The sequence below is a fragment of the Phytoactinopolyspora alkaliphila genome, from assembly GCF_010550695.1.
Lineage (GTDB): Bacteria > Actinomycetota > Actinomycetes > Jiangellales > Jiangellaceae > Phytoactinopolyspora > Phytoactinopolyspora alkaliphila.
Genome location: NZ_JAAGOB010000004.1, coordinates 230,687 through 287,090 on the forward strand (window position 1 = coordinate 230,687; position 56,404 = coordinate 287,090).

Below are 56,404 nucleotides of genomic sequence, written 5' to 3' on the forward strand. Positions count from 1 at the left end.
GTACTTCGGCATCTCCGCTGTCCGCGACGACTACCCTGCCGCGCGTGTGACGACACTGCGGCTCCCGGCACCGTACAGGTTGACTCATGGCCGGCGGAATCCAATTGCGAAGTGGCTTGATGAGCTCGAGCTGTTCGGCCTGAGATCCCACGAGAAATTCATTCCGGACGGCGTCTTCAGCCTTCCCAAGCGCCAAGTCAAGCTCTTTCTGCGGCATCTATGGGCCACGGACGGCTCCGTAACGGTAACCAAGAACGGTCGATCGGGCCAGATCTATTACTCTTCGACGAGCCGTGAACTGGTCGAGGGTGTGTCCAGGCTGCTATTACGGTGCGGCATTTCGACGCGGCTGGCGAAGCCACAAACCAAGGGTTCTTACCGCCCTCAGCACGTGCTCTACGTGTCGGGCCGTGACGAACAGCTGCGATTCCTGCGCGAGATCGGCTGCCACGGAGAGCGTGGACGTACGTGTGATCGGCTCGTGGCGATTCTCGAGAGAGGCACCTCGAACACGAACGTAGACACCGTTCCCCGTGAGGTTTGGCAACGGGTGCGGTCCCTCTTGGCTGAGCGGGGCATGCCTCATCGACAGTTCGTCAAGGAGATCGACATAAGGCTTTGCGGCAGCACACTGTGGAGGCACGGAGTGAGCCGGGAACGACTGGGCCGCGTCGCCGCCGTGCTTGATGACGCAGAGCTGGAGATGTACGCAACGAATGACATCTTCTGGGACAGAGTTGTGTCCATCGAGTCGCTCGGGGAGCAAGATGTGTTCGATGCGACTGTGCTGGGGACGCACAATTTTGTCGCGAACGGCATAACTTTGCACAACAGCCTTGAGCAAGATGCGGACATGGTGGTCCTGTTGCACCGCGAGGACGCCTATGAGAAGGAGTCACCGCGGGCCGGCGAGGCGGACTTCATCGTCGCCAAACACCGCAATGGCCCCACCGCAACCATCACGGTGGCCTTTCAGGGCCACTACAGCCGCTTTGTCGACATGGCCCAGTGAACCTCGGCTGCGACGTGGCGGGCAATGTCGATCGCACGGATGGCGAGCCACGGCAGGAACGCTGAGCCGAGGCCGGCTCGCACCATCGACAGAAGGGTGTCGTTGATCGCGCTACGAAACACGATCCGTGGCCGGGAGCCGGCATGGCTGAGCGCCTGCTCCATCTGAGGCTGGTCGCAGATCAGCGTTCAGGCCACCATCGGTGCGTCGTCTAGTTGCTTGAGATGGACCGGGCCGTCGGGCAACGGCCCGGCGGTGGCCACCAGGAGGTACGGATCATCTAGCAGCTTGACGTGTTCGACATCGCCGTCGGCCCGGCCGTCGTAGAACAGCAGGTCGAGGTCACCGATCTGCAGCTGGTCTGGTTCCTCCTCGGACAGCCTGATGTCGCAGCCGGGATGCTCGGCTCGCAATCGGCGTACGAGAGCCGGCAGGATCACGTTGGAGACGCGCTGAAACGTGCCGATGTCGACCCGGCCGTCGCCCGCCTTGAACCGGTCCACGGCGTCGGTCAGACTCGCTGCATTGGCCAGCAGTTCGCGGCCGTGTTCCAGTACGACCGCTCCGAGCGCCGTGATTCGCGCGGCGCGGCCTAGCGTGCCAGCAGACGATGGACGAGTCCGGAGGGGAGTCAACATGAGGGCGATACGCAGGCGCGCCGAGCAGGTCGTGACCCGGACCGTGGGACAGGTTCACCCATGAGCCGGCTGCGATCGGCACTCTGGCTGCCGCTGTTCGATGAGCTCGCTGACCCGAAGACGGTCGCGCGGCTCGCCGCCGATGCGGAGGAGGCGGGCTGGGACGGCTGCTTCGTGTGGGATCACCTGTGCTGGCAGGCGCCGGTCCGCGAGGTCGCGGACCCGTGGATTGTGTTGACGGCCATCGCTACCGTGACCGAACGGCTGCGGCTCGGCCCGATGGTGTCGCCGCTTCCCCGCCGTCGGCCGGCCAAGGTCGCTCGGGAGACTGCCACTCTGGATCGGCTCAGCAACGGTCGGCTCACCCTCGGCGTCGGCATCGGCAGTGATCGGTTCGGCGGCGAGCTATCCAAGACGGGCGAGCAGCCGGACGACCGGCACCGCGGCCAGATGCTCGACGAGTCCTTGACGGTCCTGGCCGCCGCCTGGTCCGGCGAACCGGTGCGGCACCGCGGTCAGCACTACACCGTTGAGGACATCGCGTTCCTGCCCCGACCGGTCCAGAAGCCCGGCGTTCCGGTGTGGGCCGCTGGATACCCGGGAAATAGCAAGCCGATCCGTCGCGCCGCCCGGCTCGACGGCTTCTTCCCGGCAAACCTCGAGCACCCGGACCAACTCGCCGAGACTGTCGCCGCCATCGCCAGCCTCCGAGCGGGAACGGCCGGTGCCTACGACATCGCCGTCGGCCTGCCCCTCGACGCCGACCCGCTGCCCTACGCCGCTGCGGGAGCCACCTGGTGGCTGCCGGAGTTCCCACCCGGGGTTCCGCTCGACACGGTGCGCGGCGTACTCCGCGACGGCCCAGCCAGCCCGGAAGGCGATTGACATGTTCGACTACGACGCCGAACTCAGCCGTTACAACGCGCGACTGCGTACGGCCGCCGACATCAGAACCGGCGACCGTGTCCTCGATATCGGCTGCGGCACGGGGCAGACCACACGCGAGGCGGGTCGAGCCGCGCCCACGGGGAGCGCACTCGGCGTCGATCTGTCTGCGCCCATGGTGGATCGCGCCCGCCAGCTGACCAAGGAAGAGGGCATCGGCAACGTCGCCTTCGAGCGAGCCGACGTCCAGGCCCACCCCTTCTCGCCGGGGCACTTCACCGTGGGTATCAGCCGGTTCGGCACGATGTTCTTCCCTGACCCGGCGGCGGCGTTCGCCAACATCAGCTCGGCGCTGCGACCAGGCGCGCGGTTCGTCCAGCTGGTCTGGCAGACCGGTGACCGCCAGGAGTGGTTCACCGAAGTCAGGCACGCCCTGGCCGGCGGACGGAAGCCGGCCGATGGACTCGGTCACGGGGCCTTCTCGCTGGCGGATCCAGCCCTCACGGCGGGGCTGCTGACCGACGCCGGCTTCACCGCCGTCGACATCACCGCCGTACGGGAGCCGGTCTACTACGGTCCGGACGCTGCCGGCGCGCGCGATGCCCTGTTCGAGCTGGGGATGATCCAGGACCTGGTCGCCGACCTCGACGCGACCGCGACCGCTCGTGCCCTCGACGGGCTGCTCGACATGCTCGCCGCCCATGACACCGGCAACGGCGTTTGGCTCGACTCCAGCGCCTGGCTGGTCACTGCGCGCCGGCGTTGACCATGGGCAATGGGTCCCGCCGTTCACCCAGATGCCGGGCGAGCGTCCGCGGGCGGGAGCGCGCCGTCGCTGGCCGGTTCAGCGGAACTCGTCGGCGTGCTTGACGGCCCATTCGGCGAACGTGGTGGCGGGCCGGCCAAGAATGTCCGCGACGGTAGTGGTTGCGGCCTGAGGTTCGTCGACCAGGCTGGCCGCTCCGTCCACGTACCACTCGGCATATTCGCCCATGTCGGCTACCAGCTGGGCGATGCCTTCCTCCCGCGTCAACGCCACATACGGGATGTCCCGGCCCAGTGCCGCCCCGATATGGCGGACCATCTCGCGGCGGGTGAGGGTGTGCGGCCCAGTCAGCTCATAAGACTGGCCGGCGTGGCCGTCCTCAAGTAGCGTCTTTGCGGCGACGGCCGCGACGTCATCGATGTCGATGGGGGCATTGGCCGCGTCCGGATACGCGTCCCGGACGACGCGCGCGGTCCGGACCTGGTCTGCCCAGATCAGCGTGTTGCTCATGAACTCGCCCGGCCACAGGTGGGTCCATGCGGCTCCGGAGCTCTCGACGGCTTGCGCGACGCCGTACCACCACGTCCCTTCCGGCCCGGAGAGGTCGACGATGTGTTCGACGCCTGCCTTCCGGGCCAGTCGCACCGCGTCCGCCACCGTCTCGGGGACCGGAGCGAGATACATCCGGTCTACGCCATCGAGGGCCTCAGGCAGAGTGGCGGGCCGGCCGACGTAGCCGACGGCGACCTCGACGTCGGCCGGAAGGGCGGCCTTCGCCGGATTGATGGTGAGAGCCCGCACGTCCTCCGCTCCCTGGGTGAGCAGATGATCGACGACGAGCCGTCCAATGTTCCCGGTAGCGCCGGTGACGAGGATCCTCATCTGCCAAGCGTACGACGTACGCATAACCGCGTACAAGTTACGCAGTAGGCGGAAACGGAACTGCCCTCCGCAGTGAGGGCCACGCCCGCCACGGACAAGCTCACCTCGGGAAGCCCGGGATCGCCCCTCGAGAGCGCGAGTTCACACCGTACAGACCACGCGATCCACGAAGTCGTTGCGGAACATACCTTGCGGGTCCAAGGTGCGCGCCAGCTCGCGGAAGTCGCCGATCCGGGGAAAGCCGGCGCGGACCTCGTCGGCGGGCATCGTGGTGAGCTTTCCCCAGTGCGGGACCGCGCGGTACGGGGCCAGTGTCTTCTCGACCAGCGGCAGCGCCGCCAGGACTCGCGTTTGGTCCTTGACCCAGGTGAAATGCACGGCGACCACGTCTCGCTGGTAGTAGGGGCTCATCCAATGAGTGTCTGCGGCCACAGTCCTGATCTCCGTGGCTTGCACCAGGTGGGAGAACCCGCTGCTCACCTCGTGCAGGGCCTGGACCGCCGCGAGGCCATGCTCACGAGGCACGAAAAACTCGGACTGCACCTCTTCGCCGTTGCTCGGTGTGAAGTCGAGCCGGAAATGCGGCAATCGCTCCTGCCACGGGCCGGCTACCCCCAGCTGCTCGGTACAGCTGACCGGCGATATTCCAGGCAGGGGGTGGCGCGGGCCATCGGCGAGCCGGGCACGGTGCCACGTCTCTCCCCCCTGCCAGACGCCGTGCCGGTCGGGACGGTGTTTCACCCAGACCTGCCGGATCAGTGGATCCTGCCACTGGGTGAACAGGCTGACACTGTATGCAGCGGACATGATGGCGTCGAAGTGGTCGTCCAGCTCGGACCGGGGAAGGTCTTCGTAGACGTACTGCTCGACGTTGTACGTAGGCTCGGTTGTCAATGTCAGGTCGAGCACGACCCCGACGGTTCCCAGGCCTACCACGACGCCGGCAAACACGTCCTCGCCGGCATGGAACGTCCGGACGGTGCCGTCGGCACTCATGACGGTCATGGACGTGACAGCGGTGGCAAGTCCACCATTGCCGACACCAGAACCGTGCGTCGCTGTAGCGCATGATCCCGCGACGGAGATATGCGGAAGCGAGCCGAGATTGTGCAATGCGCGGCCATGGCGGTGCAAGTACTCGCTGAGCTCGCCATACCGCACAGCCCCGGCCACCGTGACCGAGGTGCCGTCCGGATCCATGGCGATACTCTGCGGCAGGCCGGCGAGCGACACGAGGTTTCCGGTGGTGTCGGCGATGGCGCTGAACGAGTGGCCGGTGCCGAGGACCCGCAGCCGGTGGCTGCGAGTCACCAATTCCCGAAGTTCATCGAGTGAGGCGGGCCGGTGCACGTGTTCCACGTGGAACGTCAGATTTCCGGCCCAGTTCGTGGGTCGCTGAGCCATCTCGTCCTCCACGTCTCGGTGCGCGATGCATCGTTGTGAGCGTGAACAGTATGGCCGACGGCCCGGACGGAAGCTGTCACCAGGCCGTCGGCCAGCCCGTCACCAGGCCGAGCTCAGGGTGAGCCAGCTCTGGAAGTCCAGGTCGTCCAGGTCGTTCACCTGGAGGCCGTCGTGCCAGAGCGTGTACAGCGCGTCGCCGATGACGAGCGAGCGCATGATCGAGGACCAGTAATAGTCCTCTCGCTCACTCTCTGGCCGGCCGTTGGTGATGAGGCCCTGCTCCGACAGCGACGTCTCGCCCACACCGAGAACCAGTGCGCCGCCGGACTCGTCGGCCATCGCCTGGTCGTCGGCGACCGCGTCGTCGTTGGTCTCGTCCGGACCGGCTTCGAGCGGTTCGGCCAGGCCGAAACCGTGAATCGGGACCACGAGCTGCCGGGTCTCCGGCCAGTAGAGGAACGCGTGCGGGTTACTCTCGGCCTCGCTCCACGCGTCTTCCTTGACGACGCCGTCCAGTTTGCCTGGCGACGCCGGATCGCTCACGTCGAACAGCGACACCTGGGTGCCGACCGTCCGCCCCGATTCGGTCGCCTCTTGGCCGATCCCGATCAGGCGATCCTCGCCGATCGGATGCAGGTACGACGAGTACCCGGTGATCTTCAGTTCGCCTTCCACCGACGGGTTCGCCGGATCCGCGAGATCGAGCACGTAGAGCGGGTCGACCTGGCGGAACGTCACGACGTAGGCCGTGTCGCCGAAGTAGCGGACGGCGTAGATGCGTTCACTCTTGCCGAGGCCGCTGACCCGCCCGAGCTCGGCCAGCTCGCTGCCTTGCTCGGTGAGGGTGAATAGGTGACTCTCGCTCTTCGACTCGTCCCAGGCGTCCGTGGTGGTGGCCACACGCAGGACACTGTCGTGTTCGGACATCGCGTACTGGCCGATGAGTTCGCCGTCGACGTCGCCGGATGCGAGGTAGCGTGCGGGGCCGTCTCCGCGGATGTCGAAGGCGTGGATTCCCGTCTTGTCGATGCGTGGCCACCACGGGCCCATCCAGTCGACGGCGGCGCCGACAGCCTCGCTCGGTTCGCCCCACTTGGCCGTCGCCACGTAGAGCTGGTCCGCGCTCGCGTACACCGTGTCGCCGTCGGTGAGTACGCCAACAGCGTCACCGGCCGTGAGCTGGTCGAAGCCGACGGTGAGAACGCTCAGCGTGGTGAATCCCGCGAAGTCGGACGGGCGGTTGAGCTGATCGCATTCCACCAGACGGCCGGTTGACTCCTCGCCACCGGCTTCCAGGCGGTATGACGGCAACCAGTCGTCGATGCCGGAGTCGTCGATCGCTTCGCGGTTGAGTTTGACCAGCTCCTCTTCGTCGGGCTCACGTACGTAGTGGCGTTCCAACGCCGGGAAGCGCACGCGGGGCGCGGAGCTGATCACCAGCCGTGCCGTGCCGTCCACCAGCCGCGCGTCAATGTAGTTGCCGTCCACCTCGAGAGAGGAGATCACTGTGGGATTCGCCGGGCTGGAAAGATCGACGAGCAAGACGCTAGTGGTGGGTTGTTCCCAGAAGTAGTCGGGTTCCACGGCTTCGTCCTCGCCCGCGACCTCCGCATACCCGCGCACGAAAACGAGCGCCCGATCCCCGGACAACAGCAGATTGCCCTCGGCATACTCCTGGCCGAGGGATAGTTCGCCGATCTTGGCCGGAGCGCCATCGGTGGTGTCGATCACCTGAAGGTTCGAGCCCATGGTGGTGACGATCAGCCGGCCGTCGGTCTTCACGATGTCCGGCTCGTCTACCCCGGCTTCCTGGACGTTGGTACTCGAGTACGAGCCGTCCGTCCCGCCGGCAGAGTCGGCGCCTGCGCCGTCTGCGGCCACGGCGTCGTCAGTGGTTTCCATCTCGAACGGCATCATCGGCCCGCCGGTCATGAGGCCCCACGGTCCGACCCGCTCCCGCCCTTCGTCTTTGAGGTGGTCGACGACATCGGAACAGGCGCCGAACGACACCAGCCCGGTAGCCACGGCCTCGCCGGCCGGGATCACGTTGATGGCGACCAGTGTGCCGGCCGCAAGCCCGCATCCGAGGAGGATGCCCAGTCGCGTTCGCATGCCACTTCGACGCCGGAGAATCGGATTCGGTTCCGTGCACACCGCTGTGCCCTGCGGACTTGGGAGATCGCGCGGTCCGCAGGGCACAGAAGAGCGACGACGGGGCATCTCATTCCGAGTCAGTCAGCTGGAGCGTCGCATCGCCCTGATTCCGGTGAACAGTCCGACCGCGGCGACTGCGGCGGCCGCGGCAAGGCCCTGCACTACGGTGACTGAGGCGATCTCGCCGCTGAAGAGCACGCGGGTTGCATCGACCACATAGCTCAAGGGGTTGGCCTGCGCCAGCGCCCGCAGCCACCCGGGTCCGTCGTCCACCGGAAGCAGGATTCCAGCCAGGAGCAGTGCGGGGAAGAGCAGTGTCTGCTGCACCGTCCAGAACAGCCAGTCCTGGTTCTTCGAGGCGAGCGCCAGCGTGTAGGACAGCGAGCCGATCCCGATCGCCAGGACCGCGAGGATCACCAGGGCGACGAGCACCCCGGCTACGTGGAGTTCGAACCCGAAGGGGACGCATACCGCGACGATGATCACCGCTTGCATGATCATGGGTACGATCTCCTTGAGCGCCCGGCCGATGAGCAGAGCCGAGCGCCGCAACGGCGTGACCAGCATCCGCTCGTGGGAGCCCGTCTGAAGTTCGAACAGCAGGTTCGAGCCGGTGAAGGAGCCGCTGAACAAGCACGACATGACGATGATTCCGGGAACGAACCACTGCAGCGCGGACCCCGTACCGGTGCCCGGGAAGCCGGAGAGCAGGGGGCCGAACAGACCGAGGAACACCAGCGGCTGGATCATGCTGAACACGACCGAGAACGGGTCGCGCAGAACGGGCCGCAGCTCGCGGCTGAACACCGTGAACACGTCGCTGAGCATGCTGGTCGACTGCGTGAGGGCCGGCGCCGCCACGGCGTTTCGCGAGCCGGTGGTCGGAGTGGTGAGTGCGGTGCTCATGCGGTGATCTCCTGGTTCTGCCGGGTGGTGGCTGCGGTGGATGTGGCGGGCGGCTCCGGCTCGGCCGGTTCCGCGCCGCCCTCGCGGAGGCTGCGGCCGGTGAGGTTGAGGAACACGTCGTCGAGGGTTGGCCTGGCCAGCTCGGCCCTGATCACCCGGATGCCGTCGGCGTCGAGGCGACGCAGCAGCTCCGGCAGGAGCTCCGGCCCGTTGACCGCCCGCACGTGGACCCGATCGCGGCCGTGCTCGGCGTCCACCCCGTCGAACGCACCGATCCGCGCGCTGGCGCGGCGGGCATCGTCGTCGGAACCGCACGCGAGCGAGATCCGGTCTCCCGCATGCTCGGCCTTCAGCCGGGCCGGAGTGTCGTCGGCGATCACCCGGCCGTGGTCGACCACGATCACTCGTTCGGCCATGGAGTCCGCCTCGTCGAGGTAGTGCGTGGTGAGGACGATGGTGGTGCCGTACTCGGCGCGTAGTTTGACGATCTGGTCCTGCAGGTTGGCTCGGTTCTGCGGATCCAGGCCCGTGGACGGTTCGTCGAGGAAAAGCAGCGCGGGGGCATGGATCAGGCCCATCGCGATGTCGAGCCGGCGGCGCTGTCCGCCGGACAGGGTGGCGACCTTGCGGTCGGCCACGCCCGCGAGATCAAGCGCGCTGATGAGTTCGTCCGCGCGGGCGCGAGCGGCTTTGCGTCCCATGCCGTAGGCCCGGCCTTGGCTGGTCAGTTCGTCGCGGCCCACCTGCTGGTGTCCCGCTCCGTTGCCCTGGCCGATGTAGCCGATCCGGCGCCGGACCTCGCCCTGGTTCCTGACAACGTCGAAGCCGGCGACGTGCGCGGATCCAGCCGTGGGCGGGATCAGGGTGGTCAGCATCCTCACAGTGGTTGACTTGCCGGCTCCGTTGGGTCCGAGCAAGGCCACCAGCTCTCCCCGCTGTACCGCCAGATCTAGGCCTCGTACGGCTTCGACCGTCTCCTTCTTGACCACGAAATGCCTGGTCAAACCCTGGGTGCGAATCATCGTGGTGTCCATGGGAACCACGGTAGAATTCATTCCGGTCATTTTCTGACCTCAATGTGAAGGAACCTGAATTCATGGCGAACACCAGCTCGCGGATGCTCCGGTTGCTCTCACTGCTGCAGACTCACCGCTACTGGCCGGGCGGCGAGCTCGCCCAGCGCTTGGAGGTAAGCGAGCGGACACTCCGACGTGACATCGAACGGCTCCGCGAGCTGGGCTATCCGGTTGACGCCAGCAGGGGCGTCGCGGGCGGGTATCAACTCCAGGCCGGCGCCGCTCTGCCCCCGTTGCTACTCGACGACGAGGAAGCGGTGGCTATCGCGGTGGGACTGCGCACCGCCAGCGGTGGAGCCGTCGAGGGCATCGAGGAGACATCGGTGCGGGCGCTCACCAAGGTGGTGCAGGTGATGCCGCCGCGGCTGCGCCGTCGGGTCGATGCCTTACAGGCGTTCACGGTGCCCGCCGTATGGGGTGGCGGTCCCACCGTGAACGCGGAGACCCTGACCGTGATCGCGCAGGCTTGCCGGGACGACGAGCGGCTCCGCTTCCGATACACGACACGCTCCGGAGACCATGCCGTGCGTGAAGTGGAGCCACACCGGATGGTCTCCCTCGCCCGTCGCTGGTACCTGGTGGCGTGGGACGTGGAGCGGCACGACTGGCGGACCTTCCGCGTGGACCGCCTCGGCGAGCCGACCGTCACAGGCGCCCGGTTCCGGCCCCGCGAACTGCCCGCCTCCGATGCCGCCGAGTTCGTCCGGTCGCAGCTGAGCTCGATGTCGAGCCGCTACGCCGTCGACGTGGTCCTCCGCGCCGCGGCAGACGAGGTGCAGAAGATTACGGGCCGCTGGGCGCAGATCGAACCGATCGACGAGGGCTCATGTCGGCTCCGGATGACCGTCGACGACCTGGGCTGGCCCGCGATGGTGCTCGGCGCCGTCCAGGCGGAGTTCGACGTGGTCGGCCCTCCGGAACTCGTCGATCGCCTGAAAACCATAGGTGAGCTCTTCGTTAGATCCACGGCAGGAGAGTCATGACCAGCCGTGTGGGTGTGGCCGTGTGCGGCGTATTGCTGAACTTGCCGTACCGGCTGCCGGATCCGGTGTGAATCTGATCATGAATGGAATCCCCAACGCCGGGTACTGGTAGCGATTGTCCGGATTAGCCGGGTTATTTCGAAAGAGAAACGGAGGCGACGGCATGATCGTCCTAGGAATCGTGTTGCTGGTCATAGGTCTGTTGGCAGACTTGGGCCTGCTCGTGACGTTGGGCTCCATCGTGCTGGTCATCGGCGTGGTGTTCTTCATCCTCGGGGCGGTGGGCCGGCCGGTCGCTGGCCGGAGTTCTTGGTGGTAGTTGACGACGTCGACATCGGTACACGGCAGCCCGGGCCTTCTGGCCCGGGCTGCCGGCTTGTCGGCGGCCCACGTCTGCCCGAACGCGGCGGGGCCGTAGGGTCGGCTTATGGAGGCCAGAACAAGCAGAGACCCGGCTTGCGACCGCTGGTTCATACCACCGGTGCAGGCGCTGCGTCGGGAATCGAGATATCGGAGGATCTGTGGCTGACCGTGTGACACACGCCCGCGCGGTGCACGTTGGGCCGGGCGCGCCTGACGAGCTGGTATCCGCCGTGGAAGAAGCCGGTGGGAAGATCGTGCCGCCGGAAGACGCGTCGGCGCTCATCTGGTTCACCGGCGGCCCCGGCGAGGCCGCGCCGTATCTGCACGAAGGCATCCGATGGGTACAGCTGCCAGGGGCGGGTGTTGAAAGCTGGTTCGCGTCCGGCCTGCTCACACCGGGGCGGACGTACACCTCGGCCGTAGGCATCTACGCGCCCTCGGTGGCAGAGCACGCGCTGGCCCTGATGCTCGCTGGAGCTCGCCGCCTGCACGAACTCGCGTCGGTGCGGACCTGGACCAGGCCTGATCCGACCGGCTTGGGCGGCTCCACCGTCGCGGTGGTCGGCTCCGGCGGCATCGGCCAGGAGCTCATCCGGCTGCTCGAGCCCTTCCGCGTCAGAATCCTGGCGATCACCCGGTCAGGCAGGACCGTCCCGGGTGCTGCCGTCTCGACGACTCCGGATCGGCTCGTCGATGTGCTGAAAGAGGCTGACTTCGTCGTCGTCGCCGCGCCGTCCACCGACGAGACACGGGCGTTGATAGGCGAGCCGGAGCTGGCCGCGATGCGAGAGACCGCTTGGTTGATCAACATCGCCCGCGGAGCGCTGATCGATACCGACGCGCTGGTCGAAGCGCTCGTCGCACGTACCATCGGAGGTGCGGCCCTGGACGTCACCGACCCGGAGCCGCTCCCTGACGGGCATCCGCTCTGGGGTGCGCCGAACGCCCTCATCACGCCGCATTCGGCGAATCCGCTGAAGCTCAGATTGCCACGCTACGTGGAACGTGTACGGCGCAATGTCGAGAATTACATCGAAGGCAGGCCTCTGGAAGGAGTCGTCGACATCGACGCGGGGTACTGATCGCCAGGGGGAGAAACGCGTCCCGTCACACACACCCATAGCGAATCCGGAGTGGCATGGACATCGGTGACGTCGTCAAGGACTTCGAGCTGCCTGACCAGAACGGAACATTGCGCCGCCTCAGCTCGATGCTGGAGGAGGGCCCGGTGGTGCTGTTCTTCTATCCGGCCGCGATGAGTAAGGGATGCACGGTCGAGGTGTGCCACTTCCGGGACCTCGCCGGTGAGTTCCGCGCCACCGGCGCTCAGCCGGTCGGGATCAGCGCCGACGACGTGAGCAAGCAGCAGCAGTTCGCAGGCGCCAACGATGTGCCGTTTCCCCTGCTCAGCGATAAGGACAAGCTCGTCGCTGAGCAGTTCGGCGTACGCCGGCGGCTGGGCCTTCCCGTCAAGCGGCACACCTTCGTCATCAGCCCGGACTCGACAGTCCTCGAGGTGATCAGCAGTGAGTTGAGCATGGAGGCGCATGCCGACCGCGCTCTCGAGGTGCTCCGGCAGGGCTGACGTGGTGGCGCGCCGGGAGCACCGGTCAGTCGACGTCCAACTGTGCCTGCCAGCGTTCGAGGCTGGTCTGTCCGGCTGGCTCGCCATGAGCGTGACCGGCGCGACCTACCGGCTGATTCTCAGGCGAGGAAGGCGGCGATGACCAGGATGGGAATTCCGGACAGCAGGGTGGTCACGAAGATCGAGTCCCGTGCGAGGGCTACCCCGGTCTGATAGCGCACGGCGTAGACATAGATGTTCTGTGCGGTCGGGAGTGCCGCCGTGACCGTCACCGCCAGTAGCCAGTCGGCATCGAGATCGAGGAGGAAGCGCCCGGCTGTGTAGGCGAGAGCAGGCTGAATGATCAGTTTGAGCACGGCGATGAGCGTGACGTCCCGTGCTGAGCCGCCCGTTCCTGGCCGCGGTGACCCGTGCAGTGAGGCTCCGTAGACGAGCAGCGCCGCCGGTATCGCCAGGCCGGCTACGAGCTCGGCCGGACGCTGAACCGCGGTCGGGACGGCATAGCCGGTGGCGGCAACCGCGACGGCCACCAGGGACGCCAGGGTCACCGGGTTGGCCACCGGGCGGAGCAGGATAGTGCGCCAGGACGGCCGGCCGTCAGAACTCACGGTGTCGAGGACGGCGAAGGCGAGGGGGGCGAGGATGACCAGCTGGAAGAGCATGACCGGCGCGACATATGAACCGTCGCCCATCACGTAGACGGCGATCGGTATGCCGAGGTTGCCGGCGTTCACATAACTACTGGAGAGAGCGCCGATGGTGGACCACCCGACGGGGCGGCGCCATGCCAGCCGGGCGACCACCACGTAGGCGAAGGCGGCGATCAGGACGGCGCCGCCGATGGCGATCATGGCCGCGGAGAAAACTGTGGCGAGGTCCGCCGTCGACAAGGTCACGAAGAGCAGGGCCGGTATCCCGACCGTGAAGACCAGCCGTGACAGTGCTACTTGCGCCTCGCGATCCAGGATGCCGCGCCGCCCGATGACGTATCCGAGGGCGATGACCATCGCGATGACGCCAAATCCCTCGAATACTCCCTGCACCTGCGCTGACCGAACCCCTCGGCTGTACTGTCGACGGACCGTCCGAGCCCGGCCGCGCTACGCACCGTGCCCTGAGTCGGAGTGTACGGGTACCGGTTTCTCAGTCCCTGGCCGGCAGCCCGGGCCACGTCCAATCATGCACCTCTGGGAGGTCTTCGCCTGTTTCGCGGGTATGCTGCCTGGCCCTGAGTCTGCTGTCGACCATGTTCTGACGCACGCCGGCGGCGTGCCTCCCGAGCCGGCCCACGCGGTCGATCACATCGATCACCAGGTGGTATCGATCGAGGTCGTTGAGCATCAACATATCGAACGGCGTGGTGGTGGTGCCTTCCTCCTTGTAGCCGCGCACGTGAATGTTGCCATGGTTGGTGCGGCGATAGGTCAGGCGATGGATCAGCCATGGATAGCCGTGGTAGGCGAAGACCACCGGCCGGTCGGTCGTGAACAGGGCGTCGAACTCCGCGTCGGACAGTCCGTGGGGGTGTTCCTTGGCGTCCTGCAGGCGCATGAGGTCCACCACATTGACTACCCGGATGCTCAAGTCCGGGAAGTTCTGGGTGAGCAGGTCCACGGCCGCGAGCGTCTCAAGCGTGGGTACGTCTCCGGCGCAGGCGAGTACCACGTCCGGATCCACGTTTCCGCCGTCGGTGCTGGCCCAGTCCCAGATGCCGATTCCGCGGGTGCAGTGTGCGATGGCCTCGTCCATGGCGAGCCATTGCGCCTGTTCCTGTTTGCCGGCCACCACCACGTTCACGTAGTTGCTGGTTCGCAGGCAGTGATCGTAGGTGGAGAGCAATGTGTTGGCGTCCGGCGGCAGGTAAACGCGGATGATGTCGGCCTTCTTGTTCACCACGTGATCGATGAAGCCCGGGTCCTGGTGGGAGAAGCCGTTGTGATCCTGGCGCCAGACGTGGGACGAGAGGAGGTAGTTCAGCGACGCTATCGGTGCCCGCCACGGAATGTTCCTGGTCACCTTGAGCCATTTGGCATGCTGGTTGAACATCGAATCGACGATGTGGACGAACGCTTCGTAGCTGTTGAACAGGCCGTGCCTTCCGGTCAGCAGGTAGCCTTCCAGCCAGCCCTGGCACTGGTGCTCAGACAGCATCTCCACCACGCGTCCGTCGCGCGAGAGGTGCTCGTCCACGGGGAGGATCTCCGCGTTCCACGCTTTGCCGCCGACGTCCACGGTCGCAGCGAGGCGGTTCGACACCGTCTCGTCCGGGCCGAAGACGCGGAAATTGTCCGGGTTGGCTTCCATCACCTCACCGAGCCAGTTGCCGAGCACGCGGGTGGCCTCCGCGTTGACCGAGCCTGGCGGCGAGACTTCGACCGCGTGCGCACGGAAGTCGGGAAGACGCAGATCCTTGCTGATCAACCCGCCGTTGGCGTGGGGGTTCGCGCTCATCCGGCGCTGTCCCACCGGGTTGAGCTCGGCGATCTCCGCCCGGAGCCTGCCTTCCTCGTCGAACAGCCCTTCCGGGCGGTACGAGAGCATCCAATCCGCGAGCTTTCCCGTGTGCTCCTCATTGCCGCGTACGGCGCTCATCGGCACCTGATGGGAACGCCAGGTGTCCTCGACGGGACTGCCGTCCACCTCCACCGGGCCCGTCCATCCCTTGGGTGTCTTGAACACGATCATCGGCCACGCGGGCCGGGTGCTCGTCGTATCAGTGCGGGCCTCGTCCCGAATGGTGGCGATCTCGTCGAGGACGTCGTCGAGCAGGGCGGCGAAGCGCCGATGCGCGTCGGCCGGTTTCTCGCCGTTGAATCCGCCCTCGAACCAGTACGGCTTGTGTCCGTAGCCGGTCATCAGCGCTTCCAGCTCGCTTCGGGGGATACGGGCGAGCAGGGATGGATTGGCGATCTTGTAGCCGTTCAGGTGAAGGATGGGAAGCACTGTGCCGTCGGTCGTGGGGTTGAGGAACTTGTTGCTGTGCCAGGAGGTCGCCAGCGGTCCGGTCTCCGCCTCGCCATCGCCGATCACGGCCGCCACGATCAGGTCCGGATTGTCGAACGCCGCCCCGTAGGCGTGCGACAAGGCGTAGCCCAGTTCCCCACCTTCGTGGATGGATCCGGGAGTCTCCGGCGCAACGTGGCTCGGCACCCCGCCTGGGAAGGAGAACTGACGGAACAGCGCGCGCAGGCCGGACTCGTCGTCTCCGATGTGGGAATACACCTCGCTGTACGTGCCCTCGAGCCATGCCGCGGCCACCATGGCCGGGCCGCCGTGGCCCGGTCCGCAGACGTACATCATGTCCAGGTCGCGCTCGATGATGGTGCGGTTCAGGTGTGCATAAAGGAAGTTCAGGCCGGGGCAGGTACCCCAATGCCCGAGTAGCCGCGGCTTGATGTGCTCCGCGGCGAGTGATTCTCGTAGCAACGGATTGTCCAGGAGGTAGATCTGTCCGATGGAGAGGTAGTTCGCCGCACGCCACCATGCGTCGATCCGGTCGACAGTCGTGTCATCGAGTGGCTCCTGCTTGGTGGCCGGCTTGCGGAACATGAATCGTCACTCCTCGGATATCCGGACGACGTCGATAGCCAGTTGCGGGCACATCCTGAACACGGCCTACCCCCGAAGGCCCCGGTCGACACGTGTCCAAAGAGCCGGGCACCTGGCGAGTGCTCCTGAGGTTCGTTATCGCATTGTGCGCCAGCCGTTGCGTGGCCGGATAGAGGAATCCCGATTCCTATGACAAGCTTTGCGCCCATGAGGACAAGAAGAGTTGTGCAAGGGGTGGGCGCAGCGGGCTTGGCTCTGGCCTTGAGCGCGTGCATGAAGATGGATATGAACCTGGAGCTCAACACCGACGATACGATCGACGGCTCCGTGGTCATGGCCTTCAGCAAGGATTTCATGGACATGGCGGGCATGATGGGCGAAGACGCCGACATGGACGAGATGTTCGAGGGGTTCATGGACTTCGATCCCGAGGGCGAGGACGTTCCCGACTATGCCTCGGTGGAGCCCTATGATGACGGCGAGTTCGTAGGACAGCAGATCAACTTCGACGGTGCGCCGCTGGAAGACTTCAGCGAGGGCACGGACATGTCGGGGCTGTCCATCGTCCGCGAGGGTGATCAGTTCGTCGTCGAGGGTGACATGGACATGTCGGACGCAAGCACGGGCGAGATGGAGGACATCCCGCCGGGCATGCTCGAGAACATGGACTTCGACTTGAGGGTCGCCATCACCTTCCCGGGTGAGGTCCTCGAACACAACGGATCGCTCGACGGCACCACCGTCACGTGGGAGCCGGAGATCGGTGCGCAGAACGACATGTTCGCTCGCGCCATGGACTCGGGCGGTGCCGGGGGCGGAATGCCGGTCTGGCTGTGGATCGTGATCGGAGTGGTGATCGTCGCCGGACTCGCCGCACTGCTGTTCCTGATGTCCCGGAACAAGGGCGAGTCCGCACCGGTGATGAGCGAGGGCGGCGCGGTACCACCTCCGGCCGCGCCGGGAGCGCCGGTACCGCCGCCCGCGCCGGCCCAGCCGGATACGGATCCGGCCGGGCCCGAGGCCGCACCCGCAGCGCCGGGTGAGCCGGTTCCCGACGACGGGAAGCCGGCCGACGCCGCTCTCGACCCGCCGAACACCGAGAGCAGGGTCGACGTCCCGGACCCCGCCGCGCCCGAGGGTCCTGACGCCCCAGGGGAGCCGCGGTGACCAACCAAGGGTTCATCTGATACCCGCATAGATCCGTGTGAGGGGCTGCGCCGTTCCGGCGCAGCCCCTCTTGTCGTTGGCGACGGCAACGACCCGGGGGTCGATATCCCGTTGACAGTGAGGTTGACGGGAAATCCGTGATCAAAGTGACCAATTGTCGGAAAAATCTTCGTGAACGGTGCAGACAACTGGTCTAGATCCTGTCATGCTGTGGCCACGCCGGCTGGCCTTGGGGGCCGACGGTCAGCCACTCACCCGGGAGGTAGACCTGTGGAAAACGATCCGATCGTCAACCATCCGATCGACCGGCGCCGTATGCTCGGAGGCTTCGCGGCCGCCGTGGGTGTGGCCGCCGTCGGCACCGTTGTCACCGCCACCAATGCGCATGCCTACAACTGGACTCGGACCATGCGAAATGGAGACAGCGGCAACGACGTCCGGGAACTGCAGATCAGGGTGGCGGGATGGGCCGCGGGCAGCGCCTCGCGCACCTATGTCGCCGTGGACGGGCAGTTCGGCCCCGGGACGGAAGCGGCGGTCCGGCGCTTTCAGTCGGCGTACGGTCTCACGTCGGACGGCGTCGCTGGTCCGCAGACTCATAGTCAGCTGAACTGGCTGGAGTCGTCCGACGGATCCACCCGTCACTTCTCCTTCAGCGAGTTCCAGTCCAAGGACGGAAGCGGCTTCGGCGGCGGGAGAGTGGGGTCCAGCACAGTACGGGAGAACGTGCGCCGCCTGATGTACAAGCTCGAGGCCATGCGCCGCAAGGGCGGGAACAACCCCTGCTACATCAATTCCGCCTTCCGCAGTGTCAGCCACAACGCCAATGTGGGCGGCGCGTCCAACAGCCAGCACGTCTACGGCATCGCGGCGGACATCCGGATTGGCAACCGTTCCGTCTCCCAGGTCATCTCCTATGCTCAGATCAGCGGATTCAGCGGGATCATCCGGTATAGCACGCATACTCACGTGGACAGCAGAGTCGAGTACCCCTACGGGGCGCAGTCCTGGTACTGGGCCGTGTAGCCGATCTCCGGCGGTGACCGGCTGGCGGCCGGTCACCGCCCGCGGAGGCTCAGCCCTGAGCCAAGGTCAGCAGGAACTCGACCAGCCCGTCGTCCTCCACCCGGACAAACGCCAGGTTCGGCGGATCGACGTCGAAGTCTTCGAAGATGATCGGGATCGAGCCCACGACCTGGACGGTGCCATCCGACCGGCGCAGCTCCAGTTGCGCCTCGACAGGCCGGGTGACGTCGCGGATCGTCAGCTCGCCTGCCGCGGTCGTCTGTACGGTCTCGCCCTCGTCGGCGAGTCCGGTGAGATCGACAGGCTCGGTCAGCGTGAATGTGGACGTGGGGTACTGGTCGGTGTTCATGATCGAGCCCTGGAACTGTCCATCGCGGCTGCCGCTGTCCGTCGTGACGCTGGCCATGTCCACCGTGACCTCTGCACTGGTGGCGGTGCTGTCCGAGACGATGACCTGGCCGGTCACCTCGCTTGTGCGACCCACCACCGTGTTGTCCATGCCGTTGAGCACCTCGTCGACGCGATAGCCGGCCTCGGATCCTTCAGCGACGGTCCACGTGCCGTCGAGGGCCACCTCCCCGCTCGCCGGGGAGGCATCGTTCCCCGCGGGGCCGGGGTTGGCCGTGTCCAGGCTGAACGGCTCCGGAGCGTCCCCGCTCAGGACGTTGACGTAGAACCAGGTGCCTGCGAGGGCGAGGGCGACGACGCCCACGACCGCGCCCACGGCTAGGACAAGACGGCGGTTGGTCCGTTCCGAGGTCATCCTGAACTCCTTCGAATCGTCCAGCGTAGGCGGCGCATGGGCGCGATAGCACGGGCGGTCGAAGGACAACCCGCGCCGGTCGGCACGCCGGCGGCGTGAGGTGCTGTCCGGTAAGTACGGAGAAGAAGCCAGAGCGGATTGCGGCGTCTGCGGCAGCAGGGTGTGGCGTGGGCCACTAGAGGCGGGTCAGCAGCCAGCCGGCGAGCACGCTGAGGTAGCTGACGGCAAGCGCGACGATGGCTACGGCTGTCACCGTCTCGCGGCGTTGAGGCGGATGCCGGAACATGCTCACCACCGCCTTCGAACGAGTTCGGTCAACCGAACTTCTCACTTGGGATTCCATCATGCCACATGATGGCGGCGAAAACAGTGGGGCGTGTCCCGTGGACCGTACGTCCACCGAACACGCCCCTGAATCGAGCGCCGAAGCTACGACGGCGTGATGAGCCCGTTGGTCTTGGACTTGGCGGTGCTCAATCGGTCGGCCACGTCGGACCAGTTCACGATGTTCCAGAACGCGTTGACGTAGTCCGGCTTGACGTTCTTGTACTGCAGGTAGAACGCGTGCTCCCACATGTCGAGCATGAGAAGCGGGACCGTTCCCACGGCCAGGTTGCCCTGGTGGTCGTACAGCTGCTCGATCACCAGACGCTGGCCGATGCTCTCCCAAGCCAGGATCGACCAGCCAGAACCCTGAATGCCCAGCGCGGCCGCCGTGAAGTGGGCCCGAAAGCCGTCGAAGGACCCGAAGAACTCGTCGATCGCGGCGCCGAGCTCGCCGTCGGGCTTGTCGCCACCTTCCGGCGACAGGTTGTTCCAGAACACCGTGTGGTTGACATGTCCGGCGAGATTGAAGGCCAGGTTCTTCTGCAGCTGGTTGACAGTGTCCAGCTTGTTCGCGGCGCGTGCCTCCTCCAACTGCTCCAGAGCCGTATTGGTGCCGCTGACATACGTTTGGTGGTGCTTGGAGTGGTGCAGCTCCATGATTTGGCCGGCGATGTGCGGCTCGAGGGCACCGTAGTCGTAGGGAAGGTCAGGAAGGGAGTAGGTGGCCATGCGTGTGGTCCTCTCGTCGAGACGTACATGGTGCTCAGTGCCCAAACTACGCTTGCTTATTCCGCGGTGCGTCTTGAGGGGTGGATTCGATGACCTCGATTTCGACCGCCCTGAACATGTCCGCGGTGTCTCGCAGAACGCGGAGCTTGGGATCCGGCACCGCCAGGTGGGGAGGCACCACCATGGGGAGCAGCCCGGCCAGTCGCGGATCGGACAGCACCTGACTCACAGCTCGTCGGTCGCCTCCGCACACCACGGCCTCGAGTGTGTGCGTGTACGGAACGAGGACGCGCGCGGCCACATCGGCGGCCGCCGCGAACGCTTCTCGTGCCTGGTTGTCCCGGCGGCGGGAGAACCTCTGCTGAGACTGCCCGCCGGCGGCCGTGCGGCCCTGGACATGCCGTGAGCCCACTTTCGAAGCGACGAGCACGCGACCTTCGAACACGCCGGCCGCATAACCGCCACGACGCACCAGGATGACGCCGACGAGCCGGTCGCGCCGCGCGTGGTCGAGCAACCCGAGATAGGCGGACTCGGGATCGATCCGCAGCGGGCCGAAAGGCACCGAACAGCGCGCCTCGGAACCGTCGGCGGCACGCACTACGACATGCTCAGCCTCGGCGTGCGTGCTGGATGCACCGTGTCGCTCGGCGAACCCCTCCAGCCAGTGTTCAAGCCGTTCCGGAGTGATCGAGACATGCTTCGTCGGCATGTATCGAGCATGCCTCACCCGCAGTCAGCCCGGTGATGAGGCCCGCACCGCGGGACGTGATGAGCGGCTTGCCGGACGGTACGGATGTGGGGCCCTGTCCGCCTTAGAGGCGTGTGACCTTGGAGTTTGGAAGAGTGATTGTCTGCACTCCAGCCCCGAAGTCCACGTGCACCTTGTTGTCGGCGCCGAGACCGACGACCCGACCGACACCGTATCGGTCGTGGGTGAGAAGGTCATCGACGGAGAACTTCTCCACGGGAGCCTGGGAAACTTGCTGGAAGGGACTGGTGGGCAGGAATCGTCGGTTGGCCGTGCTAGAGGTCATGGTGCCAGTCTTACTCACCGGGGGCCCGTTGTGTAGTCCTCGTCACAAACTGTGCACCGGATCTTTACGTTCGGCCATGCGTCAAGGTCAGGGCCGTGTGGTCTCGGTGACGCGCCTCGAGACGTGGGGGCGGCAAGCGAACTGATGAGCGACGAGGACCGTGGCGAACACCGTGCCGGTGGTGGCGAGCACCCCGAACGCACTTCCGGTGTAGGCCCTGAGCAGGTCACCGCGTGCAGTCGCGGACCCTCCGTCGGCGACCAGGTCGGCCGTGGCCGCGAGCGCCGACGCCGACAGGAGGCCGGCGATGAACGAGGCGATACCTATCAGGCCGCCGACCAGAGTGGTCGGCACGATGGCGCGATCCGGCACGCTCGCCCGCTCGGGACTGGCCAGTGCGGTGACCATCACGGTCAGCCCCGACCACGCGAGCACTACAGTCATCGCGGCCACGACGTCGGACGGGCGGTGCCAGCCGCCGATCATGGTGGCGACACCTGTGGCCGCCGCGTAGCCCGCGGCGAGTAGCGCCACCATCGGCCGGGTCTGTCTCGGCACCACGAGAACCAGCGCGGCGGCGACGCTGGCGGCCACCGTGGTGTGCCCACTGGGCAAGGAGTTGTTCGCCGCGCCCATCGTCTCGGCGAGATCGGGCCGGTCCAGCACCACGTACTTGAGAACCTGCGTCGTCACGTTGGCGCCGCCGACGAGGACGGTCACCTGGAGCGCCAGCAGCCAACGCCGCCGGATTAGGGCGATCAATGCGGCCGCGCCGAGGACCACCACGATGAACGGGACCGACACGACATCGAGGACCGGCTCGGCCACCTTCCAGAGTGTGGAGTGGCCGATCTCCGATCCGCGGAAGGCGGCGTCGTCGACCCGCTGCCCAGTACTGGTAGTCACGAAATATCGCCAGGTCAGCCAAGTGCCGACCACGCCGGCGGCGAACATGACGAATCCGACGAGGGCGACGCCGATCCGGGGGGCTGACCTGTGCGGGCTAGGCACAAGTCCGCCGACGATGCTGGGGGACGGCGCTGCCTGCGGGCGTCCAGTTGAGGAGCTGGAGCTGATCCCTTGTGTACAGCCCACCGTCGAACGAGCCTGCGTGCATCCTTAGAGCGTAAGCAACTATTGCGGATTTGCGAGATGACGCGCGGCGTCGACATAGCGGCGAGTGGCGAACGACTGCAACGCTCGAGTCACCGGGCCGCCGATCTTCGCGTACCACGCCGCTGCGCGGCTGAAGACCGTGATGGTGAACCAGACGTCATCGTGATCGTCGATCTCCAGGATCAGCGACTCCTCGCCGCTCTCCGGGTGGCCCTGCAGGGTGCCATAGGCGAATCCGACGCGTCTGGGTTCCTCGACCGTCCAGACCACCCGGCAGGGAGCCCGGAGCCGGAGGGGGCCGATTCCCACCCCGTTGAGGAGTTCGACGCCTTCTCTGACCTCAGCTGAGGTGGAATCGACACGGATGCCGGCGCCCCGCTGGACGGCCCACGTCATCAGGCCGTGGCTCGCGGCGTCGAATGCCGCTCTGCCGTGCCCGATGCGTTCGCGGCGGCGAGCGTGGTGATAACCGGCCGGAAGGGGCTCGTGCCGGGTGGCGCCGACTTCGGCATAGGTGTACTCGCGCATACCCGTAGCTAAGCAGGTGCCGGACCGTCGCTGGCGGTCCGGCACCTGCTGACACGCTCATGTCGCGGTCAACCGGACTTGGTGGAGTCGAGCGTCAGCTCCTCCACGAGCGCCGGTGTGCCGTTCGACCCCGATGTTCCCGTGGGGCCTCGACGACCGCTCCGGTCTCGGAGAAGCGGCTGGAGGGTGACGGCAAGGCCGGCCAGGGCGATGACAGTCACCAGGATCAGGCCCGGGCGGAACTCGTCGAGCATCTGCGCTGCGGGCAGGCTTGCCTCTGTGTCGCCGGTGGCGACCACAGCCGTGGTCACGGCAAGAACCAGTGCGGCACCCACCTGCATTGACGTCTGCACCAGCCCGGCCGCCAACCCTTGCTCGGAGTCCTTCACGCCGGATGTGGCCTGGACGTTGATGGCGGGGAAGCCTAGAGCAAAGCCGGCACCGAGGAGTAGGACGCTCGGGAGAATGGCCGTGACGTACGAGGGATCGGCGTCGATCCGGAGGAACAGCACGTACCCGAGGCTCATGGCGACGAGCCCAGCGATGATCAGCCGCGGAGTGCCCCAGCGGTCGATCATCCGGCCCGCGTGCGGGGCGGTGAGCACCACCAGGACGCCTGCGGGGAGTAGTGCGAGCGCCATCTTCAACGGCGACCAGTCGAGGACATTCTGCAAATACAACGTGACGATGAACTGGAAGCTGAGGTACGAGCCGAAGAGCGCGATGATCGCGATGTTGGCGCGCACGAGCGAGCCCGCCCGGAGGATGCTCAATCTCACCAGCGGATGCGCCACCCGCCGCTCGACCAGGATGAACGCCGTGAGCAGCGCGACAGCCAGCGCGAATGGCGCCACCGTGGCCGGATGGGTCCAGCCCGTCTCCGGTGCGGAGACGACCGTGTAGACGAGCAGAAGCATGCCGCTCGTGAGGGTGGCCGCTCCGGTGAGATCGTAACCGCCGGTCTCGGCGGGCCGGTCCCGCGGAATCAGGATGATCCCCGCCACCAGTGCTGCGACCGCGATCGGGACGGGCGACAGGAACGTCCATCGCCACCCGAGCCCGGTCATCAGCCCGCCGACGATCAGGCCGGAGGAGAAGCCGCTGGCTCCGAAGACGGTGTAGATCGACAGCGCCTTGTTGCGAGCCTTGCCCTCGGCGAAGGTGGTGGTGATGATCGACAGTCCGGTAGGAGCGGTGAACGCCGCGCTGACGCCCTTGACGAAACGAGTGGCGATGAGCAGGGCTGGGTCGTTCACGATGCCACCAAGGAACGACGCCACAGCGAACACCGCCAGGGCGATCAGGAAGATCTTGCGCCTGCCGAGAAGATCCGCGGTGCGCCCGCCGAGGAGCAGGAAGCCACCGAAGCCGAGCACGTAGCCGCTGACGATCCATTGCAGGGAGGCCGTGCTCAAGCCGAGTTCAGTGCCGATGGACGGCAGGGCGACGCCGACCATGGACACGTCGAGGCCGTCGAGAAACAGCACCGTGCAGAGTACGGCCAGGATCCCCCACAGCCGTGGAGTCCATTGCTGGGCGCTCGGAGACGCAGATGGAGGGGAGGTAGTTGCAGTCACGCCGGAGACGTTACATGCAGGCGCATGAAATGCGCAAGCATTAAATGTTTGTGCATTGTTTGTCGGTTCATGTTAAAGTGCGAACCATGGCCGTGGCACCGGAACGTGAGCTGGTGAACCAGTGGCGTGACCTTGCCACCTGCTACAACAAGACCGCGGCCGCGCTGGACCGGGAGCTGCAGGAACAGCACGGCATGGGTCTGAGCGAGTTCGAAGCCCTGGACCGTCTCGTCGAATCGGGCGAGGAGAAGGTCAGGATGCATCAGCTGGCCTCGGACATGTACCTCAGCCAGAGTGCGTTGTCGCGCACGGTCGCCCGGCTGGAGAGGTCGGGCCTGGTCGAACGGGCAATCTGCTATGACGATCGGCGCAGCGTCTTCGTCCGGCTCACGGAGACAGGCAGCGTACGCCACGGGCAGGCCCGGGACACCCACCGGCACGTCCTGGCCGACCACCTCGACCGGTGACGCGGCGCCCGGCGGTCGCGCCTACGCGGTCTTCACCAGTTCTGTCTCAGCGGGGGAGTCATCGCCCTCGCGCAGACCGAATCGAGCATGAACCCGACGTAGGGGTGCCGGGGCCCACCAGGTGACGCGGCCGCCGAGCCTCATCGTCGCGGGCAGGAGTGCGCCGCGGATCAAGGTAGCGTCGAGCAGCACCGCCAGCGGCAGGCCAACGCCGAAGGCCTTCATCAAGGTGATCTCCGAGAACAGGAAGGCCAAAAAGACGATGGAGATCAGCACGGCCGCGGCCGTGACGATGCGCCCGATCCGCTCCAGGCCGGTCGCCACCGCGGTCACATTGTCGCCGGTTCGCTCGTACTCTTCGCGGATTCGGGAAAGCATGAACACCTGGTAGTCCATGGCAAGTCCGAACGCGATCGCGAAGAGCATGACCGGGATGGTGCCCGCAAGACTCCCGGTCGCCACGAAATCGCCGAACCACCCGGAGAGGTTTCCGTCCTGGAAGATCCACACCAGCGCTCCGAACGTGGCGGTCAGGCTCAGGCCGCTGAGGAACAGCGCCAGGAAAGGCAACAGCACACTGCCGGTGAGCAGGAACAGCAGGATCACCATGGAGATCCCCAGCGCTCCGAGGCTGTAGGGCAGCCATCGCAGGAGGGAGTCGTTGCCGTCGACGGTGACTGCCGCGAGACCGCCCACCAGCACGTCGAACGGAGCCGGCGTCGCTCGGAGGTCACGCACGAGCTGCTGGGCGTCCTCCGCGGCGCCGGCTGCCGGAACCACCGAGAGGTACAGGGCGCCATCCCGGGCGAACCGGGTGTGCTGCGGCCCCGCCGGCATCACCTCCACCCCCTTGGCGTAGGTGCCCGTGATGGTGTCGACATGTGACACATGCGGCAATGCCGACAGCTCGGCCGCGTACTCGGCCACCGTCTCCGGGGCGCCCGAGCGGGGCGCCACCACCTGCAGAGGGTTCTGTTCGCCGGACTCGAATTCGGTGCGTACGGTATCGGCGACCTGCCGTGACTGCGCGGACGCGGGCATGGTCCGCTCGTCGACCTCGCCGAGCTTCAGGTTGAGAAACGGGCTACCCAGGAGAAGCAAGAAGAGGACGACGACCGTGGCGACGGGGACCGGCCGCCTCATGACGAGAACTGCCAGCCGGTGCCAGAAGCCTTCCTCCGTGGCGCCGTCGGCGCCGTCCGGCCGACGACGCCCCAGCCGCGCCCGGCCGACCCGCCGGCCGAAGACCGAGAGTAGGGCGGGCAGAAGGGTGAGGGAGGCGGCACCGGCGACCAGTGCGGTGGCGATTCCGGCGTAGCTGACCGAGCGCAGCGCACCCAGCGGGAACCAGATGAGCGCGGAGAGCGCGATGGCCACCGTCACGGCGGAGAACACGATGGTGCGCCCGGCCGTCCGCATGGTCGCCGCGATGGCGTCTGATGTGCTCTTCCCGGCTCGCAGCTCCTCCCGGAAGCGGTTGACCATGAGGAGGCTGTAGTCGATGGCCAACCCCATGCCGAGGAGTGTGACCACGTTCGTGGCCAGAACCGACAGATCCGTCAGATCGGCCAGTACCCACATCACCCCCATGCCCGTCAGGACCGTGACCAGCGCCACCGCCAGCGGCAGAAGCGCCGCGACCACACTTCCGAAGATCAGCACCAGGGCGATGAGGGTGATCGGAAAGACGATCATCTCGGCCGCGATGATGTCGCGCTCACTCTGTTCGGTCAACTCGTGCTCGAACATCGCATAGCCGCCGATGCGTACGTCCAGTTCCCCCTGATCTCCCTCGTAGACCGGGATCAGTTTGCTCAGGCGCTGGTCCACCTCGGTCGGATCGCCCTCGATCGTGGCGAGCACCAGTGCCTTGCCTGCATCGGTACTGCGCAGCTGGTCCGGTTGGCCAGCTGACCAATAGGAGGTCACATCCGACAACCCTGGCTCGGCGGCCAGCCGCTCGGTCAACGCGGTGCCGGCCCGCACCGCGCCAGGCTCGTCGACCGTGTCCGGGGCGGTGATCATGAGCACCAGATTGGGAGGTCGGTGCCCGAGCTTGTCCTGAAGGAGATCCGCGGCTGCTCCCGACTCCGCGCCCGGATCGTCCCAGCCGCCTGCCGAGAGCTTGCTGAATAGCGTCGACCCGGCCGAACCGCCGAGAAGAGCGATGATGACAGCGGTGACCAGCACCGCGCGCCGACGGTGCACCACAAGACGTGTCAGTTTCTTGACCATGCATCCAAGAGCCGGCCGGCGCCGGGAATGTGACATCGACGTCGTTGTCTGCGGCCCATGTCACATTCGGGCCGTTCCAGGCGTCGTGGGAGCGTGGGGCACAGAAGGACCCGGTGCCCATTGGCAGGCAAGGAGATCTGGGATGGACGAGATGCCACCGAAGGACGACGACGCGCTCGACGCGGCCACGCGCGACCTCGCCGAGCACCGTGAACTCCTCTTCTCGATCGGATACAACATCCTCGGAACGGTCGCCGACACTGAGGACGTCCTCCAGGAAACCTGGCTGTCCTGGGCGGGAGCGGACCGGGCCTCCGTGGACAATGTGCGGGCCTACCTGGTGCGGATAACGGTCAACGAGGCGATGTCGCGGTTACGCCGGATGCGGCGCATGCGCGAGACGTATGTGGGGCCGTGGCTACCGGAGCCGCTGATCTCGGCCGGCGACGCCTCCGACGAGGCGGTACGGACGGAGTCGGTCTCGATCGCCCTGATGGTCGTGCTCGAGACGCTGACTCCGCTGGAGCGGGCGGTCTTCGTACTGCGGGAGGCGTTCGGATATGGGCATCCTGAGATCGCGGAGATCCTGGGCCGCTCACCGGCGGCCGTGCGACAGCTCGCCCACCGCGCCCGCGAACACGTGCACGCCAGACGGCCGAGAACAGAGGTCGACGAGGGCTCGCGCCGAGCGGTCACGGAGCGGTTCCTCGCCGCTGCCGCCGGTGGTGACCTGACCGCGTTGATGGACGTGCTTGCTCCGGACGTGGAGCTGCGCACAGACACCGGAGGCAAGGTTCGCGCGGCTCGTCAGGTGATGGTGGGGCGGGACAAGGTCGCCAGGCTGTTCGCCTCGGACAGGGTGTTCGGAGAGCTGTCCGAGCTCACCGTGGGTCACGTCGTGGTCAACGGGGAGCCGGCCGTCGCGCTGTTGCATCCGGACGGAAGCCTGCATTCGGTGGGGGTCATCGAGGTCAGTGAAGACGGCCGGCACGTGTGCGGAATCTATGGGGTGATCAACCCGGACAAGCTACGCCGGATCGCCGGCCGCGTGTGGTCCACCAGCGGCGGTGCTGTTTGACGCCGTTTCCGCGGGGAATGTGTCCTACATGACTGATGCCGTCACCGGCTACGGCGGCGCGCTGATCGTCGCCGTGGTCTTGGGCGTGGGATTGGCGTTCGCCACGAACACCACGGTGGGAGGGGTAGCTGGCCTGGCCGGAGGGCTCAGCTGGCTGGGGCTTCACCTGCTGGCCCGCCACCGGAGGTGAGGCAGGCAGATAGGACGCTGAGGAACGATGCCAACGTGGATCGGTCGCGCAGCGCGATCCGGAACCAGTCCTGGCCGAGGCCCGGGAACGTGTCGCCACGCCGCACAGCCCAGCCGGCGTCCCGCAACCGATGCCGCAGACCGTCGTCGTCGGGGAACCTGACCAGGACGAACGGCGCCCGCGGAGCCGACACCACCTCGCCCCCGAACTGCCGGAGTTCGGCAGCGAGCCACGCCCTCACCGGCTCGTCCGCGCGGGCCGTCCGCTCGGCCTCGGCGAGTGCCGAGGGCTCCAGGCATGCTTGGATCGCCTCCACCGCCAGGCTCGACACCGACCACGGTGGCTGAACGTCCCGGAACCTCTCGATGGCGTCAGCCGGCCCCAGTATGTAACCCGCGCGAATCCCGGCGAGGCCCCACGTCTTGGTCAGGCTGCGCAGCACGACGAGCCCTGGCAGGTCGCGCCGGTCCGCCACGGACTCGGCCTCCCCGGGCACAGCGTCCATGAAAGCCTCATCGACCACGACGATCCGGCCCGGGCGGGTCAGGCGCTCGATGGATCGTGCCGGGTGTAGTACAGATGTCGGATTGGTGGGGTTACCGACGACGACCAGGTCCGCGTCGCCTGGGACGATGCTGGGGTCCAGCACGAAGCCGTCAGCCGCCGATAGGACCACGCGTTCGACGGTGTGCCGCGCTGTTGTGAGCGCCACCTCAGGTTCGGTGAACTGCGGATGTACGACGACGGCCCGCTGGACATCGGCGCCCGGGCGGAAGGCGCGGGCGATCAGGGTGAACGCCTCGGCCCCGCCGGCCGCCGGCAGTACCTCGTCGGCTGGACGGCCGTGCCGTACCGCGATCGCCTCGGCGGCGGGCTTCGCGTCGGGATATGCCGCGACGTCGTCGACCGTGGCGCGCAGGCGGTCGCGCAGCCACGGCGGTGGCATGCCGGCGCGGACGTTGACCGCGAGGTCGATCAGGCCGGCGGCCGCGTCCCGGTCCCCATGGTGCCGCAGGTCCGGCCCCGGCGCCGCCCTCGTTGTGTCCTGCGAACTGTGGCTCATGGCGCTCGGGTCGCAGGACACAACGGTGCGTACAGCCGGCGTGTCACCACTCGATGCCACGCTGGCCCTTCTGCCCGGCGTCCATCGGGTGCTTCACCTTGGCGGTCTCCATCACCAGGTCAGCCGCCTCGATCAACGCCGGGTGCGCGTGCCGTCCGGTAATGACGACGTGCTGGTGCCCCGGCCGGTTGGTGAGCACCTCCACCACCTCCGTGACGTCGACCCACCCCCAATGGATCGGGTAGGTGAACTCGTCGAGGACGTACAGCCCATGCCGCTGGTCGGCGATGCGGGCGGCGATCTCCCGCCATCCTTCGGCGGCTGCGGCGGCGTGGTCGTCCTCGCTGCCCTTCTTCCGGCTCCAGGACCAGCCTTCGCCCATCTTGTGCCATTCGACCGGGCCACCCTCACCCGTCTGCTCGTGCAACCGGCCGAGAGCCTTGAACGCACCTTCCTCCCCGACGCGCCACTTCGCGGACTTGACGAACTGGAACACGCCGATGTTCCAGCCCTGGTTCCAGCCGCGCAGCGCCAGGCCGAACGCGGCGGTGGACTTTCCCTTCATGTCGCCGGTATGCACGATCACCAATGGACGGTTGCGCCGCTGGCGGGTGGTGAGCCCGTCCTGCGGGACTGCCGTGGGTTGACCTTGGGGCATGGTTATGCGGCCCTCCGTTGGGTTGAGCGTTCGCGGACCGTGGAGGTCAACGTCGTCGCCGTCGCACCGGCCGCGACGCCGTCGAGGACGAGGTGCTCGGCACCGAGGCCTGTGGCAAGCGAGGCCGCCAAGCCGAGGCGGACAGGGCCGGACTCACAGTCGACCACCACTGCCGTGCCACGGGTGCGATGCAGTTCCCGCGCGAGCACGGCCCCGGCATGGTGGGACCGAGCGACGGCGTTCTTGCCTGCGGTCGCCCGGCCATCGGTCACGACGACGACGAGCGGGCGGCGACGGGAATCGCGCACGCTCTCCAGGGCGACCACTCGGGCGGTCTCGGCCAGCCCTTCGGCCAGCGGGGTCCGCCCGCCCGTGGGCATCGACTCGAGCCGGGACGCGGCCGCGTCCACGCTGGTGGTCGGGGGCAGCGCGAGCGTCGCGTCGTAGCCCCGGAACGTGACCAGGCCGACCTTGTCCCGCCGCTGATACGCGTCAAGCAGCAGGGACAGGATGGCCGTCTTCACCTCCCGCATCCGGGCCTTCGCACCCATCGACCCGGACGCGTCCACGCTGAACAGCACCAGGTTGCCCTCCCGGCCCTCACGGACCGCCAGCCGAACATCCTCCCGGCGCAGCCGCACCACCGTCCCGGCCCGCGTCCGAGCTCTCTCGGCCGCCGCCTCGGCAGCCACGGCCCGGCGGCGAGCCTGGTGTGGAGCCGCGGCCATCAACGTGGCCATCAGGTGCGGACTTCCGGTCTCGCCCTCCTTGGGGCGGCGGGCGCCGATAGTGCGCCCACTGCTGGTGATGGCGCGCGAACGACGACCCTGCGCGCCCGCGCCCTGACCGGACACGGTCAGCAGCCGGGCCCGGTAAGGCGTCGCCGCCGTCTGGACGTCGTCACCGGGTGGTCTCCGGCCGGGAGCGTCGTCGCCGGAAGCCGGGGCGGTCTCCCCGGCACGGGGCGCCACGGAGGGCGATGGCTGGGATGCCGATGGCGCCTCGCCGGCGGACGTGCCGGCCGATTCGGGTGACGCCGAGTCCGCCGCGCCGGGATCAGCCCCGGCGAGCGAGCTGTCCCGGTCCGAGCCCGGGCCGGAATCGTCCGGGCCGCTGCCGGGATCGTCTCCCGGGCCGTCCCCGCCGGTGCCGTCGGGCCCTGGGCCGGGGTCGGGGTCGTCAGGAGAGAAATCCTCGAGGACCTGCTCCAGTTGCTCGTCGTCCAGGCCGGGCGAGTCGAACGGGTTGCGCCGGCGGCGGTGCGGAAGCGCCAGCCGGGCAGCCGCACGCACGTCCTCCGTCTCGACGACTGTCCGCCCCGACCAGGCGGCGTGGGCAATCGCCGTCTGGGCCGTGACCAGGTCGGCACGCATCCCGTCCACCTCGAACGCCGCGCACACCTCGGTGATCTGGCGCAACGCCGCGTCGGTGAGGACGACGTCGCCCAACCGCTCCCGGGCGGCCGCGATCCGTTCGGCGAGGCGTCGCTCGTCGTCGGCGAAGCGCGCCGCGAAACCGGCGGCGTCGGCCTCGTAGGCCAGCCGGGATCGGACGACGTCGGCCCGGACGCCCGGATCGCGACTGGCCGCGACCTCGACCGTCAAGCCGAAGCGGTCCAGCAGCTGGGGACGGAGTTCGCCCTCCTCGGGGTTCATGGTGCCGACCATGACGAACCGCGCCGCGTGGGAGACCGAGACGTTCTCCCGCTCCACCTTGGCCCGGCCCATCGCAGCCGCGTCCAGGAGGACGTCGACGAGGTGGTCATGCAGCAGATTGACCTCGTCGACGTAGAGAATGCCCCGGTGCGCGGCGGCGAGAAGCCCGGGCTCAAAGGCGGTGACACCTTCGGTAAGCGCCCGCTCCAGGTGGATCGAGCCGAGCACCCGGTCCTCCGATGCGCCCACCGGCAGTTCCACCAGCCGGGCCGGGCGCGCGAGCGAATCGTCGCCGTCGTCGTGTGGCCCGTCCGGGCACTCCGGGTCCGGGCTCTTCGGCGCGCATGAGAATCGGCAGCCCGCCACTACGTCGACGGCGGGCAGTAGACCGGCCAGCGCCCGGACCATGGTGGACTTCGCGGTGCCCTTCTCGCCACGGACCAGCACACCGCCAGTCGCGGGCGACACCGCCGACAGCACCAGGGCAAGGCGCAGGTCCTCCATGCCGACGACGGCCGTGAACGGGTAACCAGAACTCATATGTCCTCCGGGGTCGTGTAAGAGATGGCAGGCGACGGGTCCAGGGCGCCCGACGACGTGGTACCGCGGGTCGTCCGCAGCTCGCGGACGACGACGCCACGGTGCAGATGTTCGTCGACGATTCGGTCCACTCCGCCGGAATCCACCGACGTGTACCAGACGTCGTCGGGCTGCACCACGACGATCGGGCCGAGATTGCACGGAACCAGGCAGCCCGTGTTGGTGACCAGCACCTCCTCGTAGCTCACCGGACCGGCCTGCAGCTTCGCTGCCAGCGCCTGGGCGACGAGCGCGCTGCCGTGCGCCGAACACCTCGGACCCCGGCAGATCAGCACATGATGGCGGTGCCCGCCGATGGTCGACCAGTTCGGGCTCCGGAAGGAGGCCGGTGAATCGGTGACCGGTTGGCTAGGCGTCGTCATGGCGGCGACCAGCGCGTCAAGCATCGGCTCGGTCTCGCTCACCCCGACGCCGATACGCACCTCCGGCAGGAAGGACACGCATCGCCGCTCAGGTCTGTTGGTCGCGCTCGGTTTCTCGCTTGCTTCGCGGGCGATGCTCGTTCCTCGCGTCGACCGCTGCGCTCGCTCGTCGCCTCGCCGCTGAGGTCTGTTGGTCGCGCTCGGTTTCTCGCTTGCTTCGCGGGCGATGCTCGTTCCTCGCGTCGACCGCTGCGCTCGCTCGTCGCCTCGCCGCTCAGGTCTGTTGGTCGCGCTCGGCTTCTCGCTTGCTTCGCGGGCGATGCTCGTTCCTCGCGTCGACCGCTGCGCTCGCTCGTCGCCTCGCCGCTCAGTCCAATGCGCGGCCGCTTTGCCGACCCACGTCTCCAAGTAGCGGTCGCGAGGTACCTGAACGGGCAGGACGAGAACCTCGGTGGCGCCGTCGGCGTGGCACTCGTCCAGCGCGTCGTGCAAGGATTCCTCGCCGTGGTCGAGCAGCGCGGACCGCACGATGTCGCCGGTGCGCTCGCGCAGCCGCACCGCCAGCCGGCTCAGCGCACGTTCCGCGGCCGGAGCGCCAAGGGCTCGACCCACCAGCACGATCTGTCTCGTCATGACGGCACCACCACGCCCGGCGGATGGAACGTCAGCAGCGGCCGTCCCGTCTCGGGATGCCTCCCGACGTCGGCCCGGACGTCGAACACGTCCATGAGCAGCTCCGGCGTCAGGACGTCGTGCGGTGCACCGCCGGCCACGACCCGGCCTTCCCGGAGGACCACCAGATGGTCGCAGTACATGGCCGCCAGGTTCAGGTCGTGCAGCGCGGCGAACGTGGTCAGGCCGGCCCGTTGCACCAGTGCCAGCAGGGACAGCGCGTGCGCGATGTCCAGATGGTTGGTCGGCTCGTCCAGCACCAGCAGCGCCGGCCGCTGGGTCAGTGCCCTGGCCAGATGAACCCGCTGCTTCTCTCCGCCGGACAGGGTGTTCCAGCGCCGGCTGGCGAACTCGGCCATATTGACCTGCGCCAGCGCCTCGAACGCGAGTCGCCGGTCCTGTTCGGAGTCGCTTTGCAGGGCGGAGCGGTACGGGGTGCGGCCGAGGAGGACCACGTCCAGCACGCTCACGTCGAGATCCGTCCCAGCGTGCTGCTCCACCACCGCCAGTCTTCTCGCCAGGTCACGGCGTCGCAGCCGGGCGAGGTCGCTGCCGTCGAGATGGACGGCGCCGCGGTCGGCCCGGGCGAGCCGTGCGACCGCCCGCAGCAGAGTCGTCTTCCCGGAGCCGTTCGGGCCGAGAAGGCCGGTGATCTTGCCGTGCGGCGCGTGCAGCACGATGCCGTCGATGATCACGGTGCCCTTGATGGACCAGCTCAGCTCGTGCACCTTCAAGCCGGCGCGGTCGTGTCCGTCGTCGCGATCCGACGCCGCTCCCGGGACCGGGCCCGTGTGGCGGACTGCCCGGGTAATCACGCTCTCACCTGCCGCTTACGCAGAATCCAGATGAAGGCCGGCACCCCGATGATCGCGGTGACCACGCCGACCGGGAGTTCACGAGGTTCGAACGCCGTGCGTGCCACCGTGTCGACCCACAAGAGAAACACCCCGCCCAGAACGGTGGAAAGGGGCAGGACGAGGCGGTGGTCCGGCCCGACCAGGAACCGCACCGCATGGGGAAGGAGCAGCCCGACGAAGCCGATAGCGCCGCTGACCGCCACGAGCACGCCGGTGAGCAGCGCGCATGCAATGAGCAACGTCCACCGGATCCGGTTGACGTCGACGCCCAGCGAGGCGGCCGCGTCGTCGCCGAACGTAAACGCGTTGAGGGCGCGGGCGTTCCACAGCCACAGAAGCAGCGCGACGACGAGAACGACGGCGGCGATGCGCATGGACGACCATCGGGACGCCGCCAGCGACCCGGACAACCAGAACTGCGCGTCCTGGGTGGCGTGCGGGTCCGCCACCCAGAGGATCACGAACGAGGTGACGGCGCCGCAAAGCTGCCCGATGGCCACCCCGGCGAGGATCATCCGGACCGGTGTCAGCGTCCCGGAACGCTGGCCGATGGTGAGCACCAGAACGAACGCGATCAGGGCCCCGGCGAACGCACCGGCCGAGACGCCGAACAGGCCGGAGCCGAGCCCGGCGACGATCACCAGGACCGCGCCGAGCGAGGCGCCGGACGAGATGCCGAGCAGATACGGGTCAGCCATCGGATTGCGGGTCAGGGTCTGCATGATCGCGCCGACGACGGCCAGCCCGGCACCCACCACCACGGCGCCGAGTGCCCGCGGGAAGCGCATCTCCCAGATCACATCGGCACGGATGGGGCTGGGGGGCTGCCCCCCGAGTCCGATCACATCGACCTGCAGGAAGGACAGTCCCAAGCGGTCGCTGACCACTGTCCACACTTCCCGGACCGAGATGTCCGCCTGTCCGATCGTGACTGCGACCAGGACTGATCCCACGAGCAGCGCCACCGCGGCGACGATGATCCCGACGGTGCGGACAACGTGCCGACCCGCCGGCGCGTCGGAGGCCACCGATCCGATGCTGGACGTTCCCACAGGTTTCGCCGCCGGATCGAGTACAGCGTCGGGCGACCCGACCGTCATTCGTCAGCCAGTTCGCGGGCCGCGTCGGCGAGCACGCCAACGGTGGTGACCGTCTGGATCCCTGGAACGGTGCTGTGGAAGGGCAGCGGCACGATCGCGCCCTCGCGCACGGCCCGTAGCTGGCTCAGCGTGGGGTCCGAGTTGATGAAGTCCAGCTTTGTGTCGAGATCGCCGTCACCGAAGTCCGCGATGACGATCAGGTCCGGATCCCTTTCCACCACCTGTTCCCAGCTGGCGTCCGCCCAATGACCGGGCAGGTCGGCGAAGGCGTTCTCGAAGCCGACGGCATCGATGATCATCCCGGGCGCGCCGCAGCATCCACCGACGAAGGGGGTGTCGGTCTTCATATCCCACCAGAACACCGACATCGGGGGCAGGTTCTCCAGCGACGCGAGGGTCTGTGCCAGCTGTTCACGCTGGCCCTCGACGAACTCGGCAGCCCGGTCCTGGACGCCGAAGACCTCACCCATCTGCTCGATCTCGGACCAGATCTCCTCGATCGTCAACGGCTGGCTCTCGTCGCGGTTCTCGCAGCGGCCATGGGAGAGGAACGTCGGGATTCCCAACTCGTGGAACGTCTCCCGGCTGCCGATTCCGGTGTCGCGAAAAGCACTCGGATACGCGGAGTAGAGAAAGTCGGGCTCGGTGTTCAGCAGCGCCTCAGCGCTGGGATAGTCCTTCTCGACCAGGACGTCGAGCGCGTGGAAGTCGTCCGTCACCGAGGGGTCCGCGGACTCATCGGGTGCGCCGGCAACGGCCGTGATGCGGTCCCGCAGTCCGAGTGCGAGCAGGATTTCGGTCGCGGGCCGGTTCAGCGTCACCACGCGTTCCGGGGGAGCGTCGAACGTGAGCTGCGTGCCACAGTTCTCGACTGTCACCGGCCACTCGGCGCTCGCCTGAGCCGCGTCGTCGGCGCTCGTATCTGAGCTGTCGCCTGCCGCCCTGACGGCGCCGGCTGCCGGGTCTCCGTCTGATCCGCAGCCGGCGACGGCGAGCGCGGCACTGACGAGTAAAGGTAAGGCACGGATTCGCCCGGATCGGGCATCGGCACGTGCAGATACGGCCATTGAAGGACCGCCTTCCATCACCTCGTGGAATCGGGCTATCTCGTGCCGTGGCCGGTCTCCTGGCTGACGGGGTGACGTCGTCCGGCCTGCCTTCCCAGGCAGCGTGTGCTGCCCAGTGGCTTCCCTTCCAGTGGAAGGGGGACGGCCGGGGACTACCCGATCACAGTGGCGAGGGCCGCTCCGGTACTACACCGGATTCCCGAACACCACGGCAGCCAACACTGTACCGGGTGCGGTCGGGCGCCTCCGCGTTGCGTCCTGCAAGGCGAGCATTCTGAGCCTCAGAATGCAGGACGTTGCGGCGCGGGCGAGCGGCGGGCGGCGTCGGCGAAACGCTGCGCCATGTGGGGATGGCCGGCCCAGTGTATGTGCAGGTAAGACGCGAGCAGACCCGGGCCGGCGAATCCCTCGGCGCCCGCGTCCATCTCCCACGCGGGGACCTCACCGTGCCGCGGCGTCACCTCGGTGCGGTGGAACTCGTGCCCGGTGACCTGTTCACCGCTGTGTGCGAGGACGTGGTCGCCGGCGGCGGTCGCGGTGCGATAGCCGAGGATGCGCCGCTCGGTCATGGCCGCGGTGGCGTCCAGCACCCCGGTCATAGCCAGGCCGTCGAGCTGGCGGCACAGGTAGGTCAGCCCCGCGCACTCTGCCACCACCGGCATGGTCCGGGCTGCTTCGGCTACCTGTGTGCGCAACGCCGCGTTGGCGGACAACGCTTCCGCATGTACCTCCGGGAACCCACCGCCGAAGTACAGTCCGGCGCACTCGTCCGGCAGAGCCTCGTCGGAGAGCGGATCGACGTCGACGACGTCTGCCCCCGCGGCGGCCAGCAGTTCGACGTTCTCCGTGTAGCGGAAGGTGAACGCCTGACCGGCGGCAGCCGCGATCACCGTCCTCGGGCCTTCCCGGTACCTGCCGCCCAGGGCCGCGGCTGGGTTCCAGGGTTTTCCCGTCACCGGCGGCGCGGCGGCGGCCACCCGCACCACGGCCTCCAGATCCACGCCGTCGGCGATCCAGCTTCGCAGCCGGGCGAGCATCTCGTCCGCGGCCGCACGGCGTTCACCGGCGGGGACCAGACCCAGATGCCGGCTGGGAACCTGAAGCTCAGCCGACCTGCGCAATGCGCCCAGCACAGGTACGCCGGTGCCCTCGACGGCGGAGCGCAGCTCGGTCTCGTGCCGGTCCGAGCCGACCTTGTTGAGGATCACCCCCGCGATGGAGACCCCCGGATCGAACGTGGCGAATCCGTGCACCACGGCGGCGACACTGCGGCCGGCCGCACTCGCGTCGACGACAAGGATCACCGGCGATCCGGTGAGCTGGGCCACGTGCGCCGTCGATGCGAACCCATCTGTGCCGAGTGCTCCGTCGAACAGCCCCAGCACGCCCTCGATGACGGCGATGTCGGCCGGCCGGAAGGCGAGCGCGCCATGGAGCAGCAGCGGAACGATGCGCTCCTCACCCTGCAGGTGCGGGTCGAGGTTGCGCGGCGCGCGGCCGGTGGCCAGTGCGTGGTAGCTCGGGTCGATGTAGTCAGGCCCGACCTTGTGCCCGGACACTTCGACGCCGCGCTCCCGCAGTGCCGTCATCAGGCCCATGGCCACGGTGGTCTTGCCGTGACCGGAAGCGGGCGCGGCGACTACCAGGCGGGGAAGGCGGAAGTTTCGTGGGGCGAGGGCCATGTCGACCAGTGTGCCGGACGGGCTACGGTGTGGCCGTGAGCAGCCCGTCCGATCCCGTTCGAGAGACGCCGCCTGCCGGGCGCGAGATGATCACGGTGGTCGGTATCGGCGCAGATGGGTGGGACGGCCTGCCCGAACGTGTGCGTTCCGTCGTCGCCGCGGCGGACGTCGTCGTCGGTGGCGCGCGCCACCTCGGCATGATCCCGAGCGTCGATGTGAGGAAGGTCTCGTGGCCCAAGCCGTTCCGGGACGGCCTGAGTGAGCTGTTCGAGCGACTGCGGGGTAGGCGTGTCGTGGTTCTCGCCAGTGGCGACCCGCTGGTCAGCGGCGTGGGAACCACCCTGGTCGATCTCCTCGGGAGCGACGGGGTGCGTGTTCTCCCGGCCGTCTCGTCGGTGGCGCTCGCCCGGGCGCGGCTCGGATGGGCGGCGGAGCGATGTGAGACGGTCAGCGTGGTTGGCCGCAATGTGCACCGGGTCAGCCGGGCATTGGCGCCTGGTCGCCGCCTGCTGGTGCTCAGTTCCGACGCCGGCACTCCCACTGCGCTCGCGGTCGTGCTCGCGGAGCGCGGCTACGGCCGGAGCCGGATGATCGTCCTGGAGAATCTCGGCGGGAAGGAGGAGCGTCGCGTGGACGGAATCGCCGGCCGCTGGGCGGAGCCTCCGGGTGCGGCCCTCAACGTGGTGGCGATCGACTGCCGGCTCGACCCCAGCGCGCGTTCGCTCGCGGCCTCGCCGGGCCTTCCCGACGACGCCTTTGACCACGACGGCCAGCTCACCAAGCGTGATCTTCGGGCGAGCGCCCTTGGCAGGCTTGCGCCGATGCCCGGCCAGCTGCTGTGGGACGTCGGCGCCGGCTCAGGCAGCGTGGCGATCGAGTGGATGCGCGTTCATCCGGCCAATCGCGCCGTGGCGATCGAGGCGGATCCGGCGCGCGCGGCTCGGATCGGCCGCAATGCGGAGCGTCTCGGTGTCCCCGATCTGCGTGTTGTGACGGGCACAGCGCCGGACGCCCTCGGCGGACTGGAGCCGGACGTGACCAAGCCGGATGCGATCTTCGTGGGCGGCGGTGTGAGCCGAGAGGGTGTTCTGCCGGCTTGCGTGGCTGCACTGGCGACGGGTGGGCGGCTGGTGGCACACGCCGTCACACTCGAGGCCGAGATGGCGCTGGCCCGGGCATACGAGTCACACGGCGGTGAGCTCACCCGGCACTCGGTCGAGCGTGCGTCTCCGCTGGGCGGCTTCACCGGGTGGCAGCCGGCGCGCACGCTGACGCAATGGAACCTGATCAAGGAGAGCACGTGACCGTCTATTTCATCGGAGCCGGGCCGGGTGCGGCTGACCTCATCACGGTGCGGGGCCGCGACCTCCTCGCCAGCTGCCGGGTCTGCCTCTATCCGGGCAGCCTGACACCGGTCGAACTGCTGGAACACTGCCCCGACGGAGCCCGGCTGGTGGACACGGCGGATCTCACGCTCGACCAGATCATCGACGAACAGGTGGCCGCTCATGCCCGCGGCGACGACGTGGCGCGGCTCACGTCCGGCGACCCGTCGGTTTACAGCGTCATGGCGGAACAGATGCGCCGGCTCGACGCGGCGGGCGTCCCGTACGACGTCGTCCCCGGTGTCCCCGCGTTCGCCGCTGCCGCCGCAGTGCTGAAACGGGAGCTGACGGTGCCGACCGTGGGACAGAGCGTGGTCCTGACGCGCGCCCAGGCTCGCTCCACCTCGATGCCGGCGGGGGAGAAGCTGGCGAACTTTGCCGCCACCGGCACGACGCTCGCGCTGCACCTGGCCGTCAACCGGATCGAGCAGGTGGTGGAGGAGTTGTTGCCGCACTACGGGCCGCACTGCCCGGTGGCGGTGGTGGCACAGGCCAGCCAGCCTTCTGAGCACGTGGTGCGTACGACGCTCGCGGAGGTCGTGGACCAGGTGCGGGCGGCCGGTATCACTCGGGCGGCGGTGATCTTCGTCGGCCCGGTGCTGGCGGCCGAGGGCTTTCCGGACAGTTTCCTGTACTCCTCGGACCGTGACCGGTCCACGCAGCCCGCGTCGCTGTGATCTGGTTCGACGCCGGGGACGGTGTCGGCGTGCGCGGTCGTTCAGGCCTGGCCGACCACCGTGCCGGCCCGATCCACGACCACCACATCGACGGCTACCTCGGACCCGCGCAGAACCTGAGCGGCGGTCTGAAGCGCCCGGGCGGCGATCAAGGTCCCCAGGTCGACGTCTTCGCGGCGCGCGATTTCCAGGGCATGGATGGCCGTGTTCGCCTCCGCGATGCGGGCGGCCAGCTCGGGACGGCTGCCGTCGTCGACGAGATCGGCGAGCAGCTGGAAGTCGACCTGCGACCGTTTGGAATGCAGATCGAGGTGCCCGGCGGCCAGCTTGGACAGCTTGGCGAAGCCGCCGGCAAGGGTCAGTCTCGGTATCGGATGCCGCCTCAGATACTTCAGCACGGCACCGGCGAAGTCGCCCATGTCGAGCAGCGCACTGTCGGGCAGGTGGTACATCTCCTGTGCAACCCGCTCAGAGGTGCTTCCGGTCGCTGCGGCCACGTGCGTGATGCCGGTGGCACGGGCCACGTCCACACCCCGGCGGATGCTGTCGATCCATGCCGAACACGAGTACGGCACCACCACGCCGGTGGTCCCCAGCACGGACAGCCCTCCCACGATCCCCAGTCTGGGGTTCCACGTCTGCCGGGCCATCTCTTCGCCGTGGGGAATGGAGATCTCGACGACGACGTCCCCAGTGCTGCCGTGTTCTGCGGCCACGCGCTTCACGGCATCCTGGATCAGCCGGCGCGGGACGGGATTGATCGCCGGTTCGCCGACCGGGACGGGAAGCCCGGGCTTGGTCACTGTGCCGACTCCCTCACCGGCCTGGAAGACGACGCCGCTCCCGGGTGCACCGGTGTGCACGGTGGAGACGACCAGCGCGCCGTGGGTGACGTCGGGGTCGTCGCCGGCATCCTTGACCACGCCAGCGCTGGCGTGGGTCCGGTCGGCGTGGAGCCGTTCCGTGGCCAGCGCGAACGACGGTCGCTTGCCTTTGGGCAGGACGACCTCGACCGGGTCGGGAAATTCACCGGTGAGCAGCGCCGTGTAGGCGGCCGTGGTGGCCGCTGTGGCGCAAGCACCCGTGGTCCAGCCGTACCGCAGGCCGGCACCGGTCGTCTCCGTCGTCATGGCCCCGCCATTGTCCCAGGTAGGGGCGGATGAATGTGAATGGTGGGCCGGAGCAAGGACCGATCGTGATCCTGGGTGGCACGGCGGAGGCACGCGCGCTCGCATCCACGCTGGTGGGCTCCGGCATGAGTGTGGTGTCGTCGCTCGCCGGCCGGGTGAGTGAACCGAAGCTGCCTGCGGGTGAGGTGCGCATCGGCGGATTCGGCGGCGCGGCCGGGTTGGCGACGTGGCTGGAGTCCGGGCGCGTCGCAGGCGTGGTGGATGCAACCCACCCGTTCGCCGAGCGGATCAGCGCGTCGGCGGTGACGGCGGCGGATGCGGCCGGCGTGCCGCTGCTGCGATTGGAGCGGCCCGGCTGGAAAGAGGCCGACGGCGAGGCGTGGACGTGGGCGGAATCCCTCGAAGATGCCGCACGCATGGTGGAGGGCCCCGGCCGGCGAGTGTTCCTGACCACGGGCCGGCAAGGGCTGGCGGCATTCGCCCGGGTGACCACGTCGTCGTTCCTGATCCGCTGCGTGGATCCACCAGAGCCACCGCTCCCGCCCCGGGCGGAGGTCCTGCTGGACCGGGGCCCGTACACGGTGGGCGGAGAGCTGGAGCTGATGCGTGCTCATCGCATCGACCTCCTGGTGACCAAGGACAGCGGAGGAACCATGACGGCGGCGAAGCTCGAAGCCGCCCGCCGGCTCGGCGTGCCGGTGATCGTGGTGCGCCGTCCGTCGCGTCCGGATGCGCCCACGGTGGAAACGGTCGACGACGCCGTGCGGTGGGTGCGGAGTCTGCGGCCCGCCGCGACTGAGCTGAACGAGCACGACGAGCAACAGGAGACGAGAACCCATGCCCAGCCTTGACCCCGCCCTGGACGCCTTCTACGACGTGGTGCGGCGGCGCCGCGATGTGCGAGGCGAGTTCACCGGCGAGCCGATCGACGCCGATGTGCTCGACCGCGTGCTCGGCGCCGCGCATGCCGCGCCGAGCGTGGGATTGAGCCAGCCGTGGGACTTCGTCCTGGTCCGGGACGAGGCGACTCGCAAGGAGTTCCGCGAGCACGTCATGGCCGAGCGGGAGGTCTTCGCCAGCACGCTGAGCGGCGAACGAGGCGGCACCTTCGCCAAGATCAAGATCGAGGGCATCCTGGAGTCGAGCCTCGGCGTCGTCGTCACCTACGATCCGTCCCGGGGATCACCGGATGTCCTGGGGAGGCACGCGATCGCCGACGCCGGACTGTACTCGGTGTGCCTGGCCATTCAGAACCTCTGGCTGTCGGCCACCGCGGAAGGGCTCGGCGTGGGCTGGGTCAGCTTCTACCGAGAGGAGTTCCTGTCGGCTCTGGTGGGTTTGCCAGAGGGGATCCGGCCGATCGCGTGGCTGTGCCTCGGCCCGGTGAGCGAGCTGGCCACCGCGCCGGACCTGGAGCGGCACGGCTGGCGTCGTCGTCGTCCGCTGGCGGAAGCCGTCCACCACGACCGCTGGTGATCGATCGGCTCCCTGCTTCGCGGCCATGTGGATGCGGGTTGGTCGCTCAGCTGTGGGGGCACGCGGAAGCTCGTGGTCGCACGGATAAGGCACGTGGAAGCACGATGTCGCCAGGGTGCCGTGTGGAAGCTCGTGGTCGTTGGCTGTGGGCACGTGGAGCTCGTGGTCGCTGCGCTGTGGGCACGTGGAAGCATGCGGCGCGGCGCTCACGGCCTAGCGGGGTTCCTTGGTCCAGTCGTCGACGGTGAGCCCAGCCACCCGAGCGAATTCGCGGCTGCTGCCAGTGATCAAGGTGTACTCGTTGCGTGCCGCCTGACCTGCGATGAGCACGTCGTAAGGTCCGATGGGAGTTCCCACTGCGCCGAGTTCTGCACGGATGAGACCAGCGCGAGCGGCGTCGAGCTCATCGAACTCGGCGATGTGGATCGGACCGTAGAGAAAGTCCGCGAGACGCTCGGTGTTGTCTGTGACGTCGCGGCTCCTCGACACGCCGTACCACAGCTCGAACAGGCTGATCGACGAGAGATAGACGTCGTCACCGGATGCGGCTGCTCTCCGGTAGTGGGACCGCACGGCCGCCGGCCGATCGCGAATCAACGCGATCGCGATGTTCGTATCGATCAGGATTGACATGCCTGAGCCGTGGTCACCACGAGGGTGGATCGTGTGGCATATCGGGTTGTTCTCGTCCGTCTGGCAGGAACTTGCGGTCCCCGTGTCGGTCAAGGGCCGCGAACCACTCGTCGACGTCGGTGATCATAGGTTCGAGCAAGATGCCGCGCCCTACTCGACGGACACGCACCTGGTCTGTCTCGACCCGGAACGCTTTGGGCAGGCGGACCGCTTGGCTCCGGCCGTGCATGAAAACCTTCGCGACGGCGGTGGAGCCGGCTACGGAACTGGTCATGCGTCATCAACCCCAGACCTGATGGTAGATACCAAAAGTGTATATCACGTCCTGATGGTGACGCTGATGACGACAGGAGGCGCAGTTCAGCCGTAGCTGCGGGGGGTCCAGACTGCGTTCGAGCCGTCCGGCCGCGCGGTTATCCGCGTCTGGGATGAGCCGATGATCAGCAGACAGCGCATGTCCACCTGGTCGGCGTCGAACGTGGCGAGCGTGGTCACGGTGATCGATTCCTCGTTGCCGCCGACGTCCCTGGCGATGACCACCGGCGTCTCCGGAGTCCGGTGTCTGAGCAGTGTGGCGCGGGTGAGCTCCAGCTGCTCCCGGCGGCTGCGCGACGCCGGGTTGTACAGCGCCAGTACCAGGTCCGCGGCACCCGCGGCGTCGAGCCGGCGCTCGATGATCTCCCACGGCTTGAGCCGGTCCGACAGGGACAGCACACAGTAGTCGTGGCCGAGCGGCGCGCCGGCGCGTGATGCCGCCGCCTGGGCGGCGGTCAGTCCCGGAACCACTCGGACGGCGACGCCCTCCCACCGGGTGTCCTCCGACTGCTCGAGGACGGCGGAAGCCATCGCGAAGACCCCCGGATCGCCGGAGGACACCACGGCCACCCGGGCACCGCCCGCCGCGAGCGCGAGAGCCTGGACCGCCCGGTCCGCCTCGACCCGGTTCCCAGAACTGTGCCGCTGCTGGCCAGGACGTACCGGGATGCGGGAGACGTACGGTCCGTACCCGACGATGTGTTCCGCCGAGGCCAGCTCCCGTTCCGCCTCCGGCGTCAGCCACTCGGGGCCTGCCGGGCCGAGCCCGATGACGACGACCTCTCCGGCGGGGCGCTCAGCGCTGTCACCGGCTGCGTCGTCGCCGCTCCGCTGCCGGCCAGAGATCCTCGACGTGTAGGCGGGACTCGGGACCACGGCCAGGGAGAAGTAGGGGACACTGTCCGGGTCGACGTCGGCGAGCCGCTCCACCCGCTGTTCGCCCCATGTGGCCCGCTCGACGTAGAAGGCTTCGTCCAGTCTTCCCGCCTCCGCCAGCGCGTCCCGCACGGAGGAGAACGTCCGGCCGAGCTTGAGGATGGCCGCGGCATCGGTCTCGGCCAGCCGCATCGCCAGTTCGGGCGCGGGCAAGGTGCCGGGAAGCACGGTCAGCGCTTCCTCGTGCTGGACCAGCGGACGGCCCAGCTCCGCCGACGCTGCCGTCATCGAGGTCACGCCGGGTATCGCATGGGCCTCGTACCGGTCGCTGAGCCGTTCGTGCATGTGCATGTACGAGCCGTAGAAGAACGGGTCACCGGCGCACAGCAGCGCCACGTCCCGCCCCGCGTCGAGGTGCTCGGCCAGCCGTTTGGCGGCGTGTTCGTAGAACTCCGCGATGGCGCCGTCGTAGCCGCCGGGATGCCGGGTGCTCTCGGTGGTGACCGGATAGACCAGCTGCTCCTCGATCTGGCCTGCCTGCAGATAGGGCTGCGCGATCGAGCGCGCGATGCTGGGGCGATTCCGGGCACTGTGGTAGGCGACGACGTCGGCCTGGCTGATCAGGCGGGCCGCCTTGACCGTCACCAGCTCCGGATCGCCGGGGCCCAGGCCGACGCCCCAGAGCGTTCCTGGCTTGGGTGTCGTCATTCTTCCTCCTGCGCTAGAGCGTTGACGGCAGCGGTGGCGATAGCGCTGCCGCCGCGCCGGCCGTGGACCGTGAGGTACGGGACGGAAGCGCGCTTCACCAGTTCTTCCTTCGACTCCACCGCGCCGACGAAGCCCACCGGGACCCCGATGATGGCGGCCGGCGGTGCGACTCCCTCGTCGAGCAGCTCGAACAGCCGGAACAGAGCCGTCGGCGCGTTGCCGATAGCCACCACCGAGCCTGGGAGGCGGTCCCGCCAGAGCTCGAGTGCGGCGGCGCTGCGGGTGGTGCCCTGCTGCTCGGCCAGGGCAGGGACACGTGGATCGTCGAGCGTGCAGACCACCTCGTTCCGGGCAGGCAGCCGACGGCGGGTGATGCCGCTCGCGATCATCTTCGCGTCGGTGAGAATCGGCGCCCCGGCCCGCAGCGCCGACCGTCCGGCCTCCACGACGTCGGCGGAGAAGGCGAGATCGTCGACGAGGTCGACCATGCCGCAGGCGTGGATCATCCGGACCGCCACCGTCGCGATGTCGGCCGGGAGCTCGTCGAGGCGAGCTTCGGCGCGGATCATGGCGAACGACCGCCGGTAGATCTCCGCGCCGTCGCGGACGTACTCGTGCATGTCATTCCTTCCCGGGCGACGGTGTCGCCGCCGGATCTGCGCGGGCGTTCCCCGCCTCGGCAATGGCAGCCGCCAGGTGATCGGCCGCTACCACGGCGTTGTCCACCGCGTAGCCCTCAGTGGTGGCGACGACGTCGACATGCGGCGTTCGTGGCCGTCCGCATCGGCGTGCGCAGCCGGACACGTGGATCGCGGCGCCGGGCGGGAGAAGGGGGATCAGCCGGCGAGTGTCAGCCCGGACGTCGGAGGCGGAGGACGCACACCCGGGCAGGCCGATGCACGCCGACACCCCGAGAGAGCGGTCGGCCGGGTCAACGACGAGTCCCGCCGCGGTCAGTGCCTCCGGCGCCGACCGTGCGCCCGAGGTGCTCAAGCCCGGCAGGATGACAGACCGCCACGGCGTGATCAGCACAGGACGCGGTGCGAGTTGGGCCAGCGTCCGGAGCTGCTCAGCGGTGAGGGTCCCCAGAACTGTGCCGGCGACGGCGGCCCACGCGGGCTCCGCGTCATGCGGCCACACGCCGACGGCCGGCGGTGCGCCCTGAGGGAAAGCGGCCGTCGGTGCCGTTCGGGCGACCGCGCCGCCGAGGCGGGCGGCCAGCGTGTCGGCGAGCATCCGTGGACCGTCGGCGAGCTCGTGAAGATGCCAGGCGTCGCCGGACACGGTTTCACGTGAATCAAGGAACACAAGCGCGGCCTCGGTCATGACGCTGGCCGCTTGGTGCGGCTGAACCCGCAGGCCGGTGTCGACTCCAGCAGCCAGGAGTGCACCGACGTTCTCCCCTAGAGCGCGCCAGCCCAGATCGAGCGCCTCCGGGCGAAGATCGCCGCGACCGTCGTCGAGCCCGAACTGGAAACGGCCTGACAGCTCGGCAAGTCTCGGTTCGCGGCACACCGCGTCGTCGAGAGCCGCAATGATGGGCCGGATGTCGATGATCCCGCCGGCCACGCCGCTCAGCGGCGACGCCAGAATGTTGCGAACCCGTTCGTGTGCCGGCGACGGCAGCATGCCCGCGGCGGCGAGCCGCTCCGCGAGCTTCGCCGGATCCGCCACGCCGCGTAGCTGGACGTTGGCTCGCGATGTCAGGTGCAGGCTGCCGTCACCGAGCTGCTCTGACCAGTGGGCGAGCACTCCCAGCTGTTCAGTGGTGATCCTCCCGCCGGGCACCCGGACGCGGGCGAGTGGTCCGTCGGCCGCCAGATGCGTGGTGAGTGTGCCGGGGCAGGCATCGGCCCGATTACGAACGACGCGGGCCATGGGCACCGCCTTCCATCACCTCGTGGAATCGGGCTATCTCGTGCCGTGGCCGGTCTCCTGGCTGACGGGGTGACGTCGTCCGGCCTGCCTTCCCAGGCAGCGTGTGCTGCCCAGTGGCTTCCCTTCCAGTGGAAGGGGGACGGCCGGGGACTACCCGATCACAGTGGCGAGGGCCGCTCCGGTACTACACCGGATTCCCGAACACCACGGCAGCCAACACTGTACCGGGCGCGGCTGTTGCGTCCTGCAGGGTGTGCGCTCGGGGCCACGATCCGCAGGACGCTGCGCGGGAGATCAGTGCAATCCCTATGCGGGGCACGGCTCGTACAACCGGCGATCGGCCGCTCCGGCACGGAGCGGGTCAAGCCCCGACCCCAGGAGGTCCGGATGAATCGCCGAAACCGAGTGCTCGCCGCCTTGGCCGGAACACTCGCCGTGGGTGTCTTCACCGCATGCGGGTCCGACGACGACGCCGCCACGACCGGCGGCGATACCGACACCACGATCAACGGTGAGACCGAGGACACCGACGCGGGCACCGACGACACCGAGACGGACGAGGACAACGACGCGGGCACCGACGACACCGAGACGGACGAGGACAACGACGCGGGCACCGACGACACCGAGACGGACGAGGACAACGACGAGGACGAGGACGACGACGCGGGCGGCGACGGAAACCGGGTGGAGCTGGCCGACACGGACCTCGGTGAGATCCTGGTAGACGGCGAAGGACGCACCCTGTATCTGTTCACGGTCGACGAGCCCGGTCAGAGCAACTGCGAAGACGATTGCCTCGACGCATGGCCCCCACTGGAAGGTGAGGCCACGGCAGGCGAGGGCGTGAACGCGGACCTGCTCGGCACCGTCGAGCGCAGCGACGGCAGCACTCAGGCGAGCTATGCCGACTGGCCGCTCTACTACTTCGCTGCTGACGAGACCCCCGGAGATCTGAACGGCCAGGGCGTCAACGACGTCTGGTACGTGATCGACGCCGAAGGCAATGCCATCGAGGACCTGCCCGAAGAGGACTCAGGCTACTGATCTGTGCTTCGGTGTACGGTGCGAGCACCAATGCCCCGCGCTAGGGCAGGATGGTGGGCGTGATCGACCTGTCCGACGTGCGCGCCGCCGAGAGCCGAATCGATGGATTCATCCGGCACACACCTGTCTTCGACCCGGGCCCCGTGTCCTCCACCCCGGCTGGCCGGGTGTGGTTCAAGCTGGAGCAACTGCAGCATTCCGGCTCGTTCAAGGCACGCGGCGCGTTCAACCGGATCCGGGCGGCTTGTGAATCGAGCGATCCCGCGGTGGAGGCCGGCGTCGTCGCGGCCTCTGGAGGCAATGCCGGGCTGGCGGTCGCCTACGCGGCGGCGGCACACGATCTCCGAGCGCAGGTCTTCGTTCCGGAGACGGCCCCGCCGGTGAAGGTCAAGAAGCTCCGAGAGCTCGGTGCTGAGGTGCGGCAGGTGGGCACCAAATACGCCGACGCGTACCAGGCGGCTATGGAACGCGTGCGCGACACCGGTGCGCTGTTCTGCCACGCCTACGACCAGCCGGAGATCTGTGCGGGCCAGGGCACGCTCGGGTTGGAACTGCTCGGGCAGACCGCGGGGGAGGTGGACACGGTGCTGCTGGCGGTAGGCGGAGGTGGGCTGATGGCCGGGGTCGCCGCCGCGGTGGAGGGGCGGGCCCGTGTGGTCGGCGTGGAACCGTCGTCGGCGCCCACCCTGAACGCGGCGCTGAGCGCCGGTGGACCGGTGGACGTCGAGGTCTCCGGGGTCGCAGCGGACTCCCTTGGCGCATCGAAGCTGGGTGAGATCGCCTATGCCGTGGCCGCCCGCGCCGGCGTCGGCTCGGTCCTGGTGGAGGACGCCGCCATCGTGGAAGCTCGCCGGCTGCTCTGGCACCGGTATCGCCTCGTGGTTGAGCATGGTCCGGCTACCGCGCTGGCCGCGCTGACGTCGGGCGCCTATCGGCCCGCGGAGGGCGAGCGCGTCGTCGTCGTGCTCTCGGGCGCCAATACCGACCCGTCGGACCTGACCTGACCCGATCCCCTTGCGTCCTGCAAGCCGAGGCCTCCGGCACTCGCCTTGCAGGACGCAAGATCGGGGCAGCTAGTCCTCGAGGTCACCTTCCGTTTCGAGCACGGCCTGCTGGAGCGCTTCCAGTGCCTCCGCCGACGGCTCGGCCCACAAGCCGCGCTGCGCGGCCTCGAGCAGCCGCTCGGCCATGCCTTTGCGCGCCCAGGGGTTGGACCGCCGGAAGAACTCGGCCACCTCGGGGTCGTTGACGTATTCGCGGGTCAGCGTCTCGTACATCCAGTCCTCGACCACTCCGGCGGTGGCGTCGTAGCCGAACAGGTAGTCGACGGTGGCCGCCATCTCGAAGGCGCCCTTGTAGCCATGCCGCTGCATCGCGGCGATCCATTTCGGGTTCACCACCCGGGCCCGGAAGACGCGCGCGGTCTCCTCGGACAGGGAACGGGTCCGGACGTGCTCGGTCACGGCGGAGTCGCCCACGTAGGCGGCCGGCGACTCCCCGGTCAGGTGCCGGACCATCGCCACCATGCCGCCGTGGTACTGGAAGTAGTCGTCGGAGTCGACGATGTCGTGCTCGCGCGTGTCCTGGTTCTTTACCGCCACCTGAATCCGGGAGTAGGCCTTCTCCATGTCGCCCCGCGCCTCGACGCCGTCCAGCCCGCGGCCGTAGGCGTAACCGCCCCATACCGCGTAGACCTCGGCGAGGTCGGCGTCGGTGCGCCAGTTCCGGGCGTCGACCAGCGGTAGGAGCCCGGCTCCGTAGGCACCGGGCTTGGAGCCGAAGATCCGCGCCGTTGCCCGCCGGGGGTCGGCGCCGTCGGCGAGATCCTCGCTCACGTGGGCACGCAGGTGGTTGACGGAGATGTCCTCGTCGAGTTCCGCGACGGTCCGGACGGCGTCATCGATGAGCCCGACGACGTGCGGGAACGCGTCGCGGAAGAACCCAGAGATGCGCACGGTGACGTCCACCCGGGGCCGCGGCTCGCCGTCCAGCAGCAGCTCCCCGGCAGGAACCACCTCGAAGCCGGTGACCCGCCGCGACGCCTCGTCCCAGACCGGCCGAACGCCCAGCAGCCAGAGCACCTCGGCGATGTCGTCGCCCTGGGTGCGCATCGCCGCGGTTCCCCAGACGGTGAGTCCCACCGATGTGGGCACCGCGCCGGTGTCCGCCTTGTGGCGCCGGAGCAACGAGTCGCCCAGTGCGACGCCGACGTCCCAGGCGTTGCGCGAGGGAATCGCCTTGGGGTCGACCGAGTACATGTTCCGGCCGGTGGGCAGGACGTTGACCAGGCCTCGGGTAGGCGAGCCGGACGGGCCGGGAGCCACGTAGCGGCCGTCGAGCGCGTGGACGGAATTGGCGAGCTCGTCTGTGGTGCGGGCCAATCTCGGTACCAGCTGTTCCGCACCGAAGCGCAAGACGTCAGCGACCTCGTCCACATCGGAGCCCAGCACGTCCACGACGACGCTCTTCGCCTCGTCCGGGCGCCATTCCCGGTCGGCGAGCTCCTCGACCAGCCGGCGGGCCACGTCCTCGAGGAGGTCGACGAGGTCGGACCCGGTGCGGGCGGCGACCTCCGGCGCGGCCGAGCTCGTGTCGCTGCGTCCTGCAGACTGAGGGTCAGGGCGCTCGCCCTGCAGGACGCTAGCGATGTCGAGCAGCCTTCGCACGCCGGACGTCTGCGCCACCGCGGCCCCCGGCTCGGCAAGCAAGGCCTGCTCGTCCAGGCCGGCCCACTCCGCGACCGCGCCGCGTAATCCCCGGTGCGATGTCTCACCGCCAAACACCTGCCGCGCTCGCAGCACGGCCAGCACGTCGTTGACCAGCTCGTCGCCCTCCGGTGCACGGCCCAGGATGTGCAGGCCGTCACGGATCTGTACGTCCTTGATTTCGCACAGGTAGCCATCGATGTGCAGGACGAAATCGTCGAAGTCCTCGTCGCCAGGCATTTGCTCGGTATGCAAGTCACGGTGCAGCTCGGCCTGGGTGACCAGCTCCCAGATCTGGGATCGGACGGTGGGCGCCTTGGCCGGGTCCAGTTCGGCGACGGTGGCGTACTCGTCCAGCAGCTGCTCCAGTTTGGCCAGGTCACCATAGGTGTCGGCGCGCGCCATGGGCGGAATCATGTGGTCGATCAGGACCGCGTGGGCGCGGCGTTTGGCCTGCGTACCTTCACCGGGGTCGTTGACGATGAACGGGTAGATCAGCGGCAGGTCGCCGAGGACGGCGTCCGGCGCCGAATCGTTCGACAGGCCCAGTCCCTTCCCGGGCAGCCACTCCAGGGTGCCGTGTTTGCCGAGGTGGACTACGGCGTCGGCGCCGAACCCCCCGGCGGAAGCCGGCTCCTGGAGCCAGCGATAGGCGGCCACGTAGTGGTGCGACGGCGCGAGGTTCGGGTCGTGGTAGATCGCCACCGGGTTCTCCCCGAACCCGCGCGGCGGCTGGATCATCAGGACTACGTTGCCGAACACCAGCCCAGCGATGGCGATCGCGGGTTCCGCGCCCGTCATGTCGACGTAGAGCTCGCCGGGCGGTTCACCCCAGGCGCCGACGACGCTCTCCCGCAGCGCCGCAGGTAGCGTGCGGAACCACTGGGCGTAGGTGGAGGCCGGAATGCTCGCTGCGGCGCCGGCGAGCTGCTCCTCGGTGAGCCATTCGACGTCGTGCCCGCCAGCGGCGATCAGGCGGTGCACTAGCGCGTCGCCAGGCGGCTGGCCCGAGCCGTCCTCGCCGGTACCGCGGCCGAGCGCGTCCAGCTCGAGATCCCCGATGTGATAGCCGGCGTCCCGGAGCCTGCGCAGCAGTTCGACGGCGCTGGCGGGGGTGTCCAGGCCGACGGCGTTGCCGACCCGGGCGTGCTTGGTGGGGTAACTGGACAGGACCAATGCGATCCGCTTCTCGGCGTTCGGCGTGCGGCCCAGCCGGGCGGTGCGCACCGCGATACCGGCCAGGCGCCGAGCACGCTCGGGATCGGCGACGTACTGAGGAACGCCCTCCGCACCGACCTCCTTGAACGAGAACGGCACGCCGATGATCCGGCCGTCGAACTCGGGAAGCGCCACCTGGGTGGCGGCGTCCATCGGGTTCATCGCGCCGTCACTCTCGGCCCAGGCAGCGCGGGTGCTGGTCAGCGTCAGGCCCTGCACCACGGTGACCCCGAGGTCGGCGAAGAGCGCCGTGCTCCACGCGTCGTCGTCCTCACCGGCGGTGGCCTTTCCGGCCACCAATCCGCCGCTGGCGAGCACCGTGGTGATCAGCACGTCGGCCCGGCTGAGGAGCTCTCGCAGCTCGGCGTACTCGTCGCGGTCGGTGCCGCGCAGCGAGTCGGTGAAGATCGGCAGCGGGATGCCGCCAGCAGCGTCGATCTGCTCGCAGAGGACGTCGATGAAAGCGGTGTTGCCGGAGAGCTCATGCGATCGGTAGAAGATGATCCCAACAACGGGCCCGGCCGCGAGTGCCCGGCCGTCGTCGCTGGCACCCTCCATGCGCTGCCCAGCCATGGTGTGGCGCGGAACCTCATGCACGCCGAAGCGAGGCTGCTCCGCCGGGGGTTCGAAGCCCTCGCCGGTCAGGAGGATCGTGTCGGAGAGGAACGCCGCCAGCTGGGCGAGATTGACCGGTCCACCCGCCACCAGGTACCGCTGCGTCTCGGTAGCCACGCCGCTGGGAACCGTGGAGAGTGCGTGCAGTTGCGCGTCCGGGCTGGCCTCGCCGCTGACGACCACCGTGGGCACTCCTGATGCGCGTACCGCTGCCAGCCCGTCGGGCCAGGCTTCCCGGCCACCGAGAAGCCGGACTACTGCGACGTCGACGTTCTCGAGAAGTGCTGGGACGTGCTCAGCCGAGGTGCGCGATGGATTCGCGACGGCCCACCGGTCATCGGCGCGGATCGCGGTCAGCAGGTCGGTGTCGGCGGTGGACAGGAGAAGCAGGCGTGGCACGGCCATGGTGTCCTCTCTCGGGCGTTTCCCGCACCCGGATCGGCGGACGACGCCTGGCAGTGTCCTGGCTCCCGGATCGACGCTGGTCCTCAGCCTTCCCAGGCGTGCTGCCCAGTGGCCTTGTTCGAGGACCGGCTCCCCGGTCACAGTCGCGGGACGGCCCCGGGTTCGGGCGCTGATGCGCTCTCACCGGTGTTCCTGCCATGACGTCGGAAGGTCGTTGCCGATCCTATCTGCAGGACCTTCCCCTGCGTCCGGCAAGGTGTGGCCCGGAGCGCTCGGGCTGCAGGACGTTGCCTTTCGTTTGTCCACAACTGCCTCGTATTGCGTTGAAGTGACGATGCTGGCGCGGCAGAGTCACATCCGTGCGCTACCCAGACGTCGAAAGGCTCGCCGCCGATCAGCATGGTGTGATCTCACGGCGTCAGCTCTATGCGCTCGGTCTGACCAGATGGCAGGTCAAGGCGCAGCTTCTGGCCAGGCGGTGGCGGAAACACGGGCGACAGAGCATCGCCACTCACACCGGGGATCTGAGCCCGCCCGCCCTGTGGTGGCGTGCCGTGTGGGAGGTGGGCGGGGATGCTGCACTCGACGGGGTCACTGCATTGCAGTCGGCGGGCCTAGAAGGATTCAACTCTCCGGCCATCCAGGTGTCCGTCTCCCGCGGTGCCAGATATCACAAGGTTCCAGGTGTGCGCGTCTATGAGACGCGACGCCGCAGGCCGGGCGATGTAGTCGGGAGCGGACTACCGCGGGTGCGGCCCGAGGTGGCGGCGGTGCGCGGTGCGCTGTGGGCAGTGTCGAACCGGCAAGCCGCCCTAGTCTGGTTGATGGCGATTCAGCAGCGGCTCGTAACGGGCGTAGCGCTGGCCGATGCCTTCGGCACCGTGAAACGTCACCGGCGGCGGCGGTTCTTGCGGACGGTCCTGGCCGATGTCATTGACGGTGTGCAGTCGATGGGCGAGCTGGACTTCGCTGGCATGTGTCGCGCCCGCGGGCTGCCGGAGCCGACCCGCCAGGTGGTGCGTCGCGGCCCACGTGGGCGGGTATATCTGGACGTTTACTGGGACCAGTGGGGCGTCGTCGTCGAGATTGAAGGGGCGCAGCATCTCGATCCCGCAACGTCCATCAATGATGCGCTGCGGCAGAACGAGCTGTTCATCCATGGCGACGGTGTGCTTCGGTTACCGGTCATAGGTCTCAGGCTTGAACCCGATGCGTTCATGAATCAGGTGGCGAACATGATTGCTCGCAGCCGGCGTCGCGCCGCGTAACGTCCTGCAGGCCGCCCCCGTTGCGTCCTGCACGGTGTGGCCCCGAGCGCTCGGGATGCAGGACGCAACGTTCGCGGGTGAGGTCGCGGGATTTCAGGCAGCTGGGCGACGGCCGTACGTCACCGCGTGGACCGGCGTCAGTTCCAGGTGGCCGATCTCGGTGAAGTCGTGCCGGGTAAGCAGGTCGTCGTAGGCGGACCGGGGCAGGAGCTGGTCGTCGATCTGGGCTTCGAAGAACTGGATGCCCTGCAGGATCCGGCCGGGCGCGGTGCGCAAGGCGTCGTCGTTCTCCGGGAAGGGAAAGTCGGAAATGCAGAACCACCCGCCGGGCTCCAGGGACTGCCAGACGCGCTGTGTGACGGTGTCGATGTCGCGGCACTCGTGCATGGTCAGGTTGGTGACGACGACGCCGAACTCTCCGGGCGAGTCGAGGTCCTCCAGCGGTGTGTGCAAGAAGTCCACGCGATCCGCGACGCCAGCTTGGTTGACGCGGTTTTTGGCCAGCTCGATCGACACGTGGTCGCCGTCGATGCCGACGACGTGACACTGAGGGTAGTGCTGGGCGAGCCGCACCAGCCCGAGCCCGAGACCGGAGCCGAGATCGGCGACGGTGGTCCCGGCGGCCAGACTCTGCGCAGCACCTGGAATCCGATCGAGTGCCCCGGGGACGAGCCGCGTGTAGAACGGCATGGCCGTCCTGGACACCGCGGTGATCCAATCGCTGCTGCACTCGTCCCACCAGAGCCGCTCGCCGGAGCTGAGTACGCGCTCGAAGCGGTCGAACGCCTCGCGCTGGGAGAATATCTCGAACAGCGCCCCCGCGTAGGCGGGAGAGCTCTCGTCGAGCAGAAGGGTGCTCATCTCCGGCGCCAGGGCGAACCGGTCGCCGGCAGCGCGGACCCCGATGCCGTACGCGATCGCTCCGCGGCACCACACCGCGACGTAGAAAGGATCCAGGCCGAGACGCTTCGCCAGCTCGTCGGCCGTGGCTGGTCCCTCGGCCAGCGTTGCGACCAGGCCGCTCCGCAGGCCGAGGGCGATGGCACGGTATCCGGCGTATCCGGCCACGTGAGAGAGGAGCACCCCCGCCTGCTGCTTGATCGGTGGTGCACCCAGAGCGTTGGGTTCGGGAACGGATGGTGCCGGGTGGGCGACGGTCATCGAAGGCCCCCTTCAGCGGTGCCCGGACCGGCTGTCCGAGCGGCTACCTCCAGGCTCGCGAACCGGTGCCGCGGCCGGCTAGTTCTCGATCTGTACCTGGGCGATACCAAATCTGTACTGGTGCCGGGCGGTTCATGGGTCTAGCCTCGAAGGCATCTCACGTCCTTGGGGGGGAAGCCGATGGGCGAATACGGACAGTTCTGCCCGATCGCGAAGGCGATGGAGATCCTGGATCAGCGCTGGACCATGCTTGTGATGCGGGAGATCGTGTCAGGCAGTTCTCGGTTCAACGAGATCCGGCGAGGCGTGCCGAAGATGTCTCCGGCGTTGCTCTCCACCCGGCTCCGGCAGCTGCAGCGCGTCGGCTTGATCGAGCGGCACTCGCGGGACGGCGGCATCGACTACACGCCCACGCCCGCAGGCCAGGAGTTGAAGGACGTCCTGGAGACGGTGGGCCGCTGGGGAGTCCGATGGGTCGGCGAACTCGGTGAACAGGATCTCGACCCGCATCTCCTCCTCTGGGACATGCATCGCAGGATCGACCCGAGCCGGGTTCCCGCGGGCCGGACCGTGCTGCTCATCGAGTTCACCGATCTGGCCGGAAGCGCCGCGCGCTGGTGGATGATCCTCGACTCGTCGCCGGCGGGAGCATCGGCGGATGTCTGCGATTTCGATCCCGGATTCGGCGTAGACGTGCGACTGAGCTGCAAGCTTCGTACGCTGGTCGACATCTGGATGGGGACTCGCT

General features: G+C 68.1%; 52 protein-coding genes, 1 pseudogene and 3 riboswitches (2 of these 56 cut by a window edge). Of the genes and pseudogenes, 21 read left to right on the plus strand and 32 right to left on the minus strand.

The window, feature by feature from the left end:
* Positions 1-1,012: the final stretch of a replicative DNA helicase gene (locus G1H11_RS09285; RefSeq protein WP_343074838.1), read on the plus strand. 1,631 nt of this gene lie to the left of the window's left edge; 1,012 of the gene's 2,643 nt are visible here — the last part of the coding sequence; the start codon falls outside the window, past its left edge; its stop codon occupies positions 1,010-1,012.
* Here the strand turns inward: G1H11_RS09285 and G1H11_RS09290 are convergent.
* A pseudogene (locus tag G1H11_RS09290) lies at positions 1,009-1,602 on the minus strand (LysR family transcriptional regulator substrate-binding protein); the annotation flags it as partial. The gene G1H11_RS09285 and the pseudogene G1H11_RS09290 overlap by 4 nt on opposite strands.
* Positions 1,603-1,710: 108 nt before the next feature.
* Between G1H11_RS09290 and G1H11_RS09295 the strand changes: the two are divergent.
* Entirely contained in the window at positions 1,711-2,535 is an 825-nt protein-coding gene (locus G1H11_RS09295) for an LLM class flavin-dependent oxidoreductase (protein WP_163818275.1), read from the plus strand.
* 1 nt (position 2,536) lies between these two features.
* The gene (locus G1H11_RS09300; RefSeq protein ID WP_163818276.1) at positions 2,537-3,301 is read left to right on the plus strand and encodes a class I SAM-dependent methyltransferase; all 765 of its coding nucleotides are present in this window, start codon (positions 2,537-2,539) and stop codon (positions 3,299-3,301) included.
* Between the two features lie 78 nt (positions 3,302-3,379).
* Here G1H11_RS09300 and G1H11_RS09305 read toward each other — a convergent pair whose 3' ends face one another.
* From G1H11_RS09305 to G1H11_RS09325, 5 genes are all read right to left on the minus strand, one after another.
* On the minus strand, positions 3,380-4,183 hold the full coding sequence (locus G1H11_RS09305) for an NAD(P)H-binding protein (RefSeq protein WP_163818277.1): 804 nt from the start codon (positions 4,181-4,183) through the stop codon (positions 3,380-3,382).
* 141 nt (positions 4,184-4,324) lie between these two features.
* On the minus strand, positions 4,325-5,587 hold the full coding sequence (locus G1H11_RS09310; RefSeq protein ID WP_163818278.1) for an FAD-binding protein: 1,263 nt from the start codon (positions 5,585-5,587) through the stop codon (positions 4,325-4,327).
* Positions 5,588-5,686: 99 nt separating this feature from the next.
* Positions 5,687-7,699, minus strand: a complete 2,013-nt coding sequence (locus tag G1H11_RS09315; protein WP_163818279.1) for a beta-propeller domain-containing protein — start codon at positions 7,697-7,699, stop codon at positions 5,687-5,689.
* 123 nt (positions 7,700-7,822) lie between these two features.
* Positions 7,823-8,647: an ABC transporter permease gene (locus G1H11_RS09320; protein WP_216843599.1), complete on the minus strand. Its 825-nt coding sequence runs from the start codon at positions 8,645-8,647 to the stop codon at positions 7,823-7,825.
* Positions 8,644-9,669, minus strand: a complete 1,026-nt coding sequence (locus G1H11_RS09325) for an ATP-binding cassette domain-containing protein (RefSeq protein ID WP_163818448.1) — start codon at positions 9,667-9,669, stop codon at positions 8,644-8,646. The genes G1H11_RS09320 and G1H11_RS09325 overlap by 4 nt, the downstream gene beginning before the upstream one ends.
* A gap of 74 nt (positions 9,670-9,743) precedes the next feature.
* Here G1H11_RS09325 and G1H11_RS09330 point away from each other — a divergent pair, with 74 nt between their 5' ends.
* The 4 genes from G1H11_RS09330 (at position 9,744) to G1H11_RS09340 (ending at position 12,654) form a co-directional block, all read left to right on the plus strand.
* On the plus strand, positions 9,744-10,706 hold the full coding sequence (locus tag G1H11_RS09330) for a helix-turn-helix transcriptional regulator (protein ID WP_163818280.1): 963 nt from the start codon (positions 9,744-9,746) through the stop codon (positions 10,704-10,706).
* 163 nt (positions 10,707-10,869) lie between these two features.
* Positions 10,870-11,025, plus strand: coding sequence for a hypothetical protein (locus tag G1H11_RS24990; protein WP_174257510.1), 156 nt, complete (start codon positions 10,870-10,872; stop codon positions 11,023-11,025).
* Positions 11,026-11,227: 202 nt separating this feature from the next.
* Positions 11,228-12,151, plus strand: coding sequence for a D-isomer specific 2-hydroxyacid dehydrogenase family protein (locus tag G1H11_RS09335; RefSeq protein ID WP_216843601.1), 924 nt, complete (start codon positions 11,228-11,230; stop codon positions 12,149-12,151).
* A 56-nt stretch (positions 12,152-12,207) separates the two neighbouring features.
* Entirely contained in the window at positions 12,208-12,654 is a 447-nt protein-coding gene (locus G1H11_RS09340; RefSeq protein ID WP_163818281.1) for a peroxiredoxin, read from the plus strand.
* 119 nt (positions 12,655-12,773) lie between these two features.
* On the opposite strand, the gene G1H11_RS09345 is transcribed toward G1H11_RS09340, so the two are convergent.
* Together G1H11_RS09345 and G1H11_RS09350 are read right to left on the minus strand one after the other, a co-directional pair.
* Positions 12,774-13,697 (minus strand): AEC family transporter, encoded by a 924-nt coding sequence (locus G1H11_RS09345; protein ID WP_163818282.1) that lies wholly within the window; start codon positions 13,695-13,697, stop codon positions 12,774-12,776.
* A 100-nt stretch (positions 13,698-13,797) separates the two neighbouring features.
* The gene (locus G1H11_RS09350; RefSeq protein WP_163818283.1) at positions 13,798-16,203 is read right to left on the minus strand and encodes a phosphoketolase family protein; all 2,406 of its coding nucleotides are present in this window, start codon (positions 16,201-16,203) and stop codon (positions 13,798-13,800) included.
* A gap of 273 nt (positions 16,204-16,476) precedes the next feature.
* On the opposite strand from G1H11_RS09350, the gene G1H11_RS09355 reads away from it, so the two are divergent.
* Both G1H11_RS09355 and G1H11_RS09360 read left to right on the plus strand, forming a co-directional pair.
* A complete protein-coding gene (locus G1H11_RS09355; protein ID WP_163818284.1) occupies positions 16,477-17,370 on the plus strand; it encodes an LppM family (lipo)protein in 894 nt (297 codons plus the stop codon).
* Positions 17,371-17,685: 315 nt separating this feature from the next.
* A complete protein-coding gene (locus tag G1H11_RS09360; protein WP_163818450.1) occupies positions 17,686-18,396 on the plus strand; it encodes a D-Ala-D-Ala carboxypeptidase family metallohydrolase in 711 nt (236 codons plus the stop codon).
* A gap of 49 nt (positions 18,397-18,445) precedes the next feature.
* Here the strand turns inward: G1H11_RS09360 and G1H11_RS09365 are convergent, their stop codons facing one another.
* The 8 genes from G1H11_RS09365 to G1H11_RS09400 all read right to left on the minus strand — a co-directional run bounded on the left by G1H11_RS09365 (position 18,446) and on the right by G1H11_RS09400 (position 24,473).
* Positions 18,446-19,159, minus strand: a complete 714-nt coding sequence (locus tag G1H11_RS09365) for a YceI family protein (RefSeq protein ID WP_163818285.1) — start codon at positions 19,157-19,159, stop codon at positions 18,446-18,448.
* Between the two features lie 175 nt (positions 19,160-19,334).
* Positions 19,335-19,490, minus strand: coding sequence for a hypothetical protein (locus G1H11_RS09370; protein WP_163818286.1), 156 nt, complete (start codon positions 19,488-19,490; stop codon positions 19,335-19,337).
* Positions 19,491-19,588: 98 nt separating this feature from the next.
* On the minus strand, positions 19,589-20,215 hold the full coding sequence (locus G1H11_RS09375; protein WP_163818287.1) for a superoxide dismutase: 627 nt from the start codon (positions 20,213-20,215) through the stop codon (positions 19,589-19,591).
* 46 nt (positions 20,216-20,261) lie between these two features.
* The gene (locus G1H11_RS09380; RefSeq protein WP_163818288.1) at positions 20,262-20,927 is read right to left on the minus strand and encodes an acVLRF1 family peptidyl-tRNA hydrolase; all 666 of its coding nucleotides are present in this window, start codon (positions 20,925-20,927) and stop codon (positions 20,262-20,264) included.
* A 103-nt stretch (positions 20,928-21,030) separates the two neighbouring features.
* Positions 21,031-21,252, minus strand: a complete 222-nt coding sequence (locus G1H11_RS09385) for a hypothetical protein (protein ID WP_163818289.1) — start codon at positions 21,250-21,252, stop codon at positions 21,031-21,033.
* An 87-nt stretch (positions 21,253-21,339) separates the two neighbouring features.
* Positions 21,340-22,158, minus strand: coding sequence for a phosphatase PAP2 family protein (locus G1H11_RS09390; protein WP_216843603.1), 819 nt, complete (start codon positions 22,156-22,158; stop codon positions 21,340-21,342).
* Positions 22,159-22,386: 228 nt separating this feature from the next.
* Positions 22,387-22,896, minus strand: coding sequence for a DUF1990 domain-containing protein (locus G1H11_RS09395; RefSeq protein WP_163818290.1), 510 nt, complete (start codon positions 22,894-22,896; stop codon positions 22,387-22,389).
* Between the two features lie 68 nt (positions 22,897-22,964).
* The gene (locus tag G1H11_RS09400; protein WP_163818291.1) at positions 22,965-24,473 is read right to left on the minus strand and encodes an MFS transporter; all 1,509 of its coding nucleotides are present in this window, start codon (positions 24,471-24,473) and stop codon (positions 22,965-22,967) included.
* Between the two features lie 86 nt (positions 24,474-24,559).
* On the opposite strand from G1H11_RS09400, the gene G1H11_RS09405 reads away from it, so the two are divergent.
* A complete protein-coding gene (locus G1H11_RS09405; RefSeq protein WP_216843604.1) occupies positions 24,560-24,940 on the plus strand; it encodes a MarR family winged helix-turn-helix transcriptional regulator in 381 nt (126 codons plus the stop codon).
* Positions 24,941-24,961: 21 nt separating this feature from the next.
* Here the strand turns inward: G1H11_RS09405 and G1H11_RS09410 are convergent, their stop codons facing one another.
* A complete protein-coding gene (locus G1H11_RS09410; RefSeq protein WP_163818293.1) occupies positions 24,962-27,175 on the minus strand; it encodes an MMPL family transporter in 2,214 nt (737 codons plus the stop codon).
* 142 nt (positions 27,176-27,317) lie between these two features.
* On the opposite strand from G1H11_RS09410, the gene sigJ reads away from it, so the two are divergent.
* A complete protein-coding gene (gene sigJ, locus G1H11_RS09415) occupies positions 27,318-28,253 on the plus strand; it encodes an RNA polymerase sigma factor SigJ (protein ID WP_163818294.1) in 936 nt (311 codons plus the stop codon).
* A gap of 28 nt (positions 28,254-28,281) precedes the next feature.
* Positions 28,282-28,443, plus strand: coding sequence for a hypothetical protein (locus tag G1H11_RS09420; protein ID WP_163818295.1), 162 nt, complete (start codon positions 28,282-28,284; stop codon positions 28,441-28,443).
* On the opposite strand, the gene cobC is transcribed toward G1H11_RS09420, so the two are convergent.
* The 8 genes from cobC to G1H11_RS09460 all read right to left on the minus strand — a co-directional run bounded on the left by cobC (position 28,400) and on the right by G1H11_RS09460 (position 38,159).
* Positions 28,400-29,506, minus strand: a complete 1,107-nt coding sequence (cobC, locus tag G1H11_RS09425) for an Rv2231c family histidinol phosphate aminotransferase CobC (RefSeq protein WP_163818296.1) — start codon at positions 29,504-29,506, stop codon at positions 28,400-28,402. The two genes, G1H11_RS09420 and cobC, sit on opposite strands and share 44 nt — an antisense overlap.
* Positions 29,507-29,549: 43 nt before the next feature.
* A complete protein-coding gene (gene cobO / locus G1H11_RS09430) occupies positions 29,550-30,164 on the minus strand; it encodes a cob(I)yrinic acid a,c-diamide adenosyltransferase (RefSeq protein ID WP_163818297.1) in 615 nt (204 codons plus the stop codon).
* Between the two features lie 2 nt (positions 30,165-30,166).
* Entirely contained in the window at positions 30,167-32,359 is a 2,193-nt protein-coding gene (locus G1H11_RS09435) for a magnesium chelatase subunit D family protein (RefSeq protein ID WP_163818298.1), read from the minus strand.
* Positions 32,356-33,414, minus strand: coding sequence for a (2Fe-2S) ferredoxin domain-containing protein (locus tag G1H11_RS09440; protein WP_163818299.1), 1,059 nt, complete (start codon positions 33,412-33,414; stop codon positions 32,356-32,358). Before G1H11_RS09440 ends, G1H11_RS09435 begins: the two co-directional genes overlap by 4 nt.
* Entirely contained in the window at positions 33,411-34,187 is a 777-nt protein-coding gene (locus G1H11_RS09445; RefSeq protein ID WP_163818452.1) for an ABC transporter ATP-binding protein, read from the minus strand. The genes G1H11_RS09440 and G1H11_RS09445 overlap by 4 nt, the downstream gene beginning before the upstream one ends.
* 77 nt (positions 34,188-34,264) lie before the next feature.
* Complete coding sequence (locus G1H11_RS09450) at positions 34,265-35,410, minus strand: FecCD family ABC transporter permease (protein WP_163818300.1); 1,146 nt, start codon at positions 35,408-35,410, stop codon at positions 34,265-34,267.
* Entirely contained in the window at positions 35,407-36,477 is a 1,071-nt protein-coding gene (locus G1H11_RS09455; RefSeq protein ID WP_163818301.1) for an ABC transporter substrate-binding protein, read from the minus strand. Before G1H11_RS09455 ends, G1H11_RS09450 begins: the two co-directional genes overlap by 4 nt.
* A gap of 32 nt (positions 36,478-36,509) precedes the next feature.
* Positions 36,510-36,703, minus strand: a riboswitch (cobalamin riboswitch).
* 55 nt (positions 36,704-36,758) lie between these two features.
* Entirely contained in the window at positions 36,759-38,159 is a 1,401-nt protein-coding gene (locus G1H11_RS09460) for a cobyrinic acid a,c-diamide synthase CobB (RefSeq protein ID WP_163818302.1), read from the minus strand.
* Positions 38,160-38,245: 86 nt separating this feature from the next.
* Here G1H11_RS09460 and cbiE point away from each other — a divergent pair, with 86 nt between their 5' ends.
* Together cbiE and cobM are read left to right on the plus strand one after the other, a co-directional pair.
* Positions 38,246-39,463: a precorrin-6y C5,15-methyltransferase (decarboxylating) subunit CbiE gene (gene cbiE, locus G1H11_RS09465; protein ID WP_163818453.1), complete on the plus strand. Its 1,218-nt coding sequence runs from the start codon at positions 38,246-38,248 to the stop codon at positions 39,461-39,463.
* The gene (gene cobM, locus G1H11_RS09470; protein ID WP_163818303.1) at positions 39,460-40,221 is read left to right on the plus strand and encodes a precorrin-4 C(11)-methyltransferase; all 762 of its coding nucleotides are present in this window, start codon (positions 39,460-39,462) and stop codon (positions 40,219-40,221) included. Before cbiE ends, cobM begins: the two co-directional genes overlap by 4 nt.
* Before the next feature lie 41 nt (positions 40,222-40,262).
* On the opposite strand, the gene G1H11_RS09475 is transcribed toward cobM, so the two are convergent.
* A complete protein-coding gene (locus G1H11_RS09475) occupies positions 40,263-41,351 on the minus strand; it encodes a cobalt-precorrin-5B (C(1))-methyltransferase (protein ID WP_163818304.1) in 1,089 nt (362 codons plus the stop codon).
* A gap of 29 nt (positions 41,352-41,380) precedes the next feature.
* On the opposite strand from G1H11_RS09475, the gene G1H11_RS09480 reads away from it, so the two are divergent.
* Positions 41,381-42,202, plus strand: coding sequence for a cobalt-precorrin-6A reductase (locus G1H11_RS09480; RefSeq protein WP_174257512.1), 822 nt, complete (start codon positions 41,381-41,383; stop codon positions 42,200-42,202).
* Entirely contained in the window at positions 42,189-42,827 is a 639-nt protein-coding gene (gene bluB / locus G1H11_RS09485; protein WP_163818305.1) for a 5,6-dimethylbenzimidazole synthase, read from the plus strand. Before G1H11_RS09480 ends, bluB begins: the two co-directional genes overlap by 14 nt.
* Before the next feature lie 213 nt (positions 42,828-43,040).
* Here the strand turns inward: bluB and G1H11_RS09490 are convergent, their stop codons facing one another.
* The gene (locus G1H11_RS09490; RefSeq protein WP_163818306.1) at positions 43,041-43,460 is read right to left on the minus strand and encodes a PIN domain-containing protein; all 420 of its coding nucleotides are present in this window, start codon (positions 43,458-43,460) and stop codon (positions 43,041-43,043) included.
* On the opposite strand from G1H11_RS09490, the gene G1H11_RS25705 reads away from it, so the two are divergent.
* Positions 43,459-43,830 (plus strand): hypothetical protein, encoded by a 372-nt coding sequence (locus tag G1H11_RS25705; protein WP_246211155.1) that lies wholly within the window; start codon positions 43,459-43,461, stop codon positions 43,828-43,830. The two genes, G1H11_RS09490 and G1H11_RS25705, sit on opposite strands and share 2 nt — an antisense overlap.
* Here G1H11_RS25705 and G1H11_RS09500 read toward each other — a convergent pair.
* From G1H11_RS09500 to cobG, 3 genes are read right to left on the minus strand one after another with little or no spacing between them, the layout of a single operon-like run.
* Positions 43,821-45,359, minus strand: a complete 1,539-nt coding sequence (locus tag G1H11_RS09500) for a precorrin-2 C(20)-methyltransferase (RefSeq protein WP_163818308.1) — start codon at positions 45,357-45,359, stop codon at positions 43,821-43,823. The genes G1H11_RS25705 and G1H11_RS09500 overlap by 10 nt on opposite strands.
* Entirely contained in the window at positions 45,356-45,979 is a 624-nt protein-coding gene (locus G1H11_RS09505) for a precorrin-8X methylmutase (RefSeq protein ID WP_163818309.1), read from the minus strand. Before G1H11_RS09505 ends, G1H11_RS09500 begins: the two co-directional genes overlap by 4 nt.
* Before the next feature lies 1 nt (position 45,980).
* Positions 45,981-47,237, minus strand: coding sequence for a precorrin-3B synthase (cobG, locus tag G1H11_RS09510; protein WP_163818310.1), 1,257 nt, complete (start codon positions 47,235-47,237; stop codon positions 45,981-45,983).
* A gap of 30 nt (positions 47,238-47,267) precedes the next feature.
* A riboswitch (cobalamin riboswitch) is annotated at positions 47,268-47,461 on the minus strand.
* A 163-nt stretch (positions 47,462-47,624) separates the two neighbouring features.
* Here cobG and G1H11_RS09515 point away from each other — a divergent pair.
* Both G1H11_RS09515 and G1H11_RS09520 read left to right on the plus strand, forming a co-directional pair.
* The gene (locus tag G1H11_RS09515; protein ID WP_163818311.1) at positions 47,625-48,284 is read left to right on the plus strand and encodes a COG4315 family predicted lipoprotein; all 660 of its coding nucleotides are present in this window, start codon (positions 47,625-47,627) and stop codon (positions 48,282-48,284) included.
* A gap of 59 nt (positions 48,285-48,343) precedes the next feature.
* Entirely contained in the window at positions 48,344-49,288 is a 945-nt protein-coding gene (locus G1H11_RS09520) for a threonine/serine dehydratase (protein WP_343074839.1), read from the plus strand.
* 69 nt (positions 49,289-49,357) lie between these two features.
* Here G1H11_RS09520 and cobN read toward each other — a convergent pair whose 3' ends face one another.
* Positions 49,358-53,227 carry a cobaltochelatase subunit CobN gene (gene cobN / locus G1H11_RS09525; RefSeq protein WP_163818313.1) on the minus strand — a complete coding sequence of 1,290 codons (3,870 nt, stop codon included), beginning with the start codon at positions 53,225-53,227 and terminating at the stop codon, positions 49,358-49,360.
* 51 nt (positions 53,228-53,278) lie between these two features.
* Positions 53,279-53,422, minus strand: a riboswitch (cobalamin riboswitch).
* Between the two features lie 629 nt (positions 53,423-54,051).
* Here cobN and G1H11_RS25195 point away from each other — a divergent pair.
* The gene (locus G1H11_RS25195; protein WP_216843608.1) at positions 54,052-54,495 is read left to right on the plus strand and encodes a PDDEXK family nuclease; all 444 of its coding nucleotides are present in this window, start codon (positions 54,052-54,054) and stop codon (positions 54,493-54,495) included.
* A 93-nt stretch (positions 54,496-54,588) separates the two neighbouring features.
* Here G1H11_RS25195 and G1H11_RS09535 read toward each other — a convergent pair whose 3' ends face one another.
* Complete coding sequence (locus tag G1H11_RS09535) at positions 54,589-55,656, minus strand: class I SAM-dependent methyltransferase (RefSeq protein ID WP_163818315.1); 1,068 nt, start codon at positions 55,654-55,656, stop codon at positions 54,589-54,591.
* A gap of 180 nt (positions 55,657-55,836) precedes the next feature.
* Here G1H11_RS09535 and G1H11_RS09540 point away from each other — a divergent pair, with 180 nt between their 5' ends.
* Positions 55,837-56,404, plus strand: partial view of a winged helix-turn-helix transcriptional regulator gene (locus G1H11_RS09540; RefSeq protein WP_163818316.1) — the 5' portion only. 155 nt of this gene lie beyond the right edge of the window; 568 of the gene's 723 nt are visible here — the first part of the coding sequence; it begins with the start codon at positions 55,837-55,839; its stop codon lies beyond the right edge, outside the window.

Coding starts and splice junctions, on each gene's coding strand:
- G1H11_RS09295 (WP_163818275.1), top strand. CDS start 1,711: ATGAGCCGGCTGCGATCGGCACTCTGGCTGCCGCTGTTCGATGAGCTC.
- G1H11_RS09300 (WP_163818276.1), top strand. CDS start 2,537: ATGTTCGACTACGACGCCGAACTCAGCCGTTACAACGCGCGACTGCGT.
- G1H11_RS09305 (WP_163818277.1), bottom strand. CDS start 4,183: ATGAGGATCCTCGTCACCGGCGCTACCGGGAACATTGGACGGCTCGTC.
- G1H11_RS09310 (WP_163818278.1), bottom strand. CDS start 5,587: ATGGCTCAGCGACCCACGAACTGGGCCGGAAATCTGACGTTCCACGTG.
- G1H11_RS09315 (WP_163818279.1), bottom strand. CDS start 7,699: ATGCGAACGCGACTGGGCATCCTCCTCGGATGCGGGCTTGCGGCCGGC.
- G1H11_RS09320 (WP_216843599.1), bottom strand. CDS start 8,647: ATGAGCACCGCACTCACCACTCCGACCACCGGCTCGCGAAACGCCGTG.
- G1H11_RS09325 (WP_163818448.1), bottom strand. CDS start 9,669: ATGATTCGCACCCAGGGTTTGACCAGGCATTTCGTGGTCAAGAAGGAG.
- G1H11_RS09330 (WP_163818280.1), top strand. CDS start 9,744: ATGGCGAACACCAGCTCGCGGATGCTCCGGTTGCTCTCACTGCTGCAG.
- G1H11_RS24990 (WP_174257510.1), top strand. CDS start 10,870: ATGATCGTCCTAGGAATCGTGTTGCTGGTCATAGGTCTGTTGGCAGAC.
- G1H11_RS09340 (WP_163818281.1), top strand. CDS start 12,208: ATGGACATCGGTGACGTCGTCAAGGACTTCGAGCTGCCTGACCAGAAC.
- G1H11_RS09350 (WP_163818283.1), bottom strand. CDS start 16,203: ATGTTCCGCAAGCCGGCCACCAAGCAGGAGCCACTCGATGACACGACT.
- G1H11_RS09355 (WP_163818284.1), top strand. CDS start 16,477: ATGAAGATGGATATGAACCTGGAGCTCAACACCGACGATACGATCGAC.
- G1H11_RS09360 (WP_163818450.1), top strand. CDS start 17,686: ATGCTCGGAGGCTTCGCGGCCGCCGTGGGTGTGGCCGCCGTCGGCACC.
- G1H11_RS09365 (WP_163818285.1), bottom strand. CDS start 19,159: ATGACCTCGGAACGGACCAACCGCCGTCTTGTCCTAGCCGTGGGCGCG.
- G1H11_RS09375 (WP_163818287.1), bottom strand. CDS start 20,215: ATGGCCACCTACTCCCTTCCTGACCTTCCCTACGACTACGGTGCCCTC.
- G1H11_RS09380 (WP_163818288.1), bottom strand. CDS start 20,927: ATGCCGACGAAGCATGTCTCGATCACTCCGGAACGGCTTGAACACTGG.
- G1H11_RS09385 (WP_163818289.1), bottom strand. CDS start 21,252: ATGACCTCTAGCACGGCCAACCGACGATTCCTGCCCACCAGTCCCTTC.
- G1H11_RS09395 (WP_163818290.1), bottom strand. CDS start 22,896: ATGCGCGAGTACACCTATGCCGAAGTCGGCGCCACCCGGCACGAGCCC.
- G1H11_RS09405 (WP_216843604.1), top strand. CDS start 24,560: ATGGCCGTGGCACCGGAACGTGAGCTGGTGAACCAGTGGCGTGACCTT.
- G1H11_RS09410 (WP_163818293.1), bottom strand. CDS start 27,175: ATGGTCAAGAAACTGACACGTCTTGTGGTGCACCGTCGGCGCGCGGTG.
- sigJ (WP_163818294.1), top strand. CDS start 27,318: ATGGACGAGATGCCACCGAAGGACGACGACGCGCTCGACGCGGCCACG.
- G1H11_RS09420 (WP_163818295.1), top strand. CDS start 28,282: ATGACTGATGCCGTCACCGGCTACGGCGGCGCGCTGATCGTCGCCGTG.
- cobC (WP_163818296.1), bottom strand. CDS start 29,506: ATGAGCCACAGTTCGCAGGACACAACGAGGGCGGCGCCGGGGCCGGAC.
- cobO (WP_163818297.1), bottom strand. CDS start 30,164: ATGCCCCAAGGTCAACCCACGGCAGTCCCGCAGGACGGGCTCACCACC.
- G1H11_RS09435 (WP_163818298.1), bottom strand. CDS start 32,359: ATGAGTTCTGGTTACCCGTTCACGGCCGTCGTCGGCATGGAGGACCTG.
- G1H11_RS09440 (WP_163818299.1), bottom strand. CDS start 33,414: ATGACGAGACAGATCGTGCTGGTGGGTCGAGCCCTTGGCGCTCCGGCC.
- G1H11_RS09450 (WP_163818300.1), bottom strand. CDS start 35,410: ATGACGGTCGGGTCGCCCGACGCTGTACTCGATCCGGCGGCGAAACCT.
- G1H11_RS09455 (WP_163818301.1), bottom strand. CDS start 36,477: ATGGCCGTATCTGCACGTGCCGATGCCCGATCCGGGCGAATCCGTGCC.
- G1H11_RS09460 (WP_163818302.1), bottom strand. CDS start 38,159: ATGGCCCTCGCCCCACGAAACTTCCGCCTTCCCCGCCTGGTAGTCGCC.
- cbiE (WP_163818453.1), top strand. CDS start 38,246: ATGATCACGGTGGTCGGTATCGGCGCAGATGGGTGGGACGGCCTGCCC.
- G1H11_RS09475 (WP_163818304.1), bottom strand. CDS start 41,351: ATGACGACGGAGACGACCGGTGCCGGCCTGCGGTACGGCTGGACCACG.
- G1H11_RS09480 (WP_174257512.1), top strand. CDS start 41,381: ATGAATGTGAATGGTGGGCCGGAGCAAGGACCGATCGTGATCCTGGGT.
- bluB (WP_163818305.1), top strand. CDS start 42,189: ATGCCCAGCCTTGACCCCGCCCTGGACGCCTTCTACGACGTGGTGCGG.
- G1H11_RS25705 (WP_246211155.1), top strand. CDS start 43,459: ATGCCTGAGCCGTGGTCACCACGAGGGTGGATCGTGTGGCATATCGGG.
- G1H11_RS09490 (WP_163818306.1), bottom strand. CDS start 43,460: ATGTCAATCCTGATCGATACGAACATCGCGATCGCGTTGATTCGCGAT.
- G1H11_RS09500 (WP_163818308.1), bottom strand. CDS start 45,359: ATGACGACACCCAAGCCAGGAACGCTCTGGGGCGTCGGCCTGGGCCCC.
- G1H11_RS09505 (WP_163818309.1), bottom strand. CDS start 45,979: ATGCACGAGTACGTCCGCGACGGCGCGGAGATCTACCGGCGGTCGTTC.
- cobG (WP_163818310.1), bottom strand. CDS start 47,237: ATGGCCCGCGTCGTTCGTAATCGGGCCGATGCCTGCCCCGGCACACTC.
- G1H11_RS09515 (WP_163818311.1), top strand. CDS start 47,625: ATGAATCGCCGAAACCGAGTGCTCGCCGCCTTGGCCGGAACACTCGCC.
- cobN (WP_163818313.1), bottom strand. CDS start 53,227: ATGGCCGTGCCACGCCTGCTTCTCCTGTCCACCGCCGACACCGACCTG.
- G1H11_RS25195 (WP_216843608.1), top strand. CDS start 54,052: ATGGCGATTCAGCAGCGGCTCGTAACGGGCGTAGCGCTGGCCGATGCC.
- G1H11_RS09535 (WP_163818315.1), bottom strand. CDS start 55,656: ATGACCGTCGCCCACCCGGCACCATCCGTTCCCGAACCCAACGCTCTG.